Here is a 56,784-nt window from a genome sequence, read left to right on the forward strand (position 1 = left end):
CCGACACGAAATGGAAGGGCATCACGGTCCAGTTTTACCTGCCTGAGGACGACAGCATCAACCACATCGGCACGCGCTTCGCCCAACGCGGGCCGGACGGGCGTTTCGAGATGTCGCACCGCATGTCGTTTTCCCCGAATACGGGCTATGCCTTTGCGGTCGGGACCGACACCTGGCACGCGGTCGATACGGTCGGGCCGGAGGTCCGCACCCGCGACAGCATTCTTCACACCTATTTCGTCGACAACACCGCGACGCTCAAGATCCGCAACCGAAGCAAGCGCGCGGCCAATTTCGCGATGAACGAAGTCCGTCACGTCGGCCGGTAACCTCCGGCCGGACACCCGCCGCCGGCAGTGCCGAAGCGCTCAATCCTGGTCGTCTTGGCCGATATGGAACTGGCTGATCGGCCGCGCCGAAATCTCGACTGTCTCGACCGGAGCGGCAATCGCCGGCGAGGCGCAGGCCAGCACGCAGGCGAAAAGCGTCCGCCGCGCACGCCCGCGAGAAAAGATCACCCGGCGCGCCGCAACCCGCCGCGCCGCGTATCGCGCGCGCTTTCTTCGCCGAACAGCGAGGCGAGCTGCTCGGTCATGGCACCGGCCAGTTCCTCGGCATCGACGATGGTGACGGCGCGGCGATAATAGCGCGTGACGTCGTGGCCGATGCCGATCGCCAGAAGCTCGACCGGCGAGCGCGTCTCGATCAGCTCGATGACTGCCCGCAAATGGCGTTCCAGATAGTTGCCCGGATTGACCGAAAGCGTGGAATCGTCGACCGGCGCGCCGTCCGAGATCATCATCAGTATCTTGCGCTGCTCCGGCCGGCCGATCAAACGGCTATGCGCCCAGAGCAGCGCCTCGCCGTCGATGTTTTCCTTGAGCAGCCCCTCGCGCATCATCAGCCCGAGATTGCGGCGCGCGCGCCGCCAGGGATGATCGGCGGATTTGTAGATGATGTGGCGCAGGTCGTTGAGCCGGCCGGGATTCGGCGGCTTGCCGTCCTTCAGCCATTTCTCGCGCGCCTGCCCGCCTTTCCACGCCCGCGTGGTGAAGCCGAGGATCTCCACCGAAACGCCGCAGCGCTCCAGCGTGCGCGCCAGAATGTCGGCGCAAGTGGCGGCGACCGTGATCGGCCGACCGCGCATCGAACCTGAATTGTCGAGCACCAGCGATACCACCGTGTCGCGAAACTTGGTGTCGCGCTCCTGCTTGAAGGAGAGCGGCTGCATCGGATCGATGACGACGCGCACCAGCCGCGCCGGATCGAGATAGCCTTCTTCGAGGTCGAAATCCCAGGAGCGGTTCTGCTGTGCCATCAGCCGGCGCTGCAGCCGGTTGGCGAGCCGCCCGACGACGCCGGAGAGATTGGCGAGCTGTTTGTCGAGGAAGGCACGCAGCCGGTCGAGCTCCTCTTCCTCGCAAAGGTCCTCGGCGCCCACCGTCTCGTCGAAGGCGGTGGTGAAGACCTTGTAGTCGATCTCTTTCGGCAGGTTGAGGAATGGATTGTCGTTGCGCTTGGCCTCGCCCGGCGTCTCGGCGTCGGCATCGTCTTCATCCGAGAGATCGTCGGAGGTGGCGTCGGTCGCTTCGGTCTCGGCCGACTCTTCCTCGTCGGCCGAGGCTTCGGCGTCCTCGGACTGCGACTGTTCGGAGCCGGAATCGTCCTCGCCGCCTTCCTCGCTCTGGTCCTCGCCCTGCTGTTCGTTCTCTTCGTTTTCCTCGGAGTCGTCTGTTTCCTGGTCGTCGCCGAGCTCCTCGGCCATCTCCATGGAAACGAGCATGTTACGCACGACGCGGGCAAAAGCCTGCTGGTCGTCAACCTTGGTCGAGAGGCCGTCGAGATCGCCGCTGGCTTTCTCCTCGACCCAGGGGCGCCACAGATCGACCAGCCGCTCGCCGCTCTTCGGCACGGTCCGCCCGGTGAGCTTTTCGCGCACCATCAGCGCGATCGCCTCCTCGAGCGGCGCGTCTGCCTTGTCCCTGACATCGACGAGGTTCGCCTTGGTGTATTTGTCCTCGAGCATCGAGCCGATATTGTCGGCCACGCCCTGCATGGCGCGGCTGCCGATGGCCTCGACGCGTGCCTGTTCGACCGCGTCATAGATCGCCCGCGCGAGCTTGCCTTCCGGCGCCAGCTTGTTGTGGATGCGTTGATCGTGGCAGGCACGCTTCAGCGCCATGGAGTCGCCCAGGCCACGCGTGATCGCGATATCGTTGCGGGAAGCCTTCTTGGACAGTTCGGGTAAGCGGGCGCGGTTGCCCGCCAATGCCGGCCGGTCCTTGGCGAAACCGACCTCGAGGTCCTTGTCGCCGGCGATGGCGCGCATGCAGACGGTGACGGCGCGCTTGAAGCTGTCGGCTTCAGACCCGTTCTTCGGCTTGTTGCGCGTGTTGTCGCCCGGACCCGCCATTCATCATTCCCTGCGCGATCGACCTGGAAGGCTGGACGTCTTCCGGCGCGCCTAGCCCAGCACCACGTTGGCGGCGCTCTCCGGCAATTCCTCGCCGAAGGCGCGCTGGTAGAATTCGGCCACCAGCGAACGCTCCAGTTCGTCGCACTTGTTGAGGAAGGTCAGCCGGAACGCCATGCCGATGTCGCCGAAAATCTCGGCATTCTCGGCCCAGGTGATGACGGTACGCGGGCTCATCACCGTCGACAGGTCGCCATTGATGAAGGCCGAGCGCGTCATGTCGGCGACGCGCACCATCTTGTTGACGATGTCCTTGCCCTTGCTGTCGCGGTAGTGCTTGGCCTTGGCCAGCACGATGTTCACCTCATTGTCGTGCGGCAGGTAGTTGAGCGTGGTGACGATCGACCAGCGGTCCATCTGCGCCTGGTTGATCTGCTGCGTGCCGTGATAGAGGCCGGTGGTGTCGCCAAGGCCGACCGTATTGGCGGTGGCGAAAAGCCGGAACGCCGGATGCGGGCGGATGACCCGGCTCTGGTCGAGCAACGTCAGGCGGCCCGACGATTCCAGCACGCGCTGGATAACGAACATCACGTCGGGGCGGCCGGCGTCATACTCGTCGAAGCAAAGCGCGACATTATGCTGATAGGCCCAGGGCAGGATGCCGTCACGGAATTCGGTGATCTGCAGACCTTCCTTGACGACGATGGCGTCCTTGCCGACGAGGTCGATACGGCTCACATGGCTGTCGAGGTTGACGCGCACGCAGGGCCAGTTGAGCCGCGCCGCCACCTGCTCGATATGCGTCGACTTGCCGGTGCCGTGATAGCCCGACACCATGACGCGGCGGTTGTAGGCAAAGCCGGCGAGGATCGCCAACGTCGTCGCCTTGTCGAACAGATAATCGGGATCGATGTCCGGCACATGCTCGGTCGCCGCCGAATAGGCCGGAACCACCATCTTGGAGTCGAAACCGAATTTCTCCCTCACCGACACTGTCGTGTCGGGCAAGTTGGCGATGTCGCGATCGACCTTGTTCATCTCTATCAACGTCTCCACGGGCGAAACGCCGCGTTTCGCCGGCAATCGATTTTGTCCGGGGGCGGTCTTAAAGCCTTTTCCAACCTTATGAAAGTTGGAAAACGACACGGACCGTAGGGCCGCTCAGCACAATCCTGCCTGCTTGAGCACGCGATAGGCCTGCAGCACATCGCGGAACCGGTCTTCCGAACCTCTGTCGCCGCCATTCGCATCCGGATGGTGGCGCTTAACGAGTTCCTTATAGCGCGCCTTGATGTCCTGACCAGTCGCCTTTGTATCAAGGCCAAGCGTTTCCAGCGCCTTGGCCTCAAGCGGCTTTGCCTTGCGCTCGCGCGGCTCCTTCGCTCCTGCGCCGAACAGGTTGAAGGGATCGCGCATGCGATTGTAGTAGCCGGCGCGTCCCGAACGCTGCTGTGCGAAATCCGGCGCCGAGCGCGGCCCGCCACCATTGGCGCCCATGCGCCAGGTCGGCCGGTGGCCGGTCAGCGCCTCTTTCTGGAAGCGGGCGATCTCGCCGTCCGACACGCCGGAGAAATAGTTGAAGCCCTTGTTGTATTCGCGCACATGATCGAAGCAGAAGCGGAAATACTCGCCCTCCTTGAGGCGCCCGACCGGCGCGCGATGCGTGCCGGCCTCGTTGCAGCCGTCCCACTGGCAGATCGGCGAGCGCGACTTCAGCTCCGCGTCCTTCTCCGGCCGGATTCGAATTTTCTCGAAATATTTGGGATACGCTTTCATCTCACCCATTTATGGGCTGTTCGCACGTGCGAAACAAGAATTGACATTTCGCCGATGATCGCCCTAACCGCTGAATCACGGCTTAAAAGCGGTCGAAAACATAGATTTTGCGGCTATGCCACAAATGTGGGGAAGGGAAACCCGGATGTCCATGCAGTCAACGATGGAAAACAAGCTGAAGGCGGCATTTTCGCCCGAACGGCTCACCGTCATCAATGAAAGCCACCTTCACGCCGGCCATCATCATGTGGAGTCCGGCCACCATGCGACGTTCGACGGCACCGGCGAGACGCATTTCCGCGTCCGCATCGTGTCGCCGGACTTTGCCGGCATGAGCCGCATCGACCGCCACCGCGCCGTCAACGACCTGCTTGCCGACGAATTGAAAGCCGGCGTGCACGCACTGGCGATCGAGCCCGCGGCGCCGGGCGAAAAGACCCGCTGGTAAGTTCCCGCTCCGACTGGATCACCGCTTCGATGACGTGATCCAGTGAGGGAATGCGAGATCAGACGACCGTCGCCAGGAAAGCCATGACCGCCGCCGTCAACGCATCGCCGTCCTCGCCGAACCGGCGGTTGATCGCCATGTGCGAATAGGCGCTGCCATCGAACAGAGTGACATTGGTGCCGGCGGCGCGCAGGCGGCCCGCGAAGTTCTGCGCCGCAGCGGCGCGGATCGGCGAGTCCGAATAGGCGACGAAGACCGGCGGATGCTTAGCCGCCCCGATGTAAGTCGCCGGCGAAAGTGCCCGCCACTGGCTCGGGTCGGAAAATGCCTGTGCATAAATCGGCCGCAGCCTGCCGCCCTGGGCCCTGGCGAGGGCCTCGATGTCGTAGGCCTCCGTATCGTCAAGCACCAGTGCGGCGACCCCTGGCAAGCCGCCGCGAAGCCCGGTCAGCGCCGCCAGGTGACAGCCGGCCGAGTGGCCCATGACCATGGTGCGATCGGGGTCGCCGCCGTAGCCGGCGATGTTGGCGCGCACATAGGCATAGGCCTTCTCGACGTCGCTGGCCTGGGTGGCGACACCGGCCTGCGGCAGCATGCGGTAGTCGATCGAGACGAACACGAAGCCTTTGCCGAGAAGGAAGCCCGGCTTGGCGTTGACATTGTTTCGGCTGCCGATGCGCCAGGCGCCGCCGTGGATGAAGAAGATGACAGGACGGTTCTTGGCGCCAACGGGCGCATAGACGTCGAGCTTGGCCGGACCATAGTCGAGAGTTTGCGGCGCCGGCTCGCGCGGCCGCCAGGCAGCCGATGCGCCGACCGGCAGCATCGCCGCCAGCGATCCGAGCATGAGGCTCCGCCGATCCATCATCGCCTTCTCCTATGTTGCGGCAACAGTGCATGGCAGCACTGCTTGCGTCCAGTTACCGGTTGGCAAATGGGTCGACCGAGCGCACACTAATCTTGGCTGTTGATTCGGGTGGGCGACACTGGTTCACAATGGGATGCGCGACGCAGCGCTTCTTTCCGGCCATGCGGAGCGGTTCCCTCAAAGCTAAGTGATCGCAGCCGGTTAATTGCGTTTGTCGGGAACAAACAGCGCGTTCCGGCGGTTGAAGGGGCGATGAGCCGATTGGCAGCCTATCGGCTCCGAGGCAAAGCATCATGCGCGAGAACCAATCAGACGTCTTCGATCTGTTTTCGGAGATTTATTCCAACGCGGCCCAGGAAGAGATCAGTCTCCAGCAATATCTGCTGGCCTGTCGCGAAGACAAATCCATGTATGCCACGGCGCCCGAGCGTATGGTCGAGGCAATCGGCGAGCCGAACCTGGTCGATACCAGCAAGGACGAGCGCCTGGGCCGCATTTTCTCCAACCGCACCGTCAAGGTCTATCCCTCCTTCTCCGACTTCTACGGCATGGAGGATACGATCGAGCGTATCGCCGGGTATTTCCGCTACGCCTCGCAGGGGCTCGAGGAGCGCAAGCAGATCCTCTATCTCCTCGGCCCGGTCGGCGGCGGCAAATCCTCGCTCGCCGAACGGCTGAAGAAGCTGATGGAGCAGCGCCCGATCTACACGCTCAAGGTTGGCAACCAGATCAGCCCGGTGTTCGAATCGCCGCTCGGCCTTTTCCATCCCGATCGCATGGGCGATCTGCTGGAAGACAAATACGGCATAGCCCGCCGCCGCCTGAACGGACTGATCTCGCCCTGGGCGGCCAAGCGCCTCGACGAACTGTCCGGCGACATTTCCAAATTCAGCGTCGTCAAGCTGGCGCCGTCGCGGCTACGCCAGATCGCCATCGCCAAGACCGAGCCCGGCGACGAGAACAATCAGGACGTCTCGGCTTTAGTCGGCAAGGTCGACATCAGGCAATTGGAACACTTCAGCCAGTCCGATCCGGATGCCTATTCCTACAGCGGCGGCCTGAACAGGACCACGCAAGGGTTGCTCGAATTCGTCGAGATGTTCAAGGCGCCCATCAAGGTTCTGCATCCGCTACTGACAGCGACCCAGGAAGGCAGCTACAACGGCACCGAGAACTTCGGCTCCTTCCCCTATCAGGGCATCGTCGTTGCCCATTCCAATGAATCGGAATGGCAGCAGTTCAAGAACAACAAGAACAACGAGGCTTTCCTCGACCGCATCCTCGTGGTCAAGGTTCCCTATTGCCTGCGCATCACCGAGGAAAGGCAGATCTACGAAAAGCTGCTGCGCGAAAGCGAACTGGCGAACAGCCCCTGCGCGCCCGAGGTGCTGGACATTCTCAGCCGCTTCACCGTCTCCACCCGCCTTGCCGAGCACGACAATTCGCCGCTCTACACCAAGATGCGCGCCTATGACGGCGAGAACCTCAAGGAGGTCGACCCGAAGGCGAAGTCCGTCCAGGAATATCGCGACGCCGCCGGCGTCGACGAAGGCATGACCGGGGTCAGCACGCGTTTCGCCTTCAAGATTTTGTCCCAGACTTTCAACTACGACACCAAGGAGGTCGCCGCCGATCCGGTGCACCTGATGTACATCCTCGAGGAGGCGATCAAGCGCGAGCAGTTCCCGAAGGAAACGGAAGCTGCCTACCTCGAGTTCATCAAGTCGGAGCTCGCAGCACGCTATGCCGAGTTCATCGGTCATGAGATCCAGAAGGCCTATCTGGAATCCTACAGCGAATACGGCCAGAACCTCTTCGACCGCTACATCGCCTATGCCGATGCCTGGATCGAGGACCAGGACTACAAGGACCCCGATACCGGGCAGATCCTCAACCGCGAGATCCTGGACAAGGAGTTGTCGCAGGTCGAGAAGCCGGCCGGCATCGCCAATCCCAAGGACTTCCGCAACGAAGTGGTCAAATTCACCTTGCGTGCCCGGGCGCGCAACCATGGCCGCAACCCGTCCTGGACGAGTTATGAAAAGCTTCGCGAGGTCATCGAGAAGCGCATGTTCGGCCAGGTCGAGGACCTGTTGCCGGTGATCAGCTTCGGTTCCAAGCAGGACAGCGTTACGGAGAAGCGGCATAATGAATTCGTGCAGCGGATGGTGGAACGCGGCTATACCCAGCGGCAGGTGCGCCGGCTGGTCGACTGGTACATGCGCGTGAACAAGGCGGGTTGATCAAAGCCGGGACGGTTCCATGCCGATCTTCATCGACCGCCGCCTGAATCCGAAGGACAAGAGCCTGGGCAATCGCCAGCGCTTCCTCAGGCGGGCGCGCGAAGAGCTCAAGCGCAGCATCCGCGACCGCGTCCGCACCAGCGGAATCGCCGAACTGGATCGCGAGCATGCCGTGCCGATGCCGCGCAAGGGCACGAGCGAACCGACCTTCAGCGGCGCCAAGGATAGCGGCCAGCGCCAGCACATCCTTCCCGGCAACAAGACGTTCAATCCCGGTGACCTGATCCCCAAGCCAAGCGGTGGAGGTGCAGGTTCCTCGGCCCCTGGAACCACGGACTCCGAAGACGATTTTCGCTTCGTGCTGTCGCGCGAGGAAGTGCTCGACCTTTTCTTCGAGGATCTCGAGCTGCCCGATCTGGTCAAGCTCAGTCTGAAGCAGATACTCAGCTTCAAGCCGAGGCGGGCGGGCTTCGCGGCAAGCGGCGCGCCGACCAACATCAATGTCGGGCGCACGATGCGAAACAGCCACGGGCGCCGCATCGCGCTCAAGCGTCCGAAGCAGGCCGAGGTGGACGCAATCGCCCGGCAGATCGCCGAGCTGGAATCCAAGCCGCCGGATGCAAAGACCCACGAACGCATCGAGGTTCTGCGCGAAGAGTTCGATCGGCTGGAGCGCCGGCGCAGGCGGATTGCCTATGTCGATCCAGTCGACATCCGCTTCAATCGCTTCGACCCTCAGCCGCGGCCAAATGCGAGCGCGGTCATGTTCTGCCTGATGGACGTTTCCGGATCGATGGGCGAGCGGGAGAAGGATCTGGCCAAACGCTTCTTCGTATTGCTGCACCTGTTCCTGACGCGACGATACGAACGCACTGAGATCGTCTTCATTCGCCACACCCACGAGGCCAAGGAGGTGGACGAGCACACGTTCTTCTACCACACGCAAAGCGGCGGCACCGTCGTTTCCACGGCGCTCGAGGAGATGCACCGCATCATCGAAGAGCGATATCCGGCCGCTGAATGGAACATCTACGCCGCCCAGGCGTCTGACGGCGACAATTTCGCCACCGATTCCGAGCGCTGCATAGAACTGCTCGATCGCAAGCTGATGCGGCTTTGCCAGTATTTCGCCTATGTGGAGATCATCGACGAGCGGGAAAGCCACATTTTCGGCTCGACCGAGAACGGGACATCGCTCTGGCGCGCCTACAACGCCGTCGATGGGAAATGGCCGAACTTCCAGATGAGGCGCATTGCCGCCCCGGCCGATATCTACCCGGTCTTTCGCGAGCTCTTCGCCAGGCAGCCTGATTTGCGCAAGAGCGCTTGAGGACTTCGGCAATGGTCAGTCAGGCGCGCAAATCCGAACTGCTGTTTTCCGGATCGGACTGGGATTTCAACAAACTGTCGCGGGTCTATGACGAGATCGAGGCGATCGGCCTCGAAGAGCTTCGCCTCGACATCTATCCGGTGCAGATGGAGGTTATCTCCTCCGAGCAGATGCTCGACGCCTATTCGTCGGTCGGTATGCCGCTGATGTATCGGCATTGGTCATTCGGCAAGCACTTCCTCTACAACGAGTTGCTCTACCGCAAGGGCGCGCGTGGTCTGGCTTATGAACTGGTCATCAATTCCAACCCCTGCATCGTCTACCTCATGGAAGAAAACACCATGGCCCTGCAGGCTTTGGTGACGGCTCATGCCGCGCTTGGACACAACCATTTCTTCAAGAACAATCACCTTTTCCGGCAATGGACCGACGCCGGCGGCATCCTGAGCTATCTGGATTTTGCCAAGAGCTACATAGCCCGATGCGAGGAACGGCATGGCCTGGCCGCTGTGGAGGCGATCCTTGATTCTGCCCACGCGCTGATGGAACAAGGCGTATTCCGCTATCATCGGCCGCCAAAACTGTCGTCCGAGCAGCAGCGTGAAGGGCTTCGTGAGCGCCTCGAATACGAGGAACGCTCCTACAATGATTTGTGGCGCACGCTGCCGCCTTCGCAAGACAGCGGCAACACCGAAACAAGCGAAGACGACGGCGCGGCGGAGCGGAAGAAATCACTCAATCTGCCGGAGGAAAACCTCCTTTATTTCCTTGAGAAGAACAGCCTCGTGCTCGAGCCCTGGCAGCGCGAGATCGTCAGGATCGTGCGTGTCATCGCGCAATATTTTTATCCGCAGCGGCAAACCCAGGTGATGAACGAAGGCTGCGCCACCTTCGTGCACTACACGCTTATGAACATGCTTTTCGATCGTGGCCGCATCAACGAAGGCGCCATGCTCGAGATTTTGCGCAACCACTCGAACGTCGTCTTCCAGCCGGCCTATGACGACCCGCGCTTTTCCGGCATCAATCCCTATGCGCTGGGTCTCGACATGATGCAGGATATCCAGCGCATCTCGACCGAGCCGACCGCGGAGGATCGCGACTGGTTCCCGGATATCGCCGGACGCGGCGACTGGCGCGACAACTTGCTCGATGCCTGGGCCAACCACCGCGACGAATCCTTCATCCGCCAGTATCTGAGCCCGACCCTGATCCGGAAATGGCGGCTCTTCGTGCTGGCCGATGGAGCCGACGAGCCACACTACGAAGTCGCTTCGATCCACAATGAGCGTGGATATCGCAAGATACGCTCTGCGCTCGCTCGAAGCTATGACGTGGGGGCGAGCCGCCCCGACATCCAGGTGATTGACGTCGACCTCCTGGGCGACAGGCATCTGCGACTTCAGCACATGGTGAAGGATGGCATCATGCTCGACGGCGAAAGCCGCGACGCAACCCTGCGCCATATCCGAAACCTATGGGGCTACGACGTCAGCTTGGCTGCGATCGATGCTGGAACCGGTGCAATGCTCAGCGAGCGCTGGACCAAGGAACTTTGAGATCGCAGGCCCAGCCCTGTGCCATTCGCAGATCGGCGTTGCCTGATATCAACGCCCGTTAGAGCAACTCCAGGAAATGGTGTAACGGTTAGGCTCGGCGCCTTCGCCGTAGCCTTCCGTCCGAAATTGCGTAAAAACAAAGAGATAGAGCGTTTCACCGTTTCCGTGAAACGGTGAAACGCCCTTAGCTCTCGCCGGCGGGACGTATCCTCAACCTCGCAATGCGGTTCTTGTCGCGCTTCATCACCACGAAACGCTTGCCGTGGAACGTAAAAGCCTGCTTCTCCTCCGGGATCGACTGCGTCTCATGGATGACGAGGCCGGCGATGGTTGTCGCTTCCTCGTCGGGCAGGTCCCAGTCGAGCGCGCGGTTCAGATCGCGGATCGGCACCGTGCCTTCGACGACGACCGAGCCGTCGGCCTCCTTCTTGACGCCCTGCATGTCGACATCATGCTCATCGGCGATCTCGCCGACGATCTCCTCGATGATGTCTTCCAGCGTCACCAGCCCTTCGACCTCGCCATACTCGTCGACGACAATGGCGAAATGCGCCTTGCGGCGCAGGAAGGCGTTGAGCTGTTCCTGCAGGGTGGTGGTGTCCGGCACGAACCACGGCTTCGCCGCGATCTTCATCACGTCGATCCGGGAGAAGTCGTTGCCGACCTCGTTGAGTGCCCTGAGCAGATCTTTCGCATGCAGCACGCCGACGATGTTGTCGAGCGAGCCCTTCCACAGCGGCATGCGGGTGTGCGGGCTCTGCAGGATTTCGCGCACTACCGCTTCCGGCGGATCGTCGGCATTGACCGAGCGCATATTGGTGCGGTGGACCATGATATCGGAGACTTCGAGCTCTTCGAGATCGAAGAGGCCCTCAAGCCGATTGCGCTCCTCGCGGACAGGCGAGCCATCGCGGCGGGGCTCGTCGCTGTCTTCATCCTTGCCGTTGCGCTCGGACCGCGACGCTGGCTCGATCGGCCGCAGCGTGTAGCCGGAAGCGGCAAGCAACCGGGTGCGGAACAGAAGCGCCAGCAGCACGATGGCGGCAAGGACGACAGCAGCGATCCAGCCGGCGTCGATCATCCGGGATGGCTCACCTTGAGCCACCCCGGATGGCTCATCTTGAGGAAGGCGAGTACTTCCGAGGGCGGCACGTCCTTGGCAATGAAGGCCTGGCCGATGCCATGCGTCAGGATGAAGGTGAGCGCGCCGCGCGAGACCTTCTTGTCCTGTGTGATGAAGCCGAGCAGCGCCTCGGCGTCCGGCAGTCCACCCGGAATATCGGCCATGCGCCAGGGCAGGCCGACGGCGCGAAGATGGGCTTCGACGCGTTCCGCGTCGTCCGGACTCGCCAGGTTGAGGCGCGCCGAGAAGCGATGCGCCAGCGCCATGCCGATGGCGACGCCTTCGCCGTGGACGAGGCGCGCGCCGTCATATTGCGTGGCGGCTTCGAGCGCATGGCCGAATGTGTGGCCGAGATTGAGCAGCGCGCGATCGCCGGTCTCGAACTCGTCGCGGGCAACGACATCGGCCTTGGCGCGGCAGGCCTCGGCGATCGCCGCGACCCGCGCCGGGCCGCCGGCAAAGACGTCCCGCCAGTTCTGTTCAAGCCAGGCGAAGAAGGCCGGGCGGTCGATCAACCCGTATTTGGCAAGCTCGGCATAGCCGGCGCGGAACTCGCGGATCGGCAGAGTGTCGAGCACGCCGGTGTCGGCGAGCACCAGCCTGGGCTGATGGAAGACGCCGACGAGGTTCTTGCCGCGCGCGCTGTTGATGCCGGTCTTGCCGCCGACGGAAGAATCGACCTGCGCCAGTAGCGAGGTCGGTATCTGCACGAAATTCATGCCGCGCCGCACAATGCCGGAAGCAAAGCCGGCAAGGTCGCCGATGACGCCGCCGCCGAGCGCGATCACCACGTCGCGGCGTTCGAGCTTGGCCGCGATCACGCCGTCGACCACGTCTTCGAGATGGGCGAAACTTTTAGTCTTTTCGCCGGCTGGCAGCGTAATGACGGCGGACTGAATGCCGCCTTTCTCCAACCCCGCCTGCAGTGTGTCGAGATGCGCGGCGGCAACGTTCTCGTCGGTGACGATGGCCGCGCGGGTATCGGGAAGGCGGCGCGCGACCTCCTCGCCGGAGCGCGCGAGCAATCCTGAGCCGATCAGGATGTCATAGGCACGGTCGCCGAGCCCGACCTCGACCTTCACCGGTTCGGCATGGCTCACGGCTGCACCTCGCCAGTTGTGGCGCTTGTAGCGCCTGTCGCGATGGTGTCGATGCCGAGATGGGCGCAGAGCGCCGCGACGACTTCGCTGGCGATGATCTCCTTGCGGTCGTCGCGCGTCGGCACGATCAGGTCGGCGGTGGCGTAGACCGGGTAGCGCTCGCCCATCAGCCGCTCCAGCACTGCGCGCGGATCGGGATTCTTCAACAGCGGCCGGTTCTGTTTCTTCGAAACCCGCTCCATCAAGAGGTCGAGGTCGGCCTTCAGCCAGACCGACACGCCATAAGCCGTGATCGCCCCGCGTGTCTGCGCGTTCATGAAGGCGCCGCCGCCGGTCGACAGCACCTGCGGGCCGTTCTCCAGCAGGCGCAGGATCACCCGCTGCTCCAGCGCACGGAATTCCGGCTCGCCATAGCGCTCGAACAGCTCCGGCACCGTCATGCGCGAGACGCTTTCGATCTCCTGGTCGCTGTCCATGAAAGGCAGCGAAAGTATCATCGCCACCTTGCGGCCGATCGCCGTCTTGCCGGCCCCCATCAGCCCGACGAAGACGATCGAGCGGCTGCCGAGCGCTTCGATCAGCGCGGCACGGCCTTCGTCCGTCGGATTTGCTGGCAGAGCGTTCATCGGGGCCTCTTTGCGCCGTATCGACATCAAAAGCCTGTTTGCGTCAAGCACGGGCGGGCAAACGTCCAAGAAGCTTTTCCGGCAAAACCTCTGTCGACTGGAATCCTTCGTCCTTGAATTGGTCGGATTGGCGTCCCATAAGGGCACAGGGCTTTGGAACCGCAGAACAAGAAGACGGGCGAAAATTTGAATGCCGACTTTGTTTCGGTTTGTCGTGACGCTGGCGGTTCTTGCAGGCATTGCCTATGGCGCGATGTTCGCGTTGGCGATGTTCGTTGAGCCGAAAAAGGCGGAAATGAGCATCCGCATCCCGGCCGAGAAGCTCAACCCCAAGAAAAACTGACCAAGAAAAACTGACCCAAGAAAACTGAAAAAGAACTGATCCCGGCCCGATGAACAGCGCCGCCCGCATCGAAGCCTTCCTCGAAATGATGAGCGCCGAGCGCGGCGCGGCCGAAAATACGCTTTCCTCCTACCGCCGCGACCTTGAGGACGCCTCGGAAGCGATCGAGGGTGGGCTGGCGGGGGCGGGATCGGCCGACATCCGCGCCTATCTCGACGACATTGCCGTGCGCGGCTTCGCGCCGACCTCGCAGGCGCGCAAATTGTCGGCGATCCGCCAGTTCTTCAAATTCCTCTATGCCGAAGGCCTGCGCGGCGACGACCCGACCGGCACGCTGGACAGCCCGCGCAAGGGCCGGCCACTGCCCAAGACGATGAGCGAGGCCGAGACCGGCCGCCTGCTCGATCGGGCGGCGCAAGAAGCCGGCGAATCCGGGCCGGGCGGCGACAGGCTGGCGGCCTTGCGCCTGCACGCGCTGGTCGAGGTGCTCTACGCCACGGGCCTGCGCGTTTCGGAGCTCGTCGGTCTGCCGGTGACGGTGGCGCTGCGTGACGACCGCTTCTTCATGGTGCGCGGCAAGGGCGACAAGGAACGCATGGTGCCGCTGTCGAGCAAGGCACGCTCCGCCATGCGCGCCTGGCTTGCCGCCAGGTCCGAGCGGCCGACCGTTGCCGAGAGCCCGTTCCTGTTTCCGGCCTCCTCCGACAGCGGCCATCTCTCCCGGCAGGTTTTCGCCCGCGATCTCAAGGGGTTGGCCGCGCGGTCGGGGATAGCTGCGGCCAAAATCTCGCCGCATGTGCTTCGCCACGCTTTTGCCAGCCATCTGCTGCAGAACGGCGCCGACCTGAGAGCCGTTCAGCAACTTCTTGGCCATGCCGACATCTCGACCACGCAGATCTACACCCACGTGCTGGAGGAGCGGCTGGTGCGGCTGGTCAACGATCATCATCCGCTTGCCGACTAGGCCTCATATCGCTATGTGAGGGCGACGTTCCAACGCCCGGAGCCGGCATTTCAGCGGTTCCGCCAGCCATTTGCCTTCCGACGGATCGGTCCGCTCAAGCATGTACAACTACCTCGACTTCGAAAAGCCGGTGCAGGATCTGGAGCTCAAGATCCTTGAGCTCAAGAAGCTTGCCGAGAACGGCGAGGCGGTCGATGTCGCCGAAGAGATCAGCAGGCTCGAAAAGCGCTCGCGCGACGCGTTGCGTGATCTCTACAAGGCGCTCACGCCATGGCAGAAGGTACAGGTCGCGCGCCATCCGGACCGGCCCCACTGCGTCGACTACATCAAGGCGCTGTTCACCGATTTCACCCCTCTGGCCGGCGACCGCAATTTCGGCGACGACCAGGCGATCGTCGGCGGCTTTGCCCGCTTCCGCGGCGAGCCGGTGGCGGTGATCGGCCAGGAAAAGGGCTCGGACACGGCAAGCCGCATCAAGCACAATTTCGGTTCGGTTCGGCCCGAGGGCTACCGCAAGGCGGTGCGCCTGATGGAATTGGCCGACCGTTTCAAGATCCCGCTTTTGACGCTGGTCGACACCGCCGGCGCCTATCCCGGCGTCGGCGCCGAGGAACGCGGCCAGGCCGAGGCGATTGCCCGTTCGACCTCGGCCTGCCTGGCGCTCAAGGTGCCGTCGATCTCGGTGGTCATCGGCGAAGGCGGCTCCGGCGGCGCCATCGCGATTGCCACTGCCAATCGCGTCTACATGCTGGAACACGCCATCTATTCGGTGATTTCGCCGGAGGGCGCGGCCTCGATCCTGTGGCGCGACACCACCCGCTCGAAAGATGCGGCGACCAACATGAAGATCACCGCGCAGGATCTTCTCGATATGAAGATCATCGACGCCATCATTCCCGAGCCGATGGGCGGCGCCCAGCGCGCGCCGGAAACGGTGATTGTCTCGACCGGCGATCTCATCGCCAGGACGATGAAGGACTTTGCCGGCGCCAACACTGATTTCCGCGAGCAGCGCCGCGAGAAATACCTGGCGATCGGCCGCAGCCTCTGATCCCTTGCATCAACAAGGGCGTCCAACTGTGGCGGGATGAGCAATTTCGCCACAAAAATGCCGCCGCATTCGGCTCAATGGAGTTTGCCGCGAGGGGTTGGCCAAGGCTTGCGGTAAGGAATTTTCAAGGTTAACGGGCTTAGGGTCCGTCGGTGTTCAGCATGGCGGCCCGGCCAAACCGGAACCGTTGGCTCGAGAGAAAAGACATAGCCGTTAAGATGTTTGCCAAGCTTGCCCGCACCGGAGTCCTGATCGCCGCCATCGGCGTCGCCGGCTGCAATGATTCGTCGATGAAGGATTTCGCGCCGGAGGCTAACAAGCCGCTGCCGGACAAGATCCTCTCCGACATGCAGGCCAAGGGTATGATCCGCACCTCCTCGGTGATGGCGCGCATCTTCAAGGAGGAAGGCAAGCTCGAGATCTGGAAGGCCAAGACCAATGGCCGCTATGATCTCGTCGCCAGCTACGACATCTGCAAATGGTCGGGCAAGCTCGGTCCCAAATACACCGAGGGCGACCGCCAGGCGCCGGAAGGCTTCTACACAGTGCGGCCGTCGCAGATGAATCCGCGCTCGAATTACCACCTGTCCTTCAACATCGGCTTCCCCAACGCCTATGATCGCGCCAATGGCCGCACCGGCCAGAACCTGATGGTGCATGGCGCCTGTTCGTCGTCCGGCTGCTATTCGATGACCGATGCCCAGATCGAGCAGATCTATGCCTTCGGCCGCGATGCCTTCCAGGGCGGCCAGACCGAATTCCAGATCCAGGCTTTTCCGTTCCGTATGACCGCCGCCAACATGGCGCGCTACCGCAACGACCCGAACTACGACTTCTGGAAGATGCTGAAGGTCGGCTACGACAATTTCGAGATCACCAAGGTGCCGCCGAAGGTCGACGTCTGCGAGAAGCGCTACGTCTTCAACCAGGTCGCGCCCGAAGGCACGGCCTTCGACCCGACCGGCCCCTGCCCGGCGACGACCCAGCCGGACTCGCTGAAGACCGCCTATGCCAATTACGAGAAAAGCTACGACGCGGCCTACAATTCGGCCGTGAAATCGAGCGCGGTGGCGCCGAAGCCGACGATTTCCGGCATCAAGGAAGCCAGCATCGTTTCCGACTGGTCGAAGCGCCGCGCCCGCGGCGAGCGCGTGCCGATCGACCCGCCGTCGCTGAACACCGATGGCTCGGTGACGGAAACAACCCGCATGGGCCGGATCGATTCGCCGGCCGGCCGCAAGATGGCGGCGCTCGACGCCGAGAAGGAAGCCAAGCGCAAGGCAGAAGAGCAGCGCGTGGCGGCAATCGAGGCGGCCAAGGCCGCAAAGGAACAGGCAAAGGCGCAGGCTCTGGCCGAGAAGGAAGCCGCCAAGCAGGCCGCCCAGCAGCAGGTTGTCACCGCCGGCGTCGAGGCAAACCCCGCTCAGCCGGCGCCGGAGCAGGCGGCTGACGCCGATCAAGGCACCGTCTCGAAGCTGAAGAAGAAGCTGCTCGGCATGTTCGGCGGCTGAGATTCTCCAACTTGGCAACCGCTATCTACGATCTCAAGGGACTGAACTGCCCGCTGCCGGTGCTGAAAGCCCGCAAGCGGCTGGCCGCGATGCGCCCGGGCGGCCGGCTTTGGCTCGAAACCACCGATCCGCTGGCGGTGATCGACATCCCGGCCTTCTGCGCCGATGCCGGCCACCAGCTGATCGAGACGGCCGCGGTCACGGGCGGTCATCGTTTCCTGGTCGAGCGCGGCAACGCGGCCTGAGCCGCCTGCGTTCGGTTATAGCCCTGCAATGGCCAACGGATTGGCTTCGAGCGCCGCACGGTCCGGCGTATCGACCGACGGCTTGTTGGTGAAGGCGGCGAACAGCCGCCGGATATAGTCATCCGGCATGTCGAGCGTGATCAGCACCAGCCTGGTGCCGCGCTGGCCATCGGGCCAGGCCGGCAGCCTTGCCGGCGGGTGCAGGATCTTCTGCACCCCGTGGATGACCAGCGGCCGCGAGGGGTCCTCCATCAGCTCGATGACGCCCTTCATGCGCAACAGCTTCTCGCCATGCGTCGAACGCACAAGATCGAGGAACATTTCGATCGCCGAGAACGGCACCGGGCCGTCATGGACAAGCGAGTGCGAGCGCACGCGCGCGTCGTGGCGATGGCCGTGATGATGGTGATCATGATCTTGGTCACCGTCACGGTGGTGATGGTCATGACCATGCGCGGCCTCTTCGCCGAGCCAGCGCCGCACATCGGCGGACTTGGACTGAGGATTATAGAGCCCGCAGTCGAACAGCGCCGCGGCGCCCGTGCCAGCCTCGTTGACGTCGAGCACGACGGCACCCGGATTGATCTGCTTGAGCCTCGCCCGCAACGCCTCGACCTCGGCCGCCTCGGCGAGGTCGGTCTTGGTCAGCACGATGCGGTCGGCCACCGCCGCTTGCTTGACCGCCTCGACATGGGTATCGAGCGTGGCCTCGCCATTGACGGCGTCGACCAGCGTGATGACGCCGTCGAGCCGGAAGGCCTGCACCAGCGCCGGATGCGCCATGATCGACTGGAGCACCGGTGCCGGATCGGCCAGACCTGTCGTCTCGACGACGACACGGGCCAGTTTCGCAATACGGCCGGTCTGCAACCGGTCGACGAGATCGGCGAGTGTGTCGACCAGGTCGCCGCGCACCGTGCAGCAGAGGCAGCCGTCGGAAAGCTGGATGATGCCGTCGGACGCCTGCTCCACCAACAGATGGTCGATCGCGACCTCGCCGAACTCGTTGATGATCACCGCCGTGTCGGCAAGCCCCGGATCCTTGAGCAGCCGGTTGAGCAGCGTCGTCTTGCCGGCGCCGAGAAAGCCGGTGAGCACCGAGACGGGTATCGGAAAGCCTGCCATGGCCTAGTTCGCCGCCTTGACCGGCTGATCGCCCTGCGCGGCGGCATTGGCGGTCCCGGTCGTCAGCGGCTCGGCGCCGGCCGGCGCCGGCCTGTCGGGCCGCCAGCTCGGCAACGGCACATCGGCATAGTTCTGGTCGGCCTGGTCGACGAACGCCTTCGGCGCCGGCCCGGTCGCGCCGCCCAGCCCGACGGCGATCAGTGTCGGATGGTCGAGCTTCACCTGATAGGGCGATTTCGGCACGTCCTTGGCGGCAACCTCGGGGACTGCCTCGGACTGCTCTTCGGGCGTCTTCTTCTTGCAGATCTCGTCATGCATGTCGTTGGGCGACAGCGTGTCGCCGTAAGGCTTGAGCGCCGCCAGGGTGGTCGAGGTGGCGGACGGCATATCAAAACCCTGGTCGAGCAGCTTTGCCGCCGCTTCGGCGCGGCTGACCGCCGATCTCTCGCCAAGCACGACTGCGACCAGCGTGCGGCCGTTGCGCGTCGCCGAGCCGATCATGTTGAAGCCCGACGAGCAGACGAAGCCGGTCTTCATGCCATCGGCGCCTGGATAGCGGCCGATGAGCAGATTGTAGTTCGGGAGCGCCTTCTTGCCGACGGCAAGGCCCTCGATCGAGAACCAGGGCGCATATTGCGGAAAATCGGTGCGCAGCGCCGTCACCAAGACGGCAAGGTCGCGCGCAGTGGTGTACTGTTCCGGCGAATAAAGCCCGTTCGGATTGACGAAATGCGTCCCGACCATGCCGAGCCGGGCCGCCTCGGCGTTCATGCGATCGGCGAACGCGGCTTGCGAGCCGCCGATATTCTCGCCGACGGCCATGGCGATATCGTTGGCCGACTTGACCAGCATCATCTTCAGCGCATTGTCGAGCCGCATCACCGAGCCGGGCTTGAAGCCCATCTTGCTCGGCGGCTCGCCGGCCGAATGTTTCGTTACCTTGATCGGCGAATCGAGAGCCACTTCGCCGGCCTGGATGGCGCGGAAGGTGACATAGGCCGTCATCAGCTTGCTGAGCGAGGCCGGATACCAGCGCTTGAACGCGTCCTGATGCTCCAGCACATAGCCGCTCTTCAGGTCGAAAAGGACGACCGGGTTGGCGCGGGCCGCGCCGGCAAACACCGGAAGCGCCAGCGCGCCTGCCAGCAATACGTTGAGGAAATGCCCCTGCCGCATGATCAAATCCGAAATCGCCTCTTGCCGTAATCGCCGCTGGGTCCGTAAGATTTGGTTACCCATCGCCAGCATAAATGCGGCCCGACCCCTCGATCCAGATCGCATTGTTGCCGTGCTATTTACCCTATGTGACGCCAAAATGGCAAAGTGCCAGACATTCACAATTGACAATCGCAATGAGCAGCGGCTCTGAACCGACTGCCGCTAGCCAACCAAGAGATGGACCGATCATGCCGATTCTGAACCGCGCTGCCGAAATGCAGGAAGAAGTTGCAGGCTGGCGGCGACATCTGCACCAGACGCCGGAACTGAATTTCGACGTTTTCCAGACCGCCGGCTTCGTTACCGAGAAGCTCAAGGCCTTCGGCTGCGACGAGGTGGTGACCGGGCTGGGCAAGACCGGCGTCGTCGGCATCATCCGCGGCCGCAACGGCGATGGCGCCACAATCGGGCTGCGCGCCGACATGGACGCGCTGCCGATCGATGAGATCACCGGCAAGCCGTGGGCTTCGACCGTGCGCGGCAAGATGCATGCCTGCGGTCATGACGGCCACACCGCCATGCTGCTGGGTGCGGCCAAATATCTCGCCGAGACGCGCAATTTCGCCGGCAGCGTGGCCGTGATCTTCCAGCCGGCCGAGGAAGGCGGCGGCGGCGGCAACGAAATGGTCAAGGACGGCATGATGGAGCGCTTCGGCATCGAAAAAGTGTTCGGCATGCACAATATGCCGGGCCTGCCCGTCGGGCAGTTCGCCATCAAGCCCGGCCCGATCATGGCCGCGACCGCGGAATTCACCATCACCGTCAAGGGCCGCGGCGGCCATGCGGCGATGCCGCACGGCACCATCGACCCGATCGTCATCACCAGCCAGTTGGTCGGTGCGCTGCAGACCGTCGCCTCGCGCAGCACCGATCCGGTCGAGGCCGTGGTGGTGTCGGTGACGAAGTTCCATGCCGGCGATGCCTACAACGTCATCCCGGAGAGCGCCGAGATCGCCGGCACCGTTCGCACATTGAAGAAGGAAGTGGCCAAGAAATCGGAAGAGCGCATCCGCGCACTCTGCGCCGGGCTGGCCTCCGCTTTCGGCGCCACGATCGAGGTCGATTACGACGCCAACTACCCCGTCACCTTCAACCATGCCGAGGAAACCGTGTTTGCCGGCGATATCGCGGCCAACGTCGCCGGCGACAGCCACGTCCACCGCGCCATCCAGCCGGTGATGGGCGGCGAGGATTTCTCCTATATGCTGGAAGCCCGTCCCGGCGCCTTCATCTTCATCGGCAACGGCGACACCGCCGGCCTGCATCACCCGGCCTATGACTTCAACGACGAGGTCATCCCGCACGGCATGAGCTATTGGGTAAAGCTGGCGGAAACGGCGCTGGCTGCCTGACGATCGAGCAATCGAAGGCGGCGGTTACTCAGCCGCCACGCGGTCAGGCCGGCTCGGCCTGACCTGGGCGGACGCCGCCGGCCTTGGGGAAGCGCTGTCGGATGCCTCTTGGCGAACCGGCTCGAAGCGGCTATGTGTCGGGCCGCGTGGTCCCGTAGCTCAGTAGGATAGAGCGGCAGATTCCTAATCTGTAGGTCACAGGTTCGATTCCTGTCGGGATCACCAATCTTTTCAACGGGTTGGCGAGTTTTCCGCCGTACTTTTTCTGGAGAATAGTACGGCGAATTCCGCAGATCCTCTGGTTGGCATGGTCGGCAACCACATACTTATGGGGCTTGCCATGCTCGATTGAAGTCAGGATGGCGATAATTGTTGTGTAAGCGCTGCGATGTCACCGCTGTCGGGCTTTTGCCCGTCTACAAATGCGAACAGAGACGATAGGCCTCGTAGATCGAAGAGTAGATATCCCGGCTGGCAACCGCGTCTCCGATGCGATGTAATTCGAATGATCCCGCGGCTGGGGTATTTTTGCCCGCTTTCGTCTCCGCTCCCGTCATCAGCGCAATGTCGGTAACGCCTTCGTTGAAGGAGCGGGCACGCAATTCCTGATAGACGTCCTCCATGGGAACCGTGCCACGCTCGACGATGATTTGGGCCGCGCTCATCTCGGTTTCTACGCCGGTGAGCTCATGCCGGAACCTGGCGGCGATCCCGTTGCCTTGGCGCGCCACCTTGGCCAATCGGACATCGCTGACGACCCGGATGCCGAGTTCCGACACGCGTTTGCGGAAACTTACCTTGTCTGGGTAGGGGGTCTCGATCGCCAGTGTGTCATCGACGATCGCGAGAGTAACCATGTACCCCAGGCGGGCGAAATGAAGGGCGCAGGACACAGCGGCCTGCCGTCCGGTCTCGTCATAAATGAGCAGATCGTCCTTCGCCGGCACGACTCCGCTCAGCACGTCCCAGACGCTGTCGCAGTGTTCGGCGCCTTCCAGCCGTTCCATGTCCGGAATGCCGCCGGTAGAGACAATCACAAGGTCAGGATTGTCGGCAAGGACGATCTCCGCATCCGCATACGTGTTGAGGCGGACATCCACGCCAAGGCGGGCGAGTTCATCGACGCGCCAGTCGACGATGCCGATGAGATCCTTGCGGTCAGAGGCGGACGCGGCGACCAGCACCTGGCCCCCAAGCCGCGCTCCGGCTTCGAGCAGTGTAACGCCGTGTCCGCGCTCAGCGGCAACCCGCGCCGCTTCCATCCCTCCCGGGCCACCGCCGACCACGACCACCCGTCTCGGCGTTTCGGCCCGCTCGATTATGTGGCTGACGATCGTTTCGTGGCCGCTGGCCGCGTTGTGGATGCACTGGACCTTCTTGTACAGGCAGTAGGACGCGCCGACGCACGGGCGGATGCGCTCCTCTTCTCCCCGAATCATCTTGTTGACGATGTGCGGATCGGCGATATGCGCCCGCGTCATGCCCACCAGGTCGACGAGATCTTCTCGGATCGCGTGCCGCGCCGTGGCCACGTCGCGAATGCCAGCTGCGTGGATGACGGGTAGCCTGGTTTCCCGCTTGAACTGCCCAACCAGCGGCAAGAAGGGCGCACTCCGGGTGAACATGCCAGGCATGTTCTGCTCGGCCAGGGCCAAGTCCGTGTCCATGCGGCCAAAGATGCAATTGAAGAAATCGATATGGCCTTCCCGCTCGAACAGCCTGGCGAAGGCGAGGCATTCCTCGAAATCCGAACCGTCGTCGACCGCCTCGTCGATCACGAACCGGATGCCGACAACAAAGTCGTCGCCCACCTCCCTGCGGATCGCCTCATGGACCATCAGCCCGAAGCGCGCCCGGTTTTCGAGCGAGCCGCCGAATGCGTCCGTGCGCCTATTGGTCCTGGGAGAGAGGAACTGACCGATAAGGTGCCCACTGGTGACCGTCTCGACGCCGTCGAGATCGCCATCGCGGCAGCGCCTGGCGGCGTCGGCGTAATCCTTGATGATCCGGCCGATATCGGCGGCATCCATTTCCTTCGGGAAATTCCGGTTTCGCGTCTCACGCACGCGCGATGGTGCGACCGGCGGGAGCCAGTTTCCGGCATAGGCGGTGGCGCGCCGGCCAAGGTGCGAGACCTGGCACATGACGGCGGCGCCGTGGCGATGGATTCGCCTCGACAGTGACTGGAGATGCGGGACGATGCGATCGCTCGAAAGGTCCAGTTGGCCCCCACCCCAGCTGGAATCGGGCGAAGTCATCGCCGAGCCGCCTGCCATGGTCATGGCGAGGCCACCGCGCGCCTTCTCCTCGTGGTAGCGCTGATAACGCTCGAGCGGCAGGCCGCTATCGTCCAGCATCGAAGCGTGACTGGTGCTGATGATGCGGTTGCGCAACACCAGTCGCTTGAGCTGAAACGGTTGAAGCAGAGGATCCCGCGATGCCTCCGGTGCTTTTGACTGGGCCGCCGCCATGATCACCTACTGCTCAAAACCATTCACGACAGTTATAGTCGGTCATTTTACGGAGCCTTGGAAAGCTTGAAAATTCTTGGGGAGGCTATACGCTGAGCGTATGGCTGGCTTCGCAAAACTCGTTCCTTCCGCACGCGGACTTCTGGTCTTCGAGGCGGCTGTCCGGCTGGCAAGTTTCACGGCCGCCGCCCGGGAATTCAATGTCACGCAACCGTCCGTCAGTCGCAGCATTGCCCAGCTCGAGGGCGATATCGGCGTTCCTCTTTTCTCCCGAAATTCGAAGGGATTGACCCCGACCGCGGATGGCCGCGCGCTCTGTTCGGCAGTGCGCGAAGGATTCGACGGGATCGAGGAGGTCTTCCGCGGAATCAGGGAGAATGCCGCAAGGCCGGTGGTTACGCTCTCCCTCTCAAGCTCGCTGGTGACGCATTGGTTCGTGCCGCGGCTAAGCGGCTTCAATACAAGATTTCCAGATGTGGACCTGAGATTCGAACTGATCGCTGGCGTTCTGCGCGGGCCGGCAGAGAACGTCGATCTGGCCACAAGAATCCTGCCCGATGACGATACGAGCTATCACCGTTGGCCGTTCTCGCCGGAAATCGTCGTTCCGGTGTGCAGCCCGTCCTATCTGTCGGCTCATGGCCGCTTGAAGCACGACGCGGACGGCGAGGGCCATGTCCTGCTTCATCTCACCGATGCCAAGTTGCAGTGGCTGGACGCGTGGGGCCATGTCGCCGACCGCAAGACCAGCAAGGCAAAGTGGCTCGAATTCTCGGACTACGCGGTTGTGCTTCAGGCCGCGATGAACGGGGAAGGCGTCGCGCTCGGCTGGCTCAGCAATATTTCGAGGGCGTTGCTTCACGGTGCGCTTGTCCCAGCTTCGGAAAGGCAGATCAACACCGGCCGGACCCATCACCTGATTGCGCCGCGTTCGAGGCCGCTGCGACCTGTCGTCTCCGATATCTGCGCTTGGATGATCACCGAGATGCAAGACGAGTTGAAAGCTTTGCACGCAACATTGCGGCCGGACATCTGGCGGTCGGGTTGAACGTCGACGCTTTTGTCGACTAAATGCATGTCGCCCAAAAGTGCGCAGCGGTTTTGGGATAACGACATGCATCAAAACAAAGACTTAAATCGCGTCGTCTGAATCCGCTTCATCGCGACGCGCTTTAGCCGTCGGAGCGCGCGTCCGGCTGAACTACCCCAGAGTTTGACTGGCAAGGGCATAGGCCCTCGGTCCAGCCGCACCGCCGACCGAAAAATCGGCGAGGCGTTTGCCCATCGACATGGTCAGTACCGTGTCGAAGACCGGCATTTCGCAGTGCGCCAGAAAGGCGGCGAATTCGCCGCTTCCGATATGCGTGTCCACTCGGAGGAAACTGCCCGAATGATCGGCGATGTGCGGTCGGACCACTGCGATGGCATCGGTATCTCGCTCCGCTAGGACCGGACCGATGACATGGCCGCGGCCGAAGGGCCGGCAGAGAGCGAAGGCCTTGAGCGCCCCCTCGCCGAAGAGCCCGTAGCCAACAGATTGTTCGAACAGCTTTTCGACAAGTGCCGCTCTATGCACTCCGAAACCGACCGCATCGAGCGCGATGATCGCCGGCAAGTGCTCGGTCACCAGCCGACGCACCTCGCCACACTCCCTGTCTATTCCAGCCGCCGTGGCGGCGCGGGCAATCCCATGGCAGTGATAGACGATCTTCTCCGGCTTGAAGTCGAGCGAAAGATAGAGCCGCTTTGCCGCCCGGGTCGCATTGAGGCGCAAGTCGCGCCCGACCACGTTGTCGAAGACCCGCTTCATCAGCCACTGGCCGGCTCCCAGCGTCTGCAGCCGCGGCGAGGTGATGACCATCCCTACGGTCGCGAAATCGTCGCCATGCGGGAACCACATGGCCGAGCCGAGCACTCGGCCGATCTCATCGAGCGCCACGAACCCCCGTCCCGATTCACGCAGGAATTGCCAGTCTTCGGCGCGATGCGGCCATCCCACGGATAGAGAGTGCGCGTGCAACCGGTCGAGTTCGACGCCTTCGATGTCGCCGATCCGCATCGAGAAGGCATCGATTTTCAAGCTTCCGGACGGCTTCAATTCCATGCCCCCTGAAAGATCGCGTAACGGGTGCACACAACGCCCCCTGCCCTGCCAACGCTAAACAACCAGACCGATACGATTTGCTCGAATGCCGCGTGCCAACGCAAGATTCAACTGAAACACTTCCGCTTTCGGCACGCAATCGCGAGGCAGGGCGCACATCCTCCCTGGAATTGTTGCAGCATAGGGTCCCGGCGCACCCGAAATGCCCGAATCCTTAAACGCCTTGAGGACTGGAATGGACGTCTTCGACATCCTCGACCGTCTCGTCGCCTTTCCGTCGGTGGCAGGCAAGCCGAACGGCGACATCGCCGGCTGGATCGAGGCCTATCTCGCGGAACATGGGGCGAAGGTCACCATGCTTCCAGGGCCGGAAGGGGATCGTTCCAACCTTTTCGCGACGATCGGTCCCACCGATGTTCCGGGCTACATCCTGTCCGGCCACATGGACGTCGTCCCCGCCGGCGAGCCGCAATGGAGCTCGGCCCCCTTTACGGTGCGCCGGGAGGGCGAACGGCTCTATGGTCGCGGCACGACGGACATGAAGGGGTTTCTTGCCGCCGCGCTGGCGGCTGTGCCTCACCTGAGGGAACTACGCCTGGCCAGGCCGATCCACCTCGCCTTCTCTTATGACGAGGAGGTCGGATGCCGCGGCGTGCCGCACCTCATCGCCTGCCTTCCCGAGCTTTGCGCGAAGCCGCTCGGCGTCATCGTCGGCGAGCCGAGCGGCATGCGCGCCGTGCGCGGCCACAAGGGCAAGGCGGCCGCCAGGCTCACCATCAATGGTCGCTCCGGCCATTCCTCGCGGCCCGATCTCGGGCTCAACGCCATCCATGCCATGGCAGATGCGCTGAGCGCGGCCGTAAGCGAAGCCGAGCGGCTGGCACGCGGTCCGTTCGATCCGGCCTTCGAGCCGCCCTACTCCTCTCTGCAGGTGGGCGTGATCGCGGGCGGCCAGTCGGTCAACATTATCCCCGACACCTGCACGCTGGACCTGGAAGCACGCGCCATACCCGGCGTCGACCCGGCAGGCCTGCTTGCCCCTGTCAAGGCAAAGGCTGCGACCCTTGCAGCCAATGGCTTCCGGTTCGACTGGATGCCGATCAGCGCCTATCCGGCGCTGTCGCTTCCGCAAGACGCGGCACTGGCGGCACTGCTGCGCGAACTGAGCGGCGAAGCGCCACTCGCCGCCGTCAGCTATGGCACCGAGGCTGGGCTTTATCAGGCCGCCGGCTTCGATGCGATCATTTGCGGTCCCGGCGATATCGGCCGCGCCCACAAGCCCGACGAATACATCCTCGCCAGCGAAATCGCAGCCTGCCAACGGATGGTCGAGGCGCTGGGCGCGCGTTGCGCGGCGTGAAGGAGCAACCGGAATGACCTTCCTGTTCAACTCCGACGCGCGACGCGGCGCGGTCTTTGCCGAAGCATTCGCAGGGGAATTGCCGGACCTCCCCTTCGTCATGGACGCCGCGACGGTCGATCCCGACGCGGTGCGTTATTTGATCACCTGGACGGTGCCGGAAAACCTCGCGCGATACAGCAACCTGGAGATCCTGTTTTCCCTCGGCGCCGGCGTCGACCAGTTCCGCTTCGATGCGGTGCCCGCGAAGGTGAAGGTCGTGCGCATGGTCGAGGAAGGCATCGTGCGCATGATGCAGGAGTATGTGTCGCTGGCCGTGCTTGCCCTGCATCGCAACCTGCCGGCCTATCTCGCGCAGCAGCGCGCCGGCGAATGGCGCGACATCCCGCAGCCGCAGCCCATGTCGCGCCGTGTCGGCGTGCTCGGCCTCGGGCAGCTCGGCCAGGCCGTCCTCGAACGGCTAAAGCCATTCGGGTTTCCGATTGGAGGCTGGAGCCGCTCGCCACGGCAGATCGGGGGCGTGACCTGTCACCATGGCGAGTTCGGGCTGGAGGAGATGCTCGCGGCCAGTGACATATTGATCTGCCTGCTGCCGCTGACCGAGGATACGCGCGGATTTCTGAATGCCGGCCTGTTCGCGAAACTGCCCAAAGGGGCGTCACTCGTCCACACGGGCCGGGGACCGCAGCTCGACTACTCAGCGCTCGTCGCCGCGCTCGACAGCGGCCACCTTTCAGCGGCGATGATCGACGTGACCGATCCTGAACCTTTGCCTCAGGGTCATCCGTTCTGGTCGCATTCGAAGATCATCCTGACCCCGCATGTCGCCAGCGTCACCCAGCCCGCGACCGCCGCACGCGCCGTCATCGACAACATCCTGCGCCATCGCGCCGGTCTTGAGCCGATCGGGCTTATCGACCGGTCGCGCGGCTATTGAATTTCCAACATGAAAGGCCATCCTGTGTCCCTGCTCAAGACCGTCGATGCCAACCCAGCCTTCCAGCCGCGCGAGTCCACGGCGTTGCCGGAACGGCTGATTGCCGGCGACCCTGCCTTCAAGACCTGGGCACAGGACGTCGCCAAGGACGATCTCGTCCACACCGGCGTCTGGGAGGCGACGCCGGGCGAGACACGCTCGATCAAGGGCGAGACTTTCGAATTCTGCCACATCCTGTCGGGCGTGATCGAAATCACGCCCGATACCGGGGAGGCGGTAACCTACCGCGCCGGCGACAGCTTTGTGATGAAGCCTGGCTTCACCGGAGTTTGGAAGACGATCGAAACGGTGCGCAAGATCTATGTCACGGTAGGCTAGATGGGCGTACGCGCCAGGAGGGCCGCCCTCCGCCGAAGATTTTGCCGTCTCTTGCGCCAAGCACGCAACATTCGTCGGCGGCGGTTCACTGAACGGCGCATGCTGCGCGCCAGCACGCGCTAGGCTTTGACCGATACTGCAAGGCGGTCGCCCCATGAACCTGAGCTTTGATATGAGCCTGAGCTTTGATCCGGACGCTGTTCCCCTTCCCATTTGCCATTTCATTGACGGAGAGCTGATCGCGGCCGAGGGTGCGATCGAGATGCGCCGCCCATCCGACGGCAAAGCCTATGCCGCCTGTCCAGTGGCAGGCCTGGAAGTGGTCGACCGTGCCGTGGAAAGCGCCAAGACGGCGCTGAAGGCCAGCAATTGGGGCGGCGTTCGGCCGCGCGAGCGCACCAGGGCGCTTCACGCTTGGGCAGACTTGATCGAGGCGGAAGCTGCAACGCTCGCCAGGATCGAGGCGCTGTGCTCGACGCGACCGGTAGGTCAGCTCGTCGCCGGCGATATCGCCATAACCGCCGAGCAGATCCGCTTCTTTGCCGAGTTCGCCGACAAGGAAGGCGGTGATTTGGCGCCGACCGACGACGCCAGTCTCGGCATGGTCATGAGCGAGCCTTATGGCGTGGTCGGCGCGATCACGCCCTGGAACTTTCCCGTCTCGATGGCCGGCTGGAAGCTCGGCCCGGCGCTGGCGGCGGGCAACGCGGTCGTGCTGAAGCCGTCGGAAATGACGCCGTTCTCGGCTGTCTATATGGCAGAACTCGCGGTCAGGGCGGGCTTGCCGGCCGGGCTCATAAACGTTGTGCTCGGCGACGGTCCAACGACCGGCACGGCGCTGACCGGTCATCCCGAGATCGCCAAGGTCTCCTTCACCGGCTCGACCCGCGCCGGGTCGGCCATCATGGAGAACATCGCCCGCACCGGGGTCAAGCCGATGACGCTTGAACTCGGCGGCAAGAGCCCGCAGCTCGTCTTTGCCGATGCCGATCTCGACAAGGCGGCATCGGCGATCGCCGGCAGCGTCACCTTCAATGCCGGCCAGGCCTGTGTGGCCGGCACGCGCCTGATCGTCGAGAAGAGTGTCGCCGACAGGCTGACGGCCGCCATCCTGGAACGGATGAAGGCGGTACAGCCCGGCCCGACCTGGGACGAGACGACATATTATTCGCCTATCATCTCGGAACGGCAGCGGGCGCGTGTCGACGGCATCGTGCGGGCCGCGGTCGAGGCCGGCGGCGAATGTCTGACCGGCGGCAGCGCCATGGACCATCCCGGCTATTTCTATAAGCCGACGCTGGTCGCCAATGTCGACCAGGCCAATCCGGCAATCGTCGAGGAGATCTTCGGCCCGGTCCTGACGGTCCAGACCTTCGAGACCGAGGAGGAGGCTCTGGCGCTGTCCAGCCACCCGATCTACGGGCTGGCTTCCGGCCTGTTCACTTCCGATCTGTCCCGCACCATCCGCTTCGCGCGCAAACTCGAAGCGGGCACCGTCTGGGTCAACCGCTACAGCCGCTCGCGCGACCATATCCTGCCGACCGGCGGCTACAAGCGCTCCGGCATCGGCAAGGACCTCGGCCGCGACGCCTATCTCGCCAATCGCAGGACCAAAAGCGTCCTGATCAGCCTGTGAAGAGATGCCGATGAAGTCCTATTCGATCGCCCTGATCCCTGGTGACGGCATCGGCCGCGATGTGACCGCAGCCGCCTGGTCTGTGCTGCAGACGGCGGCCAGACAGTCCGGCTTTGCCTTGGCGGGAACGGAGTTCCCCTGGTCCTGCAAATTCTACAAGGACACCGGCCGCATGATGCCCGAAGACGGCATCGAGACCTTGCGCGGCTTCGACGCCATCCTTCTCGGCGCGGTCGGCTGGCCGGCGGAAGTTCCGGATTCCGTTTCGCTTCATGGCCTGCTGCTGCCGATCCGCAAGGCGTTCGTGCAATATGCCAACATCCGGCCGCACCGCCTGCTGCCGGGTGTGACGGGTCCGCTGCGGGCCGAGAGCTTCGACATATTGTGCATCCGCGAGAATACCGAAGGCGAATATTCCGGGGCCGGCGGGCGCGTGCATCAAGGCACTCTGGACGAAGTCGCTGTGGAAACCTCGATCTTCACCCGCGCCGGCGTCGAGCGCATCCTGCGCTTCGGCTTCGAGCAGGCGCGGGCACGCCGGGGCAGATTGGCGTCCGTCACCAAATCCAACGCGCAGAAATACTCGATGGTGTTCTGGGACGAGATCACGCGGAAGCTGGCGGCGGACTATCCGGACGTCGCGGTGGCCAGCTATCACGTCGACGCACTCGCCGCGCGCATGATCATGGCGCCCGAGAGCCTCGACGTGGTCGTCGCGTCCAATCTGTTCGGCGACATACTCACCGACATTGGCGCCGCGATCCAGGGCGGGCTCGGCTACGCCGCTTCCGCCAACATCAATCCCGACCGCTCTGCGCCGTCAATGTTCGAGCCGGTGCACGGCTCCGCGCCCGACATCGCCCATCTCGGCATCGCCAATCCGATCGCCACCATCTGGTCCGGCGCCATGATGCTCGATCATCTCGCCGAAAAGCTTGCGGCCGCCCGTGTCATGAACGCGCTCGAAGCGACGACCGCGCAAGGCATTGGAACCATTGCCGGCAAGGACGGAACAGAGGCCATCACAGCCGCCGTCGTCGCGGCGCTCAACTGATTGCAAGGTCGTTTCGATGAAGAGCCTGAAAGACAAAAGTCTCCTCCGCCAAGCCGGACTGATCGGCGGCAAATGGGTCGCTGCCGGCTCCGGCAAAACGGTCGATGTTCTCGACCCGGCGACCCAGGCCGTGATCGGCACGGTGCCCGACATGGCCGGTCCGGAGACCCGCGCGGCGATAGAGGCCGCGGCTTCGGCCTATCGGGGCTGGAGGAAGAAAACCAACGCCGAACGCGCTGCGCTGCTCGAAGCATGGCATAACCTGATGCTCGCGCATCTGGACGATCTGGCGCTGATCCTGACGACGGAACAGGGCAAGCCCCTGGATGAAGCCAAGGGCGAGATCCGTTACGGCGCATCCTTCGTCAAATGGTTTGCCGAGGAAGCGCGCCGCATCAACGGCCACACCATCCCCTCGCCCACGTCCGACCGCCGCATCATCGTGCTCAAGGAGCCGGTGGGCGTCTGCGGCATTATCACACCGTGGAACTTTCCCAACGCAATGATCACCCGCAAGGTCGCGCCGGCGCTGGCGGCCGGCTGCACGGTGATCATCAAGCCGTCCGAGTTCACGCCCTATTCGGCGCTGGCGCTCGGGGTGCTCGCCGAACGCGCGGGCATCCCCGCCGGCGTCATCAACATCGTCACCGGCATGCCGGCCGGGATCGGCAACGAGATCATGGCGAACGAGACCGTTCGCAAGATCTCCTTCACCGGCTCGACGCGGGTCGGTTCGCTGCTGATGCGCGGGGCGGCCGACAGCGTGAAGCGGCTGAGCCTCGAACTTGGCGGCAACGCCCCCTTCATCGTCTTCGACGACGCGGATCTCGATCTCGCCGTCGAGGGTGCGCTCGTCTCGAAGTTCCGCAATGGCGGCCAGACCTGCGTCTGCGCCAACCGCATCCTCGTCCAGGCGGGAGTCTACGAAACCTTCGCCGCGAAGCTGACCGCCCGCGTTAACGCCATGACGGTCGGGCCCGGCACGCAGCCCGGCGTCGCCATCGGGCCGATGATCAACATGGCGGCGGTCGAGAAAATCAACCGCCACATCGAGGACGCGCTCGCCAAGGGTGCTGCGATCATCACCGAGAGACCGGCGCTGCCGGAGGGCTCGCAGTACGTCGCGCCGCTGGTGCTGACCGGCGCCACAAACGAAATGGAGCTTGCCAGCGAGGAAACCTTCGGCCCGGTCGCGCCGCTGTTCCGCTTCGAAACGGAAGAGGAAGCGATCGCTCTCGCCAATGGTACACCCTACGGGCTTGCCTCCTACTTCTACACCGAAAACCTGAAACGCGCCTGGCGCGTCGGCGAAGCGCTGGAGTTCGGCATGGTGGGGCTCAACACCGGTTCGGTCTCGATGGAGGTTGCTCCCTTCGGCGGCGTCAAGCAGTCCGGCCTCGGGCGCGAGGGCGCCCAGGCCGGCATCGAGGAATATCTCGAGATGAAGAGTTTTCATATGGGAATAGGCAGTAGGGATTAGGCAATAGGCGATAGGAAGACGCCACCCTACTGCCTACTGCCTACTGCCTACTGCCTACTGCCTACTGCCTACTGCCTACTGAATCCGGTCGAGCGCCTTGTAGTAGAGGCCGACCATCGGCAGGAACCAGGGCTTGCCAGAATAGCCGGGGATGGAAGGCCACTCGAGGCCCTTCAGCGGATTGCGGTCCTCGCGGCCGAGCATGGCCTCGGCCATGATCATGCCGAGATGGGTCGAAAGCTGCGCGCCGTGGCCGGAATAGCCCATCGCGTACCAGACCCCATCATGATACCCGGCGCGCGGGAACCGATCCTTGGTCATGTCGACCAGCCCGCCCCAGCAATAGTCGATCTCGACTTTGGCGAGCTGCGGGAAGATGGCCGCGAGGCTTGCCTGCAATATCTGTCCGCTCCTGGCGTCGGAGCGCTGATCCGATGTCGCCGAGAAGCGTGCGCGGCCGCCGAAGATCAGCCGGTTGTCCGGCGAAAGCCGGAAATAGTTGCCGATGTTCATCGAGTTCACGCATGTCCGGTTGCCCGGCATGGTCGCGGCGATCTCAGCGTCGCTTAACGGCCGCGTGGCGATGATGAAGCTGCCGACGCAGATGATCCTGCGGTGGAAATAGCCGAAATTCGGCGTCGTGTAAGCACCGGTCGCCACCAGCACATTGTCGGCGCTGATCCGGCCGCGGGATGTGGTCAACTCATGCCGCTTGCCGGCCTGCTTGTGATCGGTCACCGCCGCGTTCTCGTGGATGACTGCGCCGTGGCGGGCGGCGGCCGTGGCCAGCCCGGCCACGTAACGGCCCATATGCATCATGGCGCTCTTCTTCGACAGCATCGCGCCATGGAAGGGCGAGCCGATCTCCGATTTGAGATCGGCCGCCGACAGCAGCGCCGTATCCGGATCCACCTCGGCATGAACGGCTTCGAAGTTGCGGGCGATCGCTTCGAAATGCTGCGGCTTGGAGGCGAGCTTGAGCTTGCCGGCGCGGCGGAAACTGCAGTCGATGCCCTCCTGCGCGACCAGCGCCTCGATGGTGTCGACGGAGTCGTCCAGAGCCCGGTAGAGCGCGATCGCGCGTTCCTTGCCGAGCTCCGCCTTGGCCGAGAGGTAGCTGTGGGCGAGGCCGTTGTTCAGGTGCCCGCCATTGCGTCCGGACGCTCCCCACCCCACTCGCTCCGCTTCCAGCACGACCACTTTGGCGCCGGCCTTCGCCAGCCGGTACGCGGCGGCAAGGCCGGTGAAGCCGCCGCCGATGATGGCGGCGTCGTAGTGTCCCTCGACGGGGCCTGGCGCCCCGCCGGAAAACATTGGGGCTGTGTCATGCCAGTAGGAGACCAGTTTCATCGGCAACCCGCCTGTTTCAAAGCCCGACCACTCCCGGAAGGCCGGAAATATCGGCGATCTCGGTGTAGCCGTAGTACGGGTTGGGCGGTTCATGGCCGCGATTGACCCAGACCTTGTTCTTTATGCCGAGATCGTGCGCCGACATCAGGTCGTAGCGGAACGAGGACGAGCAGTGAAGGATGTCTTCCGGGCCGCAGCCCAGCCTATCGAACATGTACTCGAAGGCCCTGAAGCGGGGCTTGTAGGCCTGGGCCTGCTCGGCCGTGTAGACGGCATGGAATGGCGCACCGAGTTTCTCGACATTGGACATGATCTGCGCGTTCATCGCGTTGGAGAGGATGACCAGCGGAATTTCCCTGGCGACCTTCGCCAAGCCGGCCGGGACATCCGCGTGCGGCCCCCAGGTCGGAACGCGCTCATAGACCATCCTGGCGTCCTCCGGGCTGAAGGCGACGCCATTGCGCTTGCAGGCGCGCTCGAGCGCGTTGTGGACGACGTCGGCATAGGGCTTCCAGTCGCCCAGGATCTCGTCGAGCCGGTACGCCGCGAAGTTCTTGATGAACTCCTGCATGCGCGGCTCGTCGAGCCGGCTGCCGTAGAGGTCGCGCGCCGCTTCCGCCATCTGGAAATGCGTCAACGTGCCATAGCAGTCGAAGGTGATGTATTTGGGCCTGAAAGAAGCCATGCCGTCGATCTCCGGTGGAAGCACACAAGCGTTGGGACGTACTTCATCATATGCGGGCAGGCGACGAGCCACCTGCCCGAAATGGCCCTGCCGAAAGCAGAAAGTTCCGTATCCGCCATCCAGTTTGGCACGCTGTAGCATCCTGACGCCCAAAGAGTGTGCCTTTCTCGACCTGAAACGGATCCGCCACGAGCGGCACCAGCACAAGATGCGGCGCACGCCTCGCGCTACGGCGAAAGATACCGCCGAAACCGACGCCTTCAGATGATCTGCGGCGCGCCGATGGCCGAGACTTGAGGCAGACGGAAGGACCCTCATGCAGCAGGACGAGATCGAACTCCAGGCCTTCGGACCGGATCATGTCGAGGGCGCGGTGGCGCTTTCGCGTCAGGAGAACTGGCCGCATCGCCCGCAGGACTGGCAGATGGCCCTGCAGCTCTCCAGCGGCGCGGTCGCGCTCGACGACCAGGGCCGTGTCACCGGAACCATCCTGGTTACACCCTATGGCGCTGACTGCGCCATGATCAACATGGTGATCGTCGACAAGAACGTGCGAGGCAAGGGACTCGGACGCCGGCTGATGAAACAGGCCTTCGCCCTTGCCCAGGACCGTCCGCTGCGGCTCGTCGCGACGACGGATGGCATGCCGCTCTATGAGAAACTGGGCTTCGTGCCCTCCGGCACCATCCAGCAGCATCAGGGCAAGGTCGCAGCGCTTGCCGCGCCCGACGGCGTGGAAGCAGCAGGCACCGACGACCTGACGGAAATCAAGGTGACGGACCGCGGCGCCTATGGCGCCGACCGGGAAGCTCTGATCGATGCGCTTGCCGAGCGCGGTCAATTCGCCGTCATCCGCCGCAACGGCGCCATCGAGGCCTATGCGGCGATCCGCCCCTTCGGACGCGGCGAGGTGATCGGCCCAGTCATCGCGGGAAGTGTCGAGGACGCCAGGGCCCTGATCAGCTTCTTCGCTGCGTCGCGCCCCGGCGCCTTCCTGCGCGTGGATACCGACAGCAGGAGCGGCATTGCCGATTGGCTCGGAGAAATCGGCCTCGCCCATGTCGGCGGCGGCGTGACCATGGATCGTCCAGCCAGGAACAACGCGGCGCAGGCCCGGCCAAAAATATACGCACTCGCCAACCAGGCGCTCGGCTAGAGCCGGATGATTTCGGATCGAGCCGGTCCGAAATCTGAATCCGGCTCTAAATCAAAGAGATAGAGCATGATGTCGTCCGAAAACCGCTTCACACTTTTCGGCATCATGCTCTAGCCGGAGGACAACAATGCTCGCCAATTCCCTGATCGAACTCGACCGCGCCCATCTCATCCATCCGGTCTCGTCATATCGCGGCCATGAAGCGCTCTGCGTGCGCGTGCTGAAATCGGCAAAGGGGGCGACCGTGACCGATGCGTCCGGCAAGCAACTCGTTGACGGTTTCGCAGGATTGTGGTGCGTCAACGCAGGCTACGGCCACGACAGCATCGTCGAGGCGGCGGCCCGCCAGATGCGCGAGCTTCCCTACGCCACCGCCTATTTCGATCTCGGTTCGGAGCCGGCGATCCGGCTCGCCTCGGAATTGGCCGACCGCGCGCCCGGGGATCTCAATCACGTCTATTTCACGCTCGGAGGATCGGACGCGATCGACAGCACGATCCGTTTCGTCCGCTACTACTGGAACGCCAAAGGCGAGCCGCAACGCGACCAGTTCATTTCGATCGAGCAGGGCTATCATGGGTCATCGGTGGTCGGCGCAGGGCTGACCGCGCTCCCTGCCTTTCACGCCGGCTTCGGCATTCCCTTTGAATGGCAGCACAAGATCCCCTCCCCCTATCCCTACCGCAACCCCGTGGGCGAAGACGGGAACGCGATCATCGCCGCATCGCTTGGCGCGCTGAAGGCCAAGATCGAGGCGATCGGTCCGGAGCGGGTCGCCGCTTTCTACGCCGAGCCGATCCAGGGCTCGGGCGGTGTCATCGTCCCGCCGAAAGGGTGGATCAAGGCGCTCCGCGAGCTCTGCCGCGAATACGGCATCCTGTTCATCGCCGACGAGGTGATCACCGGCTTTGGCCGCACCGGGCCGCTGTTCGCCTGCACGGACGAGGACATCGTTCCCGATTTTATGACGACGGCGAAGGGCCTGACTTCGGGCTATGTTCCGATGGGCGCGGTGTTCATGGCCGATCATGTCTACGACGTGATTGCCGACAGCGCGGGCAACTCGGCGGTTGGCCACGGCTATACCTATTCCGCCCATCCCGTCAGCGCCGCCGTCGCGCTTGAGGTGCTGAAGCTCTATGAGGATGGCCTTCTGGAGAACGGCATCAAGGCCGGAGCCCGCCTTATGGCGGGATTGACCGATCTCAGCGACCATCCGCTGGTCGGCGACGTCCGCGGCCGCGGCATGCTTGCCGCGGTCGAGTTGGTGACCGACAAGCAGAAGAAGACACCGCTTCCCGCTTCGGCGATGCCGGCCCGGCGGGTCTTCGACCGGGCCTGGGACAATGGCCTGATCATCCGTGCCTTCGCGCATGGGGTTCTGGGCTATGCGCCGCCGCTCTGCTGCACCGACAGCGATATCGATGCGATCATCGAGCGCACGCGCCGAACCCTCGACCAGACGCTGGCCGATCCCGATGTCCGCCGGGCCATGGCATGACGGACAACGAATTTTTCGCGTCTCGAAATATCGCCGGAGCAGATGATTTCGCAATTTTGTGCCGCGGCTCCGCGCCTTTTCGGCGAATTCAGCGCGGGGGAAGTGCCAGACTGCAATTAAGACAAGGCCAGAACCCGAAAATTTACGGCTTTTCAGGAAGGCCGACGCCCCGGACAGCGCGGAATTTTGTTCTGTTCAGCACGACGTAATTCGGCCGCGCGCCAGAGGAGAGCTAGATTTGGCCAGGGGCTTCAGCGAATTCAAATACATGACCTTCGATGTCGTCGGCACGCTGATCGACTTTGAAGGCGGTATCACGAACTGCCTGGCCGGGATTGCCGCCGAGACCGGTGTTTCGATCGACGGCGAAGAAGCGCTGGCCCTTTATCGGCAGGCTCGCTACATGCCTGATACAGGCTTGTTCCCGGACGATCTCGAGCGCGTCTACATGGTCATCGCGCCGCGGCTCGGCCTGCCGGCCGATGAGAAATACGGCACTCGCCTGCGGGATTCGGCCAGCGTCTGGCTAGGCTTCCCCGACAGTGCGGCGGCGTTGGCCGACCTTGCGAAGTCGCACAAGCTGATTGCCATGACCAATGCCCGGCGCTGGGCGCTCGACCATTTCGAGAAGCAGCTCGGATCGCCCTTCTTCGCCACCTTCACCGCAGACGATACCGGCACGGAAAAGCCGGATCCGGCCTTCTTCCAGGCAGTTTTCGATTTCGTGGCCTCCCACGGCGACAGCAAGGACGACATCCTGCACGTCGCGCAAAGCCAGCACCACGACATCGGCATCTCCCGGGCGCTCGGCCTGACCAATTGCTGGATCGAGCGCCGGCATGCCCAGAAGGGCTATGGCGGCACGATCGAACCCGAGCGCTTCACCGTGCCGGACTATCACTTCACCTCAATGGCCGCCTTGGCGGCGGCCGCGCGGGAAAGCTTGAAGGAACGAACCTGAGCCCAGCCCGGAAAGCCGCATCAAGACGAGCATCCTGACAAACAAACAGAAAGGGGAATGAACATGACCGACAAGATCACCAACTGGACCAGCGCAGACGATGCCATGGTCGAAAATGCCATCCGGCGGGGCGCGAGCCGCCGCGAACTCCTCAAGATGCTGCTGGCCGGCGGCGCCGCATTTGCCGCGGGCAGCGTGGTGCTTGGACGCGCCACGAATGCCGTCGCCGCCACTCCGGTTTCGGGCGGAACTTTCAAGGCAGCCGGCTGGTCGACCTCGACCGCCGACACGCTCGATCCGGCAAAGGCGTCGCTCTCGACCGACTATGTCCGCTGCTGCTCGCTCTACAACCGCCTGACCTTCCTCGACAAGGATGGCAAGACGCAGATGGAGCTGGCCGAAAGCTTCGACAGCAAGGACGCCAAGACCTGGACCGTGAAGCTGCGCAAGGGTGTCACCTTCCACGACGGCAAGGACCTCACCGCCGACGACGTTGTCTTCTCGATGAAGCGTCATCTCGACAAAGCGGTCGGCTCCAAGGTCGCCAAGATCGCCGCGCAGATGACCGGCTTCAAGGCGGTCGACAAGTCGACCGTCGAAATCACGCTCGCCGATCCGAACGCCGACCTCCCGACCATCCTGGCGCTGCATCACTTCATGATCGTCGCTGACGGCACCACGGACTTCTCGAAAGGGAATGGCACCGGCGCCTTCGTGCTGCAGACGTTCGAACCGGGCGTTCGTTCGGTGGTCACCAAGAACAAGAACTACTGGAAGTCGGGCAAGCCCTATCTCGACTCCTTCGAATTCATCGCCATCAGCGACGACAGCGCGCGCGTCAACGCCCTGCTTTCCGGCGACATCAATTTTGCCGCCTCTATCAATCCGCGCGCAATGAAGCTGCTGGAGAGTCAGCAGGGCTTCGAGCTGTCGAAGACCACCTCGGGCAACTACACCGACCTGAACATCCGGCTCGACATGGATCCGGGCAGCAAGGCCGACTTCGTGGCCGGCATGAAGTATCTCGTCAACCGTGAGCAGATCGTCAAATCGGCATTGCGCGGCCTTGGCGAAATCGGCAACGACCAGCCCGTCTCGCCGGCGAATATCTTCCACGATGCCGACCTCAAGCCGAAGGCCTTCGATCCGGACAAGGCCAAGTTCCACTTCCAGAAGTCGGGCCTGCTCGGCCAGTCCATCCCCGTGGTCGCCTCCGACGCCGCGACCTCGTCGATCGACATGGCGGTGATCATCCAGGCCGCCGGCGCCGATATCGGCATGAAGCTCGATGTCCAACGCGTTCCGTCCGACGGCTACTGGGACAACTACTGGCTCAAGGCGCCGGTCCATTTCGGCAACATCAATCCGCGCCCGACGCCGGACATCCTGTTCTCGCTCCTCTACGCCTCCAACGCGCCCTGGAACGAAAGCCAGTACAAGTCCGAGAAGTTCGACAAGCTGCTCGTCGAGGCGCGCGGCTCGCTCGACCAAGCTAAGCGTAAGGAAATCTACGGCCAAATGCAGTCCATGGTGTCCGAGGAGGCCGGCACCATCATCCCCGCCTACATTTCCAACGTCGATGCTCTCTCCAGCAAGGTGAAGGGTTTGGAGGCGAACCCGCTTGGTGGCATGATGGGCTACGCAATGGCGGAATACCTCTGGCTCGAAGCCTGAGAGACGCTTGCCGGAGGCCGGTTGGCCGGCCTTCGGCACTGCCATGCGCGAGATCAACCGGCCGCACGCGGCAGCAGGGAGCGCTTCCATGAAGTCTGGGGTTCTCAACCTCGTGGCGAAGCGGCTGGCGGTCGCGGTCGTCACCCTTCTGATCGTCCTGTTCGCCGTGTTTTTCGCCACCAGCATGCTGCCGGGCGACACCGCGTCGATCCTGCTGGGCCAGGCGGCGACGCCCGAGGCGGTCGCCGGCTTGCGCGAGGCCATGCATCTCAACGATCCGGCGATCCTGCGCTTCCTGCGCTGGCTTGTCGGCCTGCTCCACGGCGACCTCGGCACTTCCTATGCTAATGACATGCCCGTCGCGGCGCTGATCGGCGGGCGCTTCGTCAACACCATGGAGCTCGCCGGCATCACAACGCTTCTCTCGGTGCCGCTGGCGCTGACGCTTGGCATCACCGCTGCGATGCTGCGGGGCTCGCTCTACGACCGCACCGTCACCATCCTTTCGATCGGCGTCATCTCCGTACCGGAGTTCATGGTCGCGACCCTCGCGGTCCTGCTCTTTGCCGTTTATCTCAAATGGCTGCCGGCGCTGTCCTCGGTCAACGAGGCGCATTCGCTGACCGATCTCGTGCGCATCTACGCAATGCCCGTGATCACGCTCACCTTCGTCATCTCCGCCCAGATGATCCGCATGACCCGCGCCGCGGTGATCGAAACGCTCTCCACGCCTTATGTCGAGATGGCGCTTCTCAAGGGCGCCTCGCGCAGCCGCATGGTGCTCAGGCACGCGCTTCCCAACGCACTCGGGCCGATTGTCAACGCAGTCGCCCTCTCGCTGTCCTATCTGGTCGGCGGCGTCATCATCGTGGAGACGATCTTCAACTATCCCGGCATCGCCAAGCTGATGGTCGATGCGGTCGCAACCCGCGACCTGCCGCTGATCCAGAGCTGCGCGATGATCTTCTGTCTTGGCTATCTCTTCCTCATCACGGCCGCCGACATCGTCGCCATCATGTCCAACCCGAGGCTCAGATGACGATGGCGCGCGCGGCAGCCTCCCGACGGTCCTTCCTGGGCCACAGCTACAACCTCGTGGGCGTTGTGGCCGCGCTGGTCATCCTGGCGTGGACGCTCATCGCGATCTTCGCGCCCTACATCATCCCCCATCCGATCGGCGACATCGTCGACGACGACTATTTCGGCCCGATGCGCCAAGGGCTGTGGCTCGGCTCGGACTATCTGGGACGCGACATGCTCTCGCGGGTCCTGATGGGCGCGCGCTACACCGTCGGCATATCGCTCGCAGCCGTCTCCATCGCTTGTTTCTCGGGCGTCGTGCTGGGGATGATAGCGGCCGTCACCGGCGGCTGGCTCGACACCTGCCTCAGCCGCTTCCTGGATGCCATGAACTCCATCCCCAGCAAGCTGTTCGGCCTTGTGGTGGTGGCTGCGGTCGGCTCGTCCATCCCGGCGCTGATCCTGACGCTCGCCGTCATCTATATCCCCGGCGCCTACCGCTTCGCGCGGGCGCTCGCCGTCAACATCAACACCATGGACTTCATGACCGTCGCCCGCGTCCGCGGCGAAAGCACCGTCTATCTCATCGGCTCCGAGATCCTGCCCAACATCATCCGCCCGGTGCTCGCCGATTTCGGCCTGCGCTTCGTTTTCATCGTTCTGCTGCTGTCGGGCCTGTCCTTCCTCGGGCTCGGCCTGCAGCCGCCTTTAGCCGACTGGGGCGCGCTGGTGCGCGAGAACATCGGCGGCCTGCCGTTCGCGGCTCCCGCGGTCGTCATTCCCTCGCTGGCGATCGCCAGCCTCACCATCAGCGTCAACCTGCTGATCGACAATCTGCCGCAGAAGATCAGGGACCGCGACGTATGACCAATCTCGTCGAGGTCAGGAACCTGAGGATCGAGGCGACGACCGATGCCGGCCGTCTCGTTGAGATCATCAAGAACGTCAGCCTCGACGTCGCCCAAGGCGAGATCGTCGCGCTGATCGGCGAGAGCGGCTCCGGCAAGACGACGGTGGCGCTCTCCCTGATGGGTTATGCGCGGCCTGGCTGCCGCATCACCGGCGGCGAGATCAACGTAGGCGGGAAGGACATGGCTGCGCTTTCCGAAAAGGAACGCGCCAAGTCACGCGGCACCGACATCGCCTATGTTCCGCAAAGTGCCGCCGCCGCCTTCAACCCCTCATCCACGATCATGGAGCAGGTGATCGAGGTCACGCGCATCCACGGTCTGATGCCGCCCGAGCGGGCGCGCAAGCGCGCGGTCGAGCTGTTCAGGGCCCTGTCGCTGCCGGACCCGGAAGGGATCGGCGCCCGTTATCCGCACCAGGTTTCCGGCGGACAATTGCAGCGGCTGGCGGCGGCCACGGCGCTCATCGGCGATCCCAAGCTCGTCATCTTCGACGAGCCGACGACGGCCCTCGACGTGACGACGCAGATCGACGTGCTGAAGGCATTCAAGTCGGTCATGCGCGCTGGCGGGATAGCGGGTGTCTACGTTTCCCACGACCTCGCGGTTGTCGCCCAGATCGCCGACCGAATTGTCGTGCTGAAGGGCGGCGAAGTGCAGGAGACCGGCACCACGGCGGCAATCCTTTCGGCTGCCCAGCACCCCTATACCCGGGAACTGCTGGCCGCGTTCGAACCGAGGCCGCGGCAAGCGCAGGCGCACGACGGAAAAAGGCAGCTGCTACGCATCGACAACCTGACGGCTGGCTACGGACCTGTGAAACCTGACGGGCAGCCGGTGGTCCGCGCGGTCGATTCCGTCAGCCTTCTCGTCGAGAAGGGGCGCAATCTCGGCGTCATCGGCGAATCCGGTTGCGGAAAATCGACGCTGGCGCGAGCCATCGCCGGCATCCATCCAGCGGCGGCCGGCGACATCGTCTTCGACGGCAAGCAACTGCAGCGCGCCGCCAGGAACCGAAGCCGCGACCAGCTGCGCGAGATGCAGATCGTGTTCCAATATGCCGATACCGCGCTCAATCCTGCCAAGCCGGTGGAAGACATCGTCTCCCGGCCACTGGCCTTTTATCACGGGCTCGACAGGCAGGCGCGCTCGAAGCGTGTCGACGAACTGCTCGACATGGTGCGCCTGCCGAGGGCGCTGCGTTATCGTCGACCGTCGGAGCTCTCTGGCGGCCAGAAGCAGCGCGTGAACTTCGCGCGCGCACTCGCCGCCGACCCCAAGCTCATCATCTGCGACGAAATCACCTCGGCGCTCGACACGGTTGTGGCGTCCGCCGTGATCGATCTGCTCAAGGAGCTGCAGCGCGAGTTGGGGCTGTCCTACATCTTCATCAGCCACGACCTCTCTGTCGTCGAGGCCATCTGCGACGAGATCATGGTCATGTACAATGGCGAGCGGGTGGAGCAGATGACACCCGACAAGGTGAAGGCACCCACCCACCCCTATTCCAAACTGCTGTTTTCCTCCGTGCCGAAGCTCGACCCGACCTGGCTCGACGGCCTTGTCCGTGACCCCGAGCTGGTCAGCCAGTACGGCCACCGCTAATGCATGTCGCCCAAAAGTGCGCAGCGGTTTTGGGATAACGACATGCATCAAAACAAAGACTTAAAGCGCGTCGCCTGAATCCGTTTCATCGCGATGCGCTTAAGACAGGGAACTGAACCCTACATCGGAAACAGGCTGGGCAGCGGCATGTGCGCCTTGACGATAGGGGACTTCAGCACCACGAAGCTGAAATACTTGTCGATGCCGATGTCCATGTCGGTCAGCCGTTCCATGATCGTCTGGTATTCGCCGATGCCGGCGGTGACGAATTTCATCAGATAGTCGTAGCCACCCGACACGAGGTGGCATTCGATGACCTGGTCGATCTTCTCGACGACAGCGAGAAAGCGGGCGAAGTCCACCTGGCGGTGGTTCTTCAAGGTGATTTCGGTGAACACGGTCAGCGTCTGGCCGAGCTTGCCGAGATTGATCTGCGCCGAATAGCCTTCGATGTAGCCCTCTGCCTGGAGCTTCTTGACCCGCATCAGGCACGGACTCGGCGACAGATGCACCAGCTCGGCCAGTTCCACATTGGTGACGCGGCCGTTCTTCTGCAATTCATGCAGAATCTTGATGTCGATCCGATCCAGTTTCATGGCCGTCTCCACAGAACGCACGCCACAGCACAAAATGCTGCCGAGCCAATATCCGTCGACACTACCACAGCCCGCTGGCCTGTCCATCCGAGCGAAAGCCGCCTTGAAACGCAGCGCCTCCCGATTTCGACCGAGCTGTCGGAATAAAATTCTGCATCGGCCTCAACTGCAGCAGCGGCTGCCTCTGTAACGCGATAGATTGGCGCTTCAAGGTAGAGAGACCATGCGCGCGCCGCTGCAGCAAATCGAGACGACAGGCGAACTGCCGCAATCCGCTGATGTGGTGGTGATCGGCGGCGGCATCGTCGGTATCTTTACGGCCTACTATCTGACACGGCGCGGCCTGAAGGTCGCGCTTGTCGAAAAGGGACGTATCGGCGCCGAGCAGTCGAGCAGGAACTGGGGATGGTGCCGCCAGCAGAACCGCGACGCCCGCGAGTTGCCGATGGCGACGCGAAGCCTCGATCTGTGGGAACGGTTTGCAACGGAAACCGGCGAGGACACCGGCTTTCGCCGCTGCGGCCTGCTCTATCTGAGCAATGACGAGGCGGAACTTGCCGGCTGGGCGCGTTGGCGCGACTTCGCCAGAACCGCCGGCGTCACCACGCGCATGCTCGACAGCGCCGAGGCCAGCGAGCGGGGTCGCGCCACCGGCCGAACCTGGAAGGGCGGCGTCTTCTCGCCGACCGACGGCACCGCCGATCCGTCTCGGGCCGCCCCCGCGGTCGCCCGCGCTATCCTCGAGCTTGGCGGCACCGTACACCAGAATTGCGCCGCGCGCGGTATCGAGACTGAGAGCGGTCGTCTGAGCGGCGTGGTGACGGAAAGCGGAACGATCCGGACCAAGGCAGCGGTCCTGGCCGGCGGCGCCTGGGCCTCCTCCTTTTGCCACCAGTTCGGTTTCCGCTTCCCGCAGGCATCGGTACGCTCGTCCATCCTGTCCGTCTCGCCCGGTGCGGGGGGCCTGCCGGACGCGCTGCACACCGCGAAGGTTTCGGCCACGCGCCGCGGCGATGGCGGCTATACGCTCGCCATAAGCGGACGCGGACGCGTGGACGTGACGCCGCAGCAACTGCGTTTCTCGTCGCAGTTCCTTCCCATGTTCCTGAAGCGCTGGCGAAGCCTCGGACCTGGCGGGCTGCAAGGCATGCGTTCGGGCCACGAAACGCTGCGACGCTGGCAGCTCGACCGACAGACGCCGATGGAGCGGATGCGCATCCTCGATCCGATCCCAGATCAAGCGACCATCCGCCTGACTCAAGCCCGCGCGCTCGAGCTGCTGCCGGCGCTGCGCCAGACCAGGATAAGCGCGGCCTGGGCCGGCTACATAGACAGCACGCCGGACGGTGTGCCCGCCATCGGCGAGATCCATAGCGTTCCGGGTTTCTTCCTGGCGGCCGGATTTTCGGGGCACGGCTTCGGCATCGGACCAGGCGCCGGGCACCTCGTTGCCGATCTGGTGACCGGGGCAGAACCGATCGTCGATGCGACATCCTACGATCCGCGCCGCTTCGACGCTTCGGTATGGGGCAAGGTCGCCGACTTCTAGATTCTTTGTTTTCACGCAATTCCGGACGGAAAGTCGCCATGCAGTTTTCCTGGTATTGCTCCAGAGCCGGCGAAGCCGCATCAGTCTTCCCGGAGAAAGGCGCCGATGGGTGCTGGCCGCACAGGGGCTTGCGCGCGAAACCTGCCGACGGCCTCGGGCCCGCAGCCGGCTTGCGCTGCGACGAGTTCGACGGCAGCCAACTGGCAATAACGCCCCTGGCAGCGCCCCATCCCGGCGCGTGAAAGCGACTTCACCCTGTTGGCCTCGCCGCCGCCGAAATCCGCGCCCTCGCGCACGGCTGCGGCAGTGACGTTCTCGCAGCGGCAGACGACCGCCTCATCGGGCAGCGCCCGCACCATAGCCGCCGGCCAGGGAAAGGCGCGAGCCAGACCGCGGGCAAAGCGCTCGAGCCGCGCTAGCTTACGCAGATCGGCAAAGACCGAGGGCGCCTGACATCCGATATCGGCAAGGCACGCCGCCGCTGCAAGGCGTCCCGCGATCTCGGCGCCGTCTGCTCCCAGAAGGCGAACTCCATCGCCCGCAAGATACACTCCGTTGCCGGCGCGACCCATCTCGTCGGTCATTGGCAGCCATTGCCGCCACTGCTCGTCATAAATGAAGGCGCATCCTGCCAGGTCGGCGAGATGCGTCTCGGCCCGCAGGTGCCAGCCCATGCCGATCATGTCGCATGCGGTGTGGCGCTGCCGGCCGCCGGCATCGCGCCAGCGCAAGGCCGCGACGCCCTGCCCATCGGCCTCGATTCGCTCCGGCGTCACGCCCGCATGATAGCGACGGCCGAGTCTTGCCCGCAGGGCCAGGCCGCGCAGTGCGACCACCGGTCGGGCGGCAAGTCCCGAGAACTCCCGCAATTGCTGGCGCCAGGAGGAGGTATCCAACACGGCCGCCACATCCGCACCAGCCTTGAGAAGCTGCGCGCCGACCAGCGTCAGCAAAGGCCCCGATCCGATGAGCACGATCCGCCGCCCAAGGGCCACACCTTGCGCCTTGAGCGCTATCTGCGCCGCGCCAAGGCTGTAGACGCCGGCGTTCTGCCAGCCAGGGACCGGAGCGACGCGATCGGATGCGCCGGCGGCAAGGATCAGGCGGTCATAGCCGATCACCTCCACGCCGCTCTCTCCCAGCACGTGCAGCCGCCCCTCATGCACGGCAATGACCGATCTGCCCGCGCAATGGGCGAGCCGCCCATCTGCGGCCAGCCGGTCGAAGAGCACATGCAGCGCGCGCGCCTTCCCCGCCTCCGATCCGTAGAGCTGCTGCGGGGTGCGGACGAACCCGTCAGGCGGGCGGCGATAGATCTGTCCGCCCGCGCGATGCCCTTCGTCGATCACCACCGGGTGCAGCCCGGCCTCGACCAGCATCGCCGCCGCCCTTATGCCGGCGGGACCGGTACCCACGATCACGACGCGCGGCGGTAAGGTCTCGGTCACGGCCAGCTCTCCGATGGCGTCGTGCGCAGTTGCATACCCTCAACGATAAGGGTTGTGCACGCGCGCAGACACGGTCCTTCCTCCTGCCATATCCAGCAATCCTGGCAGGCTCCCATCAAACAGAAGCCCGCGCGCGGCTCGGGTCCGAACTCGGATGTTCGCAAGGCATGTCCCGAAGCCAGCATGGCGGTCAATACGGTGTCGCCCGCCAGCGCGTGACGCATCTCGCCGTCGAGAAAGAACCGCACATGTGCCCGGTCACGCTCGGCCAGCCGGATGATACGGCCGGCCGTGCTCATTCCGCTGCCGTTTGTATCGGGCGGGGACGAGGCAGTTCGGGGAAGCGTTCGCAGACAGCATCGAAGGCTGCCTGTACGCCTTCCGGCCCGGAGCGCCCTTTCATGCGGCGGAAGATCTCGGTCTTGGCGAAGAAGCGCCAATGGATCGGCAAGGCATCCAGCACCACATGAAGCTGGTCATAGGCCGCCGGTGTCCACTGCGCTTCGTAGCCGTCGCGCTCCGGACCGAAATGGAAATGGGTGGCGGATGGCTGATACCGCGCGCGCAGCCGCTCCGTTGCCTGCTCGTCGACTTCGCCACCGCGGAGGACGACGCCATAGTCGCGCTCGGCCGCTGCCGCCGAGACATAACCGCGCCGCACATCCTGCGCGACCCGCCAGGGCTCACGCTGATGCGGGTCCCCGCGCCCGCCGCCTCCGGCGGAGCGGATCTCGAGCATGTCGCCGGGCTGCAGCACCGCCGTGTCGATGTTGCCCAGCCGCCGCTCGTGCTCTGTCCCCGGATTGACGACCATGTCCGACAGGCCGGCCGCCTTGCCGCCCAGCACGCCCCAAGGACGGAAGAAGCTGCGGTCGCGGTTGCGCGCGGTGATCCTTGAGTCCGGGGCGAAGACACGGAAAGCCATCTCGGTCGCCAGCCCGCCGCGCCAACGGCCCGCGCCGCCACTATCCTTGGCGAGCCCGTATCTCACGAATTCGACCGGCGTCTCGGTCTCGGTGATCTCGATCGGCGTGTTCTTGAGATAGGCGGCATCCGCGCCCGATCCATTCGTGCCATCGCGATGCGGCATCGCGCCGCCGCCGCCCACCACGGGGTTCACCGCCGCAATCACGCTCCGGCTGGTGCGTTCGTCCGTGGTCATGACGTTGACGATGCAGTTGTTGCCGGCCGGAGCCGCAGGCAGGCGCTCAGGCACCGCTTGCGAGAAAGCGCCGAAGATGACCGAGCGCAGCCGGGCGCAGGTGAGCGAACGCATGCCGACGGCAGCGGGATGGACCGGATTCAGCACCGAGCCCTGAGGCGTGATGCAGGTGAACGGCCGGGTGAGGCCCGTGTTGAGCAGGATCTTCGGGTTGAGCGTGTAGAGCATGTAGTAGACGCCGACCAAAAGCATGGTGTGGCGCGGGTCGCCGCCCGAGGGCACGTTGAGCGAGGAGCCGAGCTGCGGATCGGAGCCGGTGAAGTCGAGCACCGCCTCGTCGCCCTTGATGGTCAGCCTCAGCTTCAGCCGGCAGGGATTCGCCTCGACCGAATCCTCGTCGGCATAATCGGCGAATTCCCACGTGCCGTCAGGCATGGAGCGCAGCACGTCGCGCGCCTGCGCCTCCGCATGATCGAGAAGAGCGGCAACGCCCTCGACGAAGCCGGCCTTACCAAACTTCCGCACCATCGCCTGGATCTTTCGCTCGCCGGTGTTAAGCGCGCCGACCAGCGCCTTGATGTCGCCGATGTTGAGATCCGGCTTGCGCACATTGGTGCTCATGATCCGCAGGATCATCTCGTCGAAGACGCCCTCGTTCACGAGCTTCATGGGAGGAAAGCGGATGCCTTCCTGATGGATTTCAGTCAGCGCTCGGCTGAGCGAGGCCGGCACCGCCCCGCCCATGTCGGTGTTGTGGATGTGCCCTCCGGTCCAGGCGACGATCTCGCCATCGACGAAGACCGGCTTCCACAGGTGCGTGTCCGGTGCATGCGTGGCGACATAGCCTGAATAGGGATCGTTGGTGAAGGCAACGTCCCCCGGCCGGTAGTCCTCGACCATCGCAATCGCGCGGCGATACGAAAGCCCGGGATACCAGGTGGCGCCGAGTTCCATTGGGACGGCGAAGGTTGCGCCCGAACGGTCCATCAGCATCACCGTGAAATCCTGCGTCTCCTTGACGAAGGCGGAATGCGCGGTGCGGTGCAGCGTGTGGGCCATGTTCTCGGCGGCTGCGCGGGCATGGTTCGCCAGAACCTGAAGGTTTGTCCGGTCAAACAAGGTGTCACTCCACGAAAGTCAGAAGAAGGTTGAGGTGGCGATCAACCCGTGCCTGCACTCCCGCGGGGATGGCAAAGGTGGTGTCTTCCTGAACGACCACGGCAGGCCCTTGGAAGGTACTGCCAGGCACAAGAGCCTGCCTGTCGTGGAGGTCGACGGTCTCGACGCCCAGGCCCGTATAGACAAGCAGCCGGCGCGCCGGACTGGCGGGGACGCCGATCTCCGCGGTCTCCGGAAAGGAGAGCGCCGGACCCGCCCCTACGGCGGACAGCCTGACGTTCACAAGCTCGATCTCGCCGTCCGGGTCGTGGAAGTCGTAGAGCTGCTCATGAGTTCGGTGGAAGGCTTGCTCGATTGCGGCCGCGTCGCCGCGCGCCAGCCATTCCGGCGAAAGGACGACCTCGATCTCATAGCTCTGCCCGATATAGCGCATGTCGCAGGAGAGATTGAGTTGCGCGGCCGCGTCATGCCCCTGCGCCGCGAGCCAGTCGCGGCCCTCTTGCGCCAAGGCCTCGAAGGCCTCGCGGATTGCGGGAAGCGACGTGCCCGACAGCGGGCTGAAGACGGTGCGAATGAAATCTCCGCGCAGATCCGCCACCAGTCCGCCCAGTGCCGACACCACGCCGGGGCGTCGTGGCGCCATAACGCGCTTCATGCCGAGCTCACGGGCAAGGAAAGCGCCGAGCATGGGGCCGCCGCCGCCGAACGGCATCAGCGTGAACTCGCGAAGATCCACTCCGGCGCGAGAGGCGAGTTTTTCGACCTCGACGAACATCTCCGACACCGCGATATCGAGGATCGCCTGAGCGGTCTGCTCGACCGGGCGGCCGAGTCGCATCGCAAGTTCGCCGACCGCGCGCTGCGCCAGCCCGTTATCGATCCTAAGCTGGCCATAGGCCATCTCGCTGTGACCAAGCCATCCGCACACCACCATGGCGTCCGTCACGGTCGCGCGCTCACCGCCACGGCCGTAGCATGCCGGTCCCGGCGTCGAACCTGCCGATTCCGGCCCGACGCGCAGCACCCCTTGCGCATCGACGCTGGCGATCGAGCCGCCGCCGACACCGATCGAACTCACCGACACGGAAGGGATATGCAGCGGGAATTCGCCGATCAGCTCGCCCGTCCCGAACTGCGCCTCGCCGTCGATGATGAGCGCGAAGTCGGCCGAGGTCCCGCCGATGTCGAGGGTAAGGATCCTGTCCTCGCCGGCCTGACGCGACAGCCACGCGGCGCCGATGACGCCGGAGGCGGTCCCAGACAACAGCATGTTGACGCAGGCGTGCTTGCCTTCGGCAGCGTTCATCAGCCCGCCGTTCGACTTCGTCAGCATCGGACGAGCCGGCACGCCGCGGCTCTTCAGCCGCTCCTCCAGCGCCGTCAGATAGCCCGAGACACGCGGATGGACATAGCCGTTCAGAATGGCGGTCGAGCTGCGCTCATATTCGCGAATGACCGGCCACACCTCGGCCGAGGCGAAGACGAAGAGGTCGGGTGCAAGACGTGCAATAGCACACTTCACCGAGGCCTCCTGCGCGGCGTTGCGCCAGGAATGAAGGAAGGCCACGATGATACCTTGCGCCCCGTTCGCCTTCGCCGCCGCGACCGCCCTTTCAACGGCCGCCATATCAGCTGCCTTGGTCTCGCTGCCATCGGCACGCATGCGGGCCGGAATGCCGAACACCATGTCGCGCGAGATCAGCGGGTCCGGCCGCGAGCAGAACAGCGAATACATGTCCGGCATTCGAAGCCGAGCGAGCTCGATCACGTCCTCGAAGCCGGCATTGGTGAACAGCGCGAGCGGCGCACCCTTGCGCTGGATGATCGTGTTGATGCCGACCGTCGTGCCGTGCACGAAGCGCGTCATGTGCGTAGGATCGAGGCCTTCGCGCTCGGCTAGAAGGGTGAGGCCGGTCATCAGCTCGGCACCCGGATCTTCCGGTGTCGTCAGCACCTTCAGCGAGGCGAGGCGTCCCGAGTTTGCTTCGAGCGCGCAGAAATCGATGAATGTCCCGCCGATATCAACACCGACCTTCCAGTCGGCTCTGTTTCGCGCCTCATCCGCCGCGATGGCACTATCCATGATGCGTCCCTTCCTGTCTGCCAACCAAAGCTGGCACGACCGGGTGGTGCGGGTCCAAGATGGATGACGGGCAAGGATATAAGTCCTGCTTATGCTTTGGCGCGATGTTCATCCAGGACGATGGAACAGGCCGAGCGGATTTCATCGCGCATCATCTCATCGGCCCGCGAAAGGGGTCGCGTCCGCGAGGTGAGAAGCGCGATCGGAAATTCCGGTCCTGCCGTGAGCGGCCTGACCGCAAGCCCGGCAAACTGGGGCCACGGCAACAGTGCATCGACCAAACCGATGCCCAGACCGGCCTGGACGAAACCGACCGCAGAAATGGAGACATCGATCTCCAGCGATGGCGAAAGCGCCACGCCTTGCGCGCGGGCTGCGTGGGCCAGCTCGTCGGCGGGACGGGTGTTTCCGCGATAGGATATCAGCTCCTCGCCAACGAGATCAGCGAGCGTCAGTTCGGCTTTTTTCTGCAACGCATGCCCGGCGGGCAGCAGGCAGGCGAACCCAACGCTGCCGATCACCTCCGCCTCGATGTCTGGAGGCAGGCGGTCGTCCATGGCCACGCCAAGGCTGGCGTCACCCGCGCGCAGCATGTCAACGATTGCGGCGATCGGGGCGCTATGGGCACGCAGCATTATGTTGGGATGCTGCGCCCGGAATTTGGTGAACGCACGCGGCAATATCGCCATTGCTGGCGGCGGCGATGCCGCAACCCGCACCAACCCTGCCCGACCCAGGCGCAGGTCGGTGGTCTTGCGGCGCAAGCCCTCAAGTCCCGCCGACAACCTCTCGGCATCGGGGAAGATCTCTAACGCTTCCGGGGTTGGTCGCAGCCGGCCCTTCACCCGCTCGAACAGGGTGAAGCCGAGTTCGTCCTCGGCGTGGAGCAGTATCTGGCTGAGCGCAGGCTGGGAGATGTTCAGCATCCGCGCCGCAGCGGTCACGGTACCCGCGCGCATCACGGCGATGAACACTTCGAGCTGCCGGGCCCGCATTACAACTCCATAGGTAAAGCTTATGGCTTCTGTCCAAACCCATCTTTGACCTAATAGCGCAGCGCGGACAAGATCGGCTCGGATTGATTGCTAGAGGGCGCTATGGATGTAGTCGTGCTGGGCGGCGGCCTGATGGGGACGGCTTCGGCCTATTTCCTCGCCCGGCGCGGCGCGCGCGTGACGCTGATCGAGCGCAACCGGATCGGCACCGGAGCGACCGTCGCCTCCTTCGGCAACATCCGGCGCACGGGGCGGCATTTGTCCCAGCTTCCGCTGGCCCATCGCTCGCTCACACTGTGGGGCGAGGCCGAAAAGATGCTTGGCCGCGACGTCGAATTCCGCGCCACCGGCCACATCCGGCTGATCTTCGATGAAGGCGGTCTCGCCGACATGCGGGCTTATGCCAAGGCGGCGCGTCCCTGGGGACTCGAGCTGGAGGAACTTGGCCTGCACGAGATTCGCGACCGCTTTCCCGGCCTCGGTCCCAATGCGATCGCGGCGTCGTTCTCGCCGCATGACGGCAGTGGCAATCCACGGCTGATCGCGCCTGCCTTTGCCGACGCTGCCCGCAGATTGGGCGCGGAAATCGTCGAGGGAGCGCAAGTCGAGACGATCCGGCACACGGGTTCCGGTTTCCTTGTCGCCACTTCCAAGGACGCGTTCGCCGCTGATTGCCTGCTCAACACTGCCGGAGCCTGGGGCGCGCGCATCGCAGCGCAATTCGGCGAAGAGGTTCCGCTCGACGCCCGCGGCCCGCAGATGGGCGTGACCGAGCCGCTGCCGCACCGTATCCTGCCGGTGGTCGGCATTTGGACGCGCGACAAGGACCATGGCGCCTATCTGCGTCAGGTCGAGCGAGGCAACATCGTCTTCGGCGGAGCGGCTGAGAGAGTAGCAGTTGACCTCGATCCCGGCCACGCGGCCGCCGACCCAATGCGCCTGCCGACGCAGTTGCGCGCCGTTGCGCGGCTGCTGCCGGCTATCGCGCGGGTCGCGGTCATCCGCACCTGGTCGGGTTGCGAGGGCTATATGCGGGACATGCTGCCGGTCATGGGACGCTCGGCGACGACGCCAGGCCTGTTCCATGCCTTCGGCTTCAGCGGTCACGGCTTTCAGCTCGGTCCGGGTGTTGGCGACGCCATGGCCGAACTCATGATGACAGGCCGTTGCGAAACGCCGCTCGATGATTTCAGGATCGATCGCTTCAATCGCGCCGCCTGCCGAGAGCAGCAGGGCAGTCCGATGAGTATCGGGAAAGGTGGGTAACGGTGCACGACGAATTGCACCAAGCTGAGATTGCAATTTTTATGTCAATTTATAAATTTACGTACGGAATAATTTCTCGCAACGCGTTAAAGCTTGCAAAGCGAGTTGTAAAACCTTGAGGTCGCGCGCCGGCGCATCGCATGGAATCACTGGGCGGCGCACGGACTCCGGTTCGGAAATCCATCGCGAGGGTTTGAATGCCGACGACGCACAAGACGATGCAGGATTTCGCCCGTTCCTGTGGCGTCTCCCGGCCGACATTGTCGAAATATTTCGACGATCCAACCAGCGTCAAGCCGGCGACGCGAAAGCGCATCGAGGATGCGCTGCGCTCGTCCGACTACCAGCCCAATCTCTTCGCCCGCAATCTCAACCGCAAGCGCACTCGCAGCATCGGCATCGTCGTGCCGACGGTCGCCGATCCCTTCTATTCCGAGATGGTCAGCCGGATCGAGCTTCGGCTGCGCGACGAAGGCTATTGGCCGATCGTCATCTCTTCGCACGGCTCGACCGAGCTCGAGGCTGATGCGACGCGAACCATCTTGTCGTTAAAAGTGTCTGGCGCGCTGATCGCGCCGCTCGGCCTGCGCTCGGACCATCGTGCGCTGGAGAAGCTGACGCAGGTCATTCCGATCGTCTATTTCGACACTTATCTCGAAGGGAGCACGCCGTTCGTCGGCAACAACAACAGTCAGAGCGTGTCGACCATAGTCGATTACCTTTGCAGATCCGGCGAACCCCCAATCTATTTCGACATCCCGCACATCAACCACAACTCGCCAGAACGATTGAACAGCTATGTCACGTCGATGAAGCGGCTTGGACAAGAGCCGGTCGTCATCGGTAACACCGACGCTTACACCTGGGATTTCGAGCGGATCGGCTACGAGCAGACGGAGAAGATGCTGAACCAGAGCGGCCTGCCGGGCAAGACGATCCTGTGCAGCAACGACCGCCTCGCCTTCGGCGTGATGGCGGCCGCCTTCTCCAAAGGGCTGAAAGTCGGCCGCAAGGCCGATTGCGACCTGCGGGTGGCCGCGCATGACGACCATCCACTCAGCCGCTACACCTGCCCGGCGCTAACCACCATGGCGCAGGATTTCGCGGCGATGGCCGGACGCAGCGTCGAGACGCTGCTCGCGCTGCTCGACGAGGACGGCACGGCCGTCGCGCCAAAGGTCAATCTCGACGCAACGCTGGTGATGCGCCAGTCGGCCTAGATTTCAAGAAAAGGCGGAATCGAATTTTCGCCACGCGGCCACCGCCGCCTCGACCGCCTGCCGCGACGCTGGGCCATGGCGACCCATCGAGACGAAACCGTGGATCTGCCCCGGCCAGCGCTTGATCCGCGTTGGCACGCCGTCCGCCTCCAGGCGTTGCGCGAAGGCTTCGCTCTCGCCGGCGAGGATGTCATGGCCGGCGATGGCGATGAAGGCCGGTGCCGCTCCCGCCAGGCTCTCGGCGTTGAGCGGCGAGACTCGCCAATCGCCGATGTCCGCGGCCTCACGCACATAATGATCGCGAAACCAGGCCATGCGGTGAGGCCAAAGCCTTCGCCGAAGCGGCGGTAGCTGTCCGTGGTCTGTGCTGCATCGGTGTTCGGGTAGAACAGCAGTTGCGCCGTCAGCGGATGCCTGTCGGCCCAGCAGCTCGGTGTCAGCCGTACACCGGTGCGCGGGGCGCTGATCCGGCTTGCCGATGAAGGGCTGATCGACATTCTGCCGCAGCGTGGCAGCTTCGTCGCGCCGATCCGCCTGAGTGACGTGGAGGAAGCGCAGTTCATTCGCGAGGCGCTCGAAGTCTCCGTCGTTCAGAAGGCGGCCGGCCAAGGCTCGAGCGCCTTCATCGCGGCAGGCAGGGTAAACCTTGCCCAGCAGGCCAGTGGCCGAGGGCGACCGCGAGCTGTTCCTTGAGCTCGACGAGGCGTTCCACCGCAGCCTGTGCGAGGAGGCCGGCCTGCCCCGCACTTGGCGGGTCATACAGGTGGTCAAGCTGCAGATGGATCGCGTGCGCTATCTGAGCCTGCCTGAGCCCGGCCATCTTGAGACGCTGCTGGCACAGCATCTGGCGATCTTCGAGGCGGTGGAGACCGGCGAGGCCAAGCAGGCCGGCGCCCGCATGACGGCGCATCTGCGCGAAGTGCTGCGCACCGTGCAGCACCTCAACGCGACACGGCCCGATCTGTTTGGATAGGGATCGAGTCAAGGCACCTTGCTTTCCTTGCAAAGGGCCGAAAGTGTACCATCTACCGGCATCCACCTTCCCATCGACCGCGGCTACACCTGCCGGTGAAGTCGGCTCAGCCCGGGCTACCGGCCGCCGGATTGGCGATGATTGCAGCCCGGAAGCGGGCGACGAAATCGTCGAGCGCGGGGCGTTCGGCATCCGAGATCGCCCAGTAGGAGAAGGCGTCGTCGGTCCAGTGGACGAGCAGGAAGCCGCCCGCCGACAGGTCGTCCGCCACCGGCACCGATTTGGCCTCGTTCTGCCGGGGTGCGGCCACCAGCGTGATCAGATGCTCGTGATGGCGATAGACCAGTGCCGGCATCGGCCTGTCGCCGATCACTTCGACCCGCCCGCCAAGCAGCGCGTAGCCGTCCTTGGCCATGTCGGGCGCAGCGGGCGAGACGCCGATGCGGCCGTCGAGCCATGGCTTCACGGTGTGGCGGTCGGACGAGAAAATGTCGACCGGCGTCGCCGCGAGCAGGCTGCGGCGATGGCCGTTGGCGACGGCCACGGCAAAGCTGTCGGAGCCATTGTCCGCCGTCGTCAGCCATTGTGTCACGCCACTGGCGAGAAATGCCGTGAGCACGATCGATGCCGCCATCTGGCGCCAGTCGAAGGAGTTGAACCAGCGTGACGCGCGCGGTCGCATTTCGATGACTTTGCCTTGCTGCTGTCGCTGCACGGACGCTTCCGCCTTCACGGATTCAGCCTGTGCGACCTCTGCCTCCTCGGGATCTTTTACCGTGGCGATCGCCGCGATGCGCG

51 protein-coding genes, 1 tRNA gene and 1 pseudogene (2 of these 53 cut by a window edge) are annotated in these 56,784 nt (G+C 63.9%); 31 read left to right on the forward strand and 22 right to left on the reverse strand.

All coding sequences use genetic code 11. From position 1 onward, the window contains the following. Positions 1–329 carry the end of a hypothetical protein gene (locus tag RFM68_RS01355; protein ID WP_320230848.1) on the forward strand. It extends 481 nt beyond the left edge of the window, so 329 of the gene's 810 nt are visible here — the last part of the coding sequence; its start codon lies beyond the left edge, outside the window; it ends in the stop codon at positions 327–329. A gap of 39 nt (positions 330–368) precedes the next feature. Here the strand turns inward: RFM68_RS01355 and RFM68_RS01360 are convergent, their stop codons facing one another. From RFM68_RS01360 to RFM68_RS01375, 4 genes are all read right to left on the reverse strand, one after another. Beyond that, complete coding sequence (locus RFM68_RS01360) at positions 369–518, reverse strand: hypothetical protein (protein ID WP_320230849.1); 150 nt, start codon at positions 516–518, stop codon at positions 369–371. Next, positions 515–2,413 carry a cobaltochelatase subunit CobT gene (cobT, locus tag RFM68_RS01365; RefSeq protein WP_320230850.1) on the reverse strand — a complete coding sequence of 633 codons (1,899 nt, stop codon included), beginning with the start codon at positions 2,411–2,413 and terminating at the stop codon, positions 515–517. The genes RFM68_RS01360 and cobT overlap by 4 nt, the downstream gene beginning before the upstream one ends. Positions 2,414–2,464: 51 nt before the next feature. Next, complete coding sequence (cobS, locus tag RFM68_RS01370) at positions 2,465–3,451, reverse strand: cobaltochelatase subunit CobS (protein ID WP_320230851.1); 987 nt, start codon at positions 3,449–3,451, stop codon at positions 2,465–2,467. Positions 3,452–3,574: 123 nt separating this feature from the next. Continuing rightward, on the reverse strand, positions 3,575–4,198 hold the full coding sequence (locus tag RFM68_RS01375) for a J domain-containing protein (protein WP_320230852.1): 624 nt from the start codon (positions 4,196–4,198) through the stop codon (positions 3,575–3,577). Positions 4,199–4,334: 136 nt separating this feature from the next. On the opposite strand from RFM68_RS01375, the gene RFM68_RS01380 reads away from it, so the two are divergent. After that, positions 4,335–4,637, forward strand: coding sequence for a BolA family protein (locus RFM68_RS01380; RefSeq protein WP_320230853.1), 303 nt, complete (start codon positions 4,335–4,337; stop codon positions 4,635–4,637). A gap of 58 nt (positions 4,638–4,695) precedes the next feature. Here RFM68_RS01380 and RFM68_RS01385 read toward each other — a convergent pair whose 3' ends face one another. Beyond that, positions 4,696–5,505, reverse strand: a complete 810-nt coding sequence (locus tag RFM68_RS01385; protein WP_320230854.1) for an alpha/beta hydrolase — start codon at positions 5,503–5,505, stop codon at positions 4,696–4,698. 293 nt (positions 5,506–5,798) lie between these two features. Here RFM68_RS01385 and RFM68_RS01390 point away from each other — a divergent pair, with 293 nt between their 5' ends. From RFM68_RS01390 to RFM68_RS01400, 3 genes are read left to right on the forward strand one after another with little or no spacing between them, the layout of a single operon-like run. Next, positions 5,799–7,748, forward strand: coding sequence for a PrkA family serine protein kinase (locus RFM68_RS01390; protein ID WP_320230855.1), 1,950 nt, complete (start codon positions 5,799–5,801; stop codon positions 7,746–7,748). 19 nt (positions 7,749–7,767) lie between these two features. Then, positions 7,768–9,078: a YeaH/YhbH family protein gene (locus RFM68_RS01395; protein WP_320230856.1), complete on the forward strand. Its 1,311-nt coding sequence runs from the start codon at positions 7,768–7,770 to the stop codon at positions 9,076–9,078. 11 nt (positions 9,079–9,089) lie between these two features. After that, positions 9,090–10,637 carry a SpoVR family protein gene (locus RFM68_RS01400; RefSeq protein ID WP_320230857.1) on the forward strand — a complete coding sequence of 516 codons (1,548 nt, stop codon included), beginning with the start codon at positions 9,090–9,092 and terminating at the stop codon, positions 10,635–10,637. Positions 10,638–10,821: 184 nt separating this feature from the next. On the opposite strand, the gene RFM68_RS01405 is transcribed toward RFM68_RS01400, so the two are convergent. From RFM68_RS01405 to RFM68_RS01415, 3 genes are read right to left on the reverse strand one after another with little or no spacing between them, the layout of a single operon-like run. After that, positions 10,822–11,718, reverse strand: a complete 897-nt coding sequence (locus tag RFM68_RS01405; RefSeq protein WP_320230858.1) for an HlyC/CorC family transporter — start codon at positions 11,716–11,718, stop codon at positions 10,822–10,824. Next, positions 11,715–12,860 (reverse strand): 3-dehydroquinate synthase, encoded by a 1,146-nt coding sequence (gene aroB, locus RFM68_RS01410; RefSeq protein ID WP_320230859.1) that lies wholly within the window; start codon positions 12,858–12,860, stop codon positions 11,715–11,717. The genes RFM68_RS01405 and aroB overlap by 4 nt, the downstream gene beginning before the upstream one ends. Further along, complete coding sequence (locus tag RFM68_RS01415) at positions 12,857–13,486, reverse strand: shikimate kinase (protein WP_320230860.1); 630 nt, start codon at positions 13,484–13,486, stop codon at positions 12,857–12,859. The genes aroB and RFM68_RS01415 overlap by 4 nt, the downstream gene beginning before the upstream one ends. Positions 13,487–13,676: 190 nt before the next feature. Here RFM68_RS01415 and RFM68_RS01420 point away from each other — a divergent pair, with 190 nt between their 5' ends. The 5 genes from RFM68_RS01420 (at position 13,677) to RFM68_RS01440 (ending at position 17,600) form a co-directional block, all read left to right on the forward strand. Then, positions 13,677–13,829: a hypothetical protein gene (locus RFM68_RS01420; RefSeq protein WP_042643428.1), complete on the forward strand. Its 153-nt coding sequence runs from the start codon at positions 13,677–13,679 to the stop codon at positions 13,827–13,829. 49 nt (positions 13,830–13,878) lie between these two features. Continuing rightward, positions 13,879–14,793: a site-specific tyrosine recombinase XerD gene (locus RFM68_RS01425; protein WP_320230861.1), complete on the forward strand. Its 915-nt coding sequence runs from the start codon at positions 13,879–13,881 to the stop codon at positions 14,791–14,793. A 100-nt stretch (positions 14,794–14,893) separates the two neighbouring features. Next, a complete protein-coding gene (locus RFM68_RS01430) occupies positions 14,894–15,844 on the forward strand; it encodes an acetyl-CoA carboxylase carboxyltransferase subunit alpha (RefSeq protein WP_320230862.1) in 951 nt (316 codons plus the stop codon). A 218-nt stretch (positions 15,845–16,062) separates the two neighbouring features. After that, on the forward strand, positions 16,063–17,355 hold the full coding sequence (locus RFM68_RS01435; protein WP_320230863.1) for a L,D-transpeptidase family protein: 1,293 nt from the start codon (positions 16,063–16,065) through the stop codon (positions 17,353–17,355). 11 nt (positions 17,356–17,366) lie between these two features. Further along, complete coding sequence (locus tag RFM68_RS01440; RefSeq protein ID WP_320230864.1) at positions 17,367–17,600, forward strand: sulfurtransferase TusA family protein; 234 nt, start codon at positions 17,367–17,369, stop codon at positions 17,598–17,600. A 15-nt stretch (positions 17,601–17,615) separates the two neighbouring features. On the opposite strand, the gene RFM68_RS01445 is transcribed toward RFM68_RS01440, so the two are convergent. Both RFM68_RS01445 and RFM68_RS01450 read right to left on the reverse strand, forming a co-directional pair. Beyond that, positions 17,616–18,725 (reverse strand): CobW family GTP-binding protein, encoded by a 1,110-nt coding sequence (locus RFM68_RS01445; protein ID WP_320230865.1) that lies wholly within the window; start codon positions 18,723–18,725, stop codon positions 17,616–17,618. 3 nt (positions 18,726–18,728) lie between these two features. Then, entirely contained in the window at positions 18,729–19,901 is a 1,173-nt protein-coding gene (locus RFM68_RS01450) for a D-alanyl-D-alanine carboxypeptidase family protein (RefSeq protein ID WP_320230866.1), read from the reverse strand. A 230-nt stretch (positions 19,902–20,131) separates the two neighbouring features. Between RFM68_RS01450 and RFM68_RS01455 the strand changes: the two genes are divergently transcribed. Together RFM68_RS01455 and RFM68_RS01460 are read left to right on the forward strand one after the other, a co-directional pair. Continuing rightward, on the forward strand, positions 20,132–21,295 hold the full coding sequence (locus tag RFM68_RS01455; RefSeq protein ID WP_320230867.1) for a M20 aminoacylase family protein: 1,164 nt from the start codon (positions 20,132–20,134) through the stop codon (positions 21,293–21,295). A gap of 148 nt (positions 21,296–21,443) precedes the next feature. Beyond that, positions 21,444–21,520, forward strand: a tRNA-Arg gene (locus RFM68_RS01460). A 191-nt stretch (positions 21,521–21,711) separates the two neighbouring features. Here RFM68_RS01460 and RFM68_RS01465 read toward each other — a convergent pair. Then, the gene (locus RFM68_RS01465; protein ID WP_320230868.1) at positions 21,712–23,766 is read right to left on the reverse strand and encodes an oxidoreductase; all 2,055 of its coding nucleotides are present in this window, start codon (positions 23,764–23,766) and stop codon (positions 21,712–21,714) included. A gap of 100 nt (positions 23,767–23,866) precedes the next feature. Here RFM68_RS01465 and RFM68_RS01470 point away from each other — a divergent pair, with 100 nt between their 5' ends. After that, a complete protein-coding gene (locus tag RFM68_RS01470) occupies positions 23,867–24,814 on the forward strand; it encodes a LysR substrate-binding domain-containing protein (RefSeq protein ID WP_320230869.1) in 948 nt (315 codons plus the stop codon). Between the two features lie 153 nt (positions 24,815–24,967). Here RFM68_RS01470 and RFM68_RS01475 read toward each other — a convergent pair whose 3' ends face one another. Next, on the reverse strand, positions 24,968–25,870 hold the full coding sequence (locus RFM68_RS01475; protein ID WP_320230870.1) for a GNAT family N-acetyltransferase: 903 nt from the start codon (positions 25,868–25,870) through the stop codon (positions 24,968–24,970). A gap of 235 nt (positions 25,871–26,105) precedes the next feature. On the opposite strand from RFM68_RS01475, the gene argE reads away from it, so the two are divergent. From argE to RFM68_RS01505, 6 genes are all read left to right on the forward strand, one after another. Further along, complete coding sequence (gene argE, locus RFM68_RS01480) at positions 26,106–27,230, forward strand: acetylornithine deacetylase (protein ID WP_320230871.1); 1,125 nt, start codon at positions 26,106–26,108, stop codon at positions 27,228–27,230. A gap of 13 nt (positions 27,231–27,243) precedes the next feature. Continuing rightward, on the forward strand, positions 27,244–28,167 hold the full coding sequence (locus RFM68_RS01485; protein WP_320230872.1) for a 2-hydroxyacid dehydrogenase: 924 nt from the start codon (positions 27,244–27,246) through the stop codon (positions 28,165–28,167). Positions 28,168–28,191: 24 nt separating this feature from the next. After that, complete coding sequence (locus RFM68_RS01490) at positions 28,192–28,545, forward strand: cupin domain-containing protein (protein WP_320231046.1); 354 nt, start codon at positions 28,192–28,194, stop codon at positions 28,543–28,545. 172 nt (positions 28,546–28,717) lie between these two features. After that, positions 28,718–30,181, forward strand: coding sequence for an aldehyde dehydrogenase family protein (locus RFM68_RS01495; protein WP_320231047.1), 1,464 nt, complete (start codon positions 28,718–28,720; stop codon positions 30,179–30,181). A 10-nt stretch (positions 30,182–30,191) separates the two neighbouring features. Continuing rightward, positions 30,192–31,235 carry a tartrate dehydrogenase gene (locus tag RFM68_RS01500; protein ID WP_320230873.1) on the forward strand — a complete coding sequence of 348 codons (1,044 nt, stop codon included), beginning with the start codon at positions 30,192–30,194 and terminating at the stop codon, positions 31,233–31,235. 16 nt (positions 31,236–31,251) lie between these two features. After that, the gene (locus tag RFM68_RS01505) at positions 31,252–32,715 is read left to right on the forward strand and encodes an NAD-dependent succinate-semialdehyde dehydrogenase (RefSeq protein WP_320230874.1); all 1,464 of its coding nucleotides are present in this window, start codon (positions 31,252–31,254) and stop codon (positions 32,713–32,715) included. A gap of 75 nt (positions 32,716–32,790) precedes the next feature. Here RFM68_RS01505 and RFM68_RS01510 read toward each other — a convergent pair whose 3' ends face one another. Together RFM68_RS01510 and RFM68_RS01515 are read right to left on the reverse strand one after the other, a co-directional pair. Further along, positions 32,791–34,065: an NAD(P)/FAD-dependent oxidoreductase gene (locus RFM68_RS01510; protein WP_320230875.1), complete on the reverse strand. Its 1,275-nt coding sequence runs from the start codon at positions 34,063–34,065 to the stop codon at positions 32,791–32,793. 16 nt (positions 34,066–34,081) lie between these two features. Continuing rightward, a complete protein-coding gene (locus tag RFM68_RS01515) occupies positions 34,082–34,750 on the reverse strand; it encodes a haloacid dehalogenase type II (protein ID WP_320230876.1) in 669 nt (222 codons plus the stop codon). Positions 34,751–35,066: 316 nt separating this feature from the next. Between RFM68_RS01515 and RFM68_RS01520 the strand changes: the two genes are divergently transcribed. From RFM68_RS01520 to RFM68_RS01550, 7 genes are all read left to right on the forward strand, one after another. Then, a complete protein-coding gene (locus RFM68_RS01520) occupies positions 35,067–35,906 on the forward strand; it encodes a GNAT family N-acetyltransferase (RefSeq protein WP_320230877.1) in 840 nt (279 codons plus the stop codon). Between the two features lie 127 nt (positions 35,907–36,033). Beyond that, entirely contained in the window at positions 36,034–37,407 is a 1,374-nt protein-coding gene (locus RFM68_RS01525; RefSeq protein WP_320230878.1) for an aspartate aminotransferase family protein, read from the forward strand. A 268-nt stretch (positions 37,408–37,675) separates the two neighbouring features. After that, entirely contained in the window at positions 37,676–38,368 is a 693-nt protein-coding gene (locus tag RFM68_RS01530) for an HAD-IA family hydrolase (RefSeq protein WP_430694809.1), read from the forward strand. Positions 38,369–38,431: 63 nt separating this feature from the next. Then, a complete protein-coding gene (locus RFM68_RS01535; protein ID WP_320230881.1) occupies positions 38,432–40,042 on the forward strand; it encodes an ABC transporter substrate-binding protein in 1,611 nt (536 codons plus the stop codon). An 88-nt stretch (positions 40,043–40,130) separates the two neighbouring features. Beyond that, entirely contained in the window at positions 40,131–41,081 is a 951-nt protein-coding gene (locus tag RFM68_RS01540) for an ABC transporter permease (RefSeq protein ID WP_320230883.1), read from the forward strand. After that, entirely contained in the window at positions 41,078–41,929 is an 852-nt protein-coding gene (locus tag RFM68_RS01545) for an ABC transporter permease (RefSeq protein WP_320230884.1), read from the forward strand. The genes RFM68_RS01540 and RFM68_RS01545 overlap by 4 nt, the downstream gene beginning before the upstream one ends. Continuing rightward, positions 41,926–43,575, forward strand: coding sequence for an ABC transporter ATP-binding protein (locus RFM68_RS01550; RefSeq protein WP_320230886.1), 1,650 nt, complete (start codon positions 41,926–41,928; stop codon positions 43,573–43,575). The genes RFM68_RS01545 and RFM68_RS01550 overlap by 4 nt, the downstream gene beginning before the upstream one ends. A 119-nt stretch (positions 43,576–43,694) precedes the next feature. Here the strand turns inward: RFM68_RS01550 and RFM68_RS01555 are convergent, their stop codons facing one another. After that, positions 43,695–44,171 (reverse strand): Lrp/AsnC family transcriptional regulator, encoded by a 477-nt coding sequence (locus tag RFM68_RS01555; RefSeq protein WP_320230888.1) that lies wholly within the window; start codon positions 44,169–44,171, stop codon positions 43,695–43,697. 223 nt (positions 44,172–44,394) lie between these two features. Here RFM68_RS01555 and RFM68_RS01560 point away from each other — a divergent pair, with 223 nt between their 5' ends. Continuing rightward, positions 44,395–45,720 carry an NAD(P)/FAD-dependent oxidoreductase gene (locus tag RFM68_RS01560; protein WP_320230889.1) on the forward strand — a complete coding sequence of 442 codons (1,326 nt, stop codon included), beginning with the start codon at positions 44,395–44,397 and terminating at the stop codon, positions 45,718–45,720. Between the two features lie 80 nt (positions 45,721–45,800). Here the strand turns inward: RFM68_RS01560 and RFM68_RS01565 are convergent, their stop codons facing one another. The 5 genes from RFM68_RS01565 to RFM68_RS01585 form a co-directional block, all read right to left on the reverse strand. Beyond that, on the reverse strand, positions 45,801–47,168 hold the full coding sequence (locus RFM68_RS01565; RefSeq protein WP_320230890.1) for an FAD/NAD(P)-dependent oxidoreductase: 1,368 nt from the start codon (positions 47,166–47,168) through the stop codon (positions 45,801–45,803). After that, the gene (locus RFM68_RS01570; protein WP_320230891.1) at positions 47,165–47,467 is read right to left on the reverse strand and encodes a (2Fe-2S)-binding protein; all 303 of its coding nucleotides are present in this window, start codon (positions 47,465–47,467) and stop codon (positions 47,165–47,167) included. Before RFM68_RS01570 ends, RFM68_RS01565 begins: the two co-directional genes overlap by 4 nt. Continuing rightward, positions 47,464–49,449: a hydantoinase B/oxoprolinase family protein gene (locus tag RFM68_RS01575; RefSeq protein ID WP_320230892.1), complete on the reverse strand. Its 1,986-nt coding sequence runs from the start codon at positions 49,447–49,449 to the stop codon at positions 47,464–47,466. The genes RFM68_RS01570 and RFM68_RS01575 overlap by 4 nt, the downstream gene beginning before the upstream one ends. 4 nt (positions 49,450–49,453) lie before the next feature. Beyond that, a complete protein-coding gene (locus RFM68_RS01580; RefSeq protein ID WP_320230893.1) occupies positions 49,454–51,532 on the reverse strand; it encodes a hydantoinase/oxoprolinase family protein in 2,079 nt (692 codons plus the stop codon). Positions 51,533–51,621: 89 nt separating this feature from the next. After that, positions 51,622–52,527 (reverse strand): LysR family transcriptional regulator, encoded by a 906-nt coding sequence (locus RFM68_RS01585; protein ID WP_320230894.1) that lies wholly within the window; start codon positions 52,525–52,527, stop codon positions 51,622–51,624. 102 nt (positions 52,528–52,629) lie between these two features. Between RFM68_RS01585 and RFM68_RS01590 the strand changes: the two genes are divergently transcribed. Together RFM68_RS01590 and RFM68_RS01595 are read left to right on the forward strand one after the other, a co-directional pair. Further along, positions 52,630–53,793, forward strand: a complete 1,164-nt coding sequence (locus tag RFM68_RS01590) for an NAD(P)/FAD-dependent oxidoreductase (protein ID WP_320230895.1) — start codon at positions 52,630–52,632, stop codon at positions 53,791–53,793. A gap of 197 nt (positions 53,794–53,990) precedes the next feature. Next, on the forward strand, positions 53,991–55,013 hold the full coding sequence (locus RFM68_RS01595; RefSeq protein ID WP_320230896.1) for a LacI family DNA-binding transcriptional regulator: 1,023 nt from the start codon (positions 53,991–53,993) through the stop codon (positions 55,011–55,013). 3 nt (positions 55,014–55,016) lie between these two features. On the opposite strand, the pseudogene RFM68_RS01600 reads toward RFM68_RS01595, so the two are convergent. Then, positions 55,017–55,423: pseudogene (locus tag RFM68_RS01600) on the reverse strand (alpha/beta hydrolase fold domain-containing protein); the annotation flags it as partial. A 40-nt stretch (positions 55,424–55,463) separates the two neighbouring features. On the opposite strand from RFM68_RS01600, the gene RFM68_RS33590 reads away from it, so the two are divergent. Together RFM68_RS33590 and RFM68_RS01605 are read left to right on the forward strand one after the other, a co-directional pair. Next, positions 55,464–55,706 (forward strand): GntR family transcriptional regulator, encoded by a 243-nt coding sequence (locus RFM68_RS33590; protein ID WP_430694802.1) that lies wholly within the window; start codon positions 55,464–55,466, stop codon positions 55,704–55,706. Further along, positions 55,660–55,986, forward strand: coding sequence for a GntR family transcriptional regulator (locus tag RFM68_RS01605; RefSeq protein ID WP_320230897.1), 327 nt, complete (start codon positions 55,660–55,662; stop codon positions 55,984–55,986). Before RFM68_RS33590 ends, RFM68_RS01605 begins: the two co-directional genes overlap by 47 nt. A gap of 106 nt (positions 55,987–56,092) precedes the next feature. Here RFM68_RS01605 and RFM68_RS01610 read toward each other — a convergent pair whose 3' ends face one another. Further along, positions 56,093–56,784, reverse strand: partial view of an anti-sigma factor gene (locus tag RFM68_RS01610; protein WP_320230898.1) — the 3' portion only. Its footprint extends 232 nt past the window's final position; 692 of the gene's 924 nt are visible here — the last part of the coding sequence; its start codon lies off the right edge, out of view — the gene reads right to left on this strand; its stop codon occupies positions 56,093–56,095.

This window comes from Mesorhizobium montanum, assembly GCF_033977145.1.
In the GTDB taxonomy this organism is placed as follows: domain Bacteria; phylum Pseudomonadota; class Alphaproteobacteria; order Rhizobiales; family Rhizobiaceae; genus Mesorhizobium; species Mesorhizobium montanum.

Bases quoted from the DNA above. Each gene is read 5' to 3' on its own strand.
- cobT (WP_320230850.1), bottom strand. From the start codon at position 2,413: ATGGCGGGTCCGGGCGACAACACGCGCAACAAGCCGAAGAACGGGTCT.
- cobS (WP_320230851.1), bottom strand. From the start codon at position 3,451: ATGAACAAGGTCGATCGCGACATCGCCAACTTGCCCGACACGACAGTG.
- RFM68_RS01375 (WP_320230852.1), bottom strand. From the start codon at position 4,198: ATGGGTGAGATGAAAGCGTATCCCAAATATTTCGAGAAAATTCGAATC.
- RFM68_RS01380 (WP_320230853.1), top strand. From the start codon at position 4,335: ATGTCCATGCAGTCAACGATGGAAAACAAGCTGAAGGCGGCATTTTCG.
- RFM68_RS01385 (WP_320230854.1), bottom strand. From the start codon at position 5,505: ATGATGGATCGGCGGAGCCTCATGCTCGGATCGCTGGCGGCGATGCTG.
- RFM68_RS01390 (WP_320230855.1), top strand. From the start codon at position 5,799: ATGCGCGAGAACCAATCAGACGTCTTCGATCTGTTTTCGGAGATTTAT.
- RFM68_RS01395 (WP_320230856.1), top strand. From the start codon at position 7,768: ATGCCGATCTTCATCGACCGCCGCCTGAATCCGAAGGACAAGAGCCTG.
- RFM68_RS01400 (WP_320230857.1), top strand. From the start codon at position 9,090: ATGGTCAGTCAGGCGCGCAAATCCGAACTGCTGTTTTCCGGATCGGAC.
- RFM68_RS01405 (WP_320230858.1), bottom strand. From the start codon at position 11,718: ATGATCGACGCCGGCTGGATCGCTGCTGTCGTCCTTGCCGCCATCGTG.
- RFM68_RS01415 (WP_320230860.1), bottom strand. From the start codon at position 13,486: ATGAACGCTCTGCCAGCAAATCCGACGGACGAAGGCCGTGCCGCGCTG.
- RFM68_RS01420 (WP_042643428.1), top strand. From the start codon at position 13,677: ATGCCGACTTTGTTTCGGTTTGTCGTGACGCTGGCGGTTCTTGCAGGC.
- RFM68_RS01425 (WP_320230861.1), top strand. From the start codon at position 13,879: ATGAACAGCGCCGCCCGCATCGAAGCCTTCCTCGAAATGATGAGCGCC.
- RFM68_RS01430 (WP_320230862.1), top strand. From the start codon at position 14,894: ATGTACAACTACCTCGACTTCGAAAAGCCGGTGCAGGATCTGGAGCTC.
- RFM68_RS01435 (WP_320230863.1), top strand. From the start codon at position 16,063: ATGTTTGCCAAGCTTGCCCGCACCGGAGTCCTGATCGCCGCCATCGGC.
- RFM68_RS01445 (WP_320230865.1), bottom strand. From the start codon at position 18,725: ATGGCAGGCTTTCCGATACCCGTCTCGGTGCTCACCGGCTTTCTCGGC.
- RFM68_RS01450 (WP_320230866.1), bottom strand. From the start codon at position 19,901: ATGCGGCAGGGGCATTTCCTCAACGTATTGCTGGCAGGCGCGCTGGCG.
- RFM68_RS01455 (WP_320230867.1), top strand. From the start codon at position 20,132: ATGCCGATTCTGAACCGCGCTGCCGAAATGCAGGAAGAAGTTGCAGGC.
- RFM68_RS01465 (WP_320230868.1), bottom strand. From the start codon at position 23,766: ATGGCGGCGGCCCAGTCAAAAGCACCGGAGGCATCGCGGGATCCTCTG.
- RFM68_RS01470 (WP_320230869.1), top strand. From the start codon at position 23,867: ATGGCTGGCTTCGCAAAACTCGTTCCTTCCGCACGCGGACTTCTGGTC.
- RFM68_RS01475 (WP_320230870.1), bottom strand. From the start codon at position 25,870: ATGGAATTGAAGCCGTCCGGAAGCTTGAAAATCGATGCCTTCTCGATG.
- argE (WP_320230871.1), top strand. From the start codon at position 26,106: ATGGACGTCTTCGACATCCTCGACCGTCTCGTCGCCTTTCCGTCGGTG.
- RFM68_RS01485 (WP_320230872.1), top strand. From the start codon at position 27,244: ATGACCTTCCTGTTCAACTCCGACGCGCGACGCGGCGCGGTCTTTGCC.
- RFM68_RS01495 (WP_320231047.1), top strand. From the start codon at position 28,718: ATGAGCCTGAGCTTTGATCCGGACGCTGTTCCCCTTCCCATTTGCCAT.
- RFM68_RS01500 (WP_320230873.1), top strand. From the start codon at position 30,192: ATGAAGTCCTATTCGATCGCCCTGATCCCTGGTGACGGCATCGGCCGC.
- RFM68_RS01505 (WP_320230874.1), top strand. From the start codon at position 31,252: ATGAAGAGCCTGAAAGACAAAAGTCTCCTCCGCCAAGCCGGACTGATC.
- RFM68_RS01510 (WP_320230875.1), bottom strand. From the start codon at position 34,065: ATGAAACTGGTCTCCTACTGGCATGACACAGCCCCAATGTTTTCCGGC.
- RFM68_RS01515 (WP_320230876.1), bottom strand. From the start codon at position 34,750: ATGGCTTCTTTCAGGCCCAAATACATCACCTTCGACTGCTATGGCACG.
- RFM68_RS01520 (WP_320230877.1), top strand. From the start codon at position 35,067: ATGCAGCAGGACGAGATCGAACTCCAGGCCTTCGGACCGGATCATGTC.
- RFM68_RS01525 (WP_320230878.1), top strand. From the start codon at position 36,034: ATGCTCGCCAATTCCCTGATCGAACTCGACCGCGCCCATCTCATCCAT.
- RFM68_RS01530 (WP_430694809.1), top strand. From the start codon at position 37,676: ATGACCTTCGATGTCGTCGGCACGCTGATCGACTTTGAAGGCGGTATC.
- RFM68_RS01535 (WP_320230881.1), top strand. From the start codon at position 38,432: ATGACCGACAAGATCACCAACTGGACCAGCGCAGACGATGCCATGGTC.
- RFM68_RS01540 (WP_320230883.1), top strand. From the start codon at position 40,131: ATGAAGTCTGGGGTTCTCAACCTCGTGGCGAAGCGGCTGGCGGTCGCG.
- RFM68_RS01545 (WP_320230884.1), top strand. From the start codon at position 41,078: ATGACGATGGCGCGCGCGGCAGCCTCCCGACGGTCCTTCCTGGGCCAC.
- RFM68_RS01550 (WP_320230886.1), top strand. From the start codon at position 41,926: ATGACCAATCTCGTCGAGGTCAGGAACCTGAGGATCGAGGCGACGACC.
- RFM68_RS01555 (WP_320230888.1), bottom strand. From the start codon at position 44,171: ATGAAACTGGATCGGATCGACATCAAGATTCTGCATGAATTGCAGAAG.
- RFM68_RS01560 (WP_320230889.1), top strand. From the start codon at position 44,395: ATGCGCGCGCCGCTGCAGCAAATCGAGACGACAGGCGAACTGCCGCAA.
- RFM68_RS01570 (WP_320230891.1), bottom strand. From the start codon at position 47,467: ATGAGCACGGCCGGCCGTATCATCCGGCTGGCCGAGCGTGACCGGGCA.
- RFM68_RS01580 (WP_320230893.1), bottom strand. From the start codon at position 51,532: ATGGATAGTGCCATCGCGGCGGATGAGGCGCGAAACAGAGCCGACTGG.
- RFM68_RS01585 (WP_320230894.1), bottom strand. From the start codon at position 52,527: ATGCGGGCCCGGCAGCTCGAAGTGTTCATCGCCGTGATGCGCGCGGGT.
- RFM68_RS01590 (WP_320230895.1), top strand. From the start codon at position 52,630: ATGGATGTAGTCGTGCTGGGCGGCGGCCTGATGGGGACGGCTTCGGCC.
- RFM68_RS01595 (WP_320230896.1), top strand. From the start codon at position 53,991: ATGCCGACGACGCACAAGACGATGCAGGATTTCGCCCGTTCCTGTGGC.